Source organism: Rhizocola hellebori (assembly GCF_016862955.1).
Lineage (GTDB): Bacteria > Actinomycetota > Actinomycetes > Mycobacteriales > Micromonosporaceae > Rhizocola > Rhizocola hellebori.
Genome location: NZ_BONY01000037.1, coordinates 51,761 through 94,792, shown reverse-complemented (window position 1 = coordinate 94,792; position 43,032 = coordinate 51,761). Strand labels below are relative to the sequence as shown.

Below are 43,032 nucleotides of genomic sequence, written 5' to 3'. Positions count from 1 at the left end.
CGGCAGCCCGGCGGGCTCAACGCTTTCCCGCAGACGCCGGGCCTGCCACGGGCAGGGTGTGGCTGGTGCTGGCGGCGGCCGCTGCGAAGTGCAGGGTTTCGGGCTTGGGGGGCTTGCCCGCGACGAGCCGGGCCAGGCCGATGCTGAGGGCCGAGATGATCGCCAGCGCGATGGAGGCCCGGGACAGACCCGCGGCCAGGGCGTCGCCCATCGGCTCGCCGGCGTCCAGCCGGTTGGTGCTGACCGCGGTGTACACGGCCGCGACGAGCGCGGTCATCACCGCCGCGCCCACATAGCGGGCCATGTTGGAGATGCCCGACGCGGCGCCCACCTGGTCGGCCGGGACGCAGGTGGTCGAGACCGACGAAGCCGGCCCGTTCTGCAGGCTCATCCCGACAGCGATGCCCACCAGCGGGAGCACGAACACGCCGTACGCCCACGACGACTTGGCGAACCCGAGCGCGGCGAAGGCCACCGCCATGATGACGAACCCGGCCGCCACCGTCTTGCGCAGGCCCACCTTGCCGACGATGGGGGTGATCAGCGGGGCGAGGATGACGGCCGCGGCGGTCACCGGCAGGGTGGCCAGGCCCGCATCCATCGCGCTCATGTTCAGGGTGGCCGGGTTCTGGAAGTAGAGGCTGACCGCGTACATGATGCCGTTGATGGCGCCCGAGCCGACCAGGATCGACAGCGTCGCGCCGACCAGGACGGTGTTGCGCAACAGCGCCAGGTCGATCAGCGGGGCCTTGACCCGGCGCTCGACGAAGACGAATCCGACGGCCGCCGCGATGGAGATCAGGAAGCAGCCTATGGTCTTGACCGACAGCCAGCCCCAGGTCGAGCCCTCGGTGAGACCGAAAATGATCGGGGCGAGAACCACCGCCACCAGAATCGTTCCCGCGTAGTCGATCGACTTGGAGCGGTGGGGGTCCTTGGACTCGCCGACGGTGATGAGCGTCAGCGGAACACACGCCGCCGCGATGGCCGCGTCGATCCAGAACAGGCCCTGCCATCCGGTGGTGTCCACCAGGACGCCGCCGACCAGCGGCCCAGCCGCGGCGCCGACCGCCGAGGCCGCCCCCCACAGCGACACCGCGCGCAGCCGCGCCTTGCCCTCGTTGGCCACCGAGATCAGGCTCATGCCGCAGGCGAGGATGGTCGACCCCGCCGCGCCCTGGATGCAGCGGCCCGCGATCACCCCTTCTCCGCTTTGGGCAAGCGCAATCAGTACACAGGAAACAATGAACAGAAGAAGGCCGGCGAGGAAAACCTTGCGCCGCCCGAAAATGTCGCCGAGCGCGCCTGCGGTGACGATCACGGCCGCGCCGACCAGGCTGTAGCCGGTGACCGCCCATTGCAGCGTGGAGACCGGGGTGCCGGTGTCCGCGCTGATCGCCGGGAGCAGGATGGTCACCGCTGAGGTGTTGGCGTTGACCACAAGCGCCGAGATGGACGTCGCAAGCAGCACACCGGTGGCGGATCGACCGGACATCAGATTCCTCCGCCCCTAGGTGACAAGCTTCATTCGATGGTCGGTGTTGTTGAGACGCTTTGCCTGGGTCGCGGTGACGGTCACGATGTCCTCGATGCGCACCCCGAACCGGCCCGGCAGGTAGACCCCGGGCTCGATGGAGAAACACATTCCGGGGACGAGTGTTTGGGTTTCGCCCTCCACCAGGTAGGGCGGCTCGTGGGTGGTGACCCCGATGCCGTGTCCGGTGCGGTGGATGAAGTATTCGCCGTAACCCGCGTCGGTGATGACCCGGCGCGCCACCCGATCGATCTCCTGGCAGGTCACCCCGGGACGGACGGCCTCGAACGCAGTTTGCTGCGCCTCGCGTACCACATCGTGCACCCGGCGCACCTCATCGGACGGATCCTGTCCAACGTGGACAGTGCGGGTGGTGTCCGAGCCATAGCCGTCTTTGAGCCCGCCGAAGTCCAGCACCACGGTGTCACCGGTCTCGATGGTCCGCTCCCCCGCCTCATGATGCGGGTTGGCGCCGTTGGGCCCCGACCCGACGACGGTGAAGTCCACCTGTTCGTGGCCATGTTCCTGAAGCAGGCGAGCCAGGTCGGCGGCGACTTCGGTCTCCTTGCGCCCGGCGAACCTGACCGACAGGATCTGCTCATACGTGGCATCCGCCGCGGCTCCGGCGGCGGCGAGCCGGTCGAGCTCATGGTCGTCCTTGACCGCGCGCAGCATCGGCATGGCGTCGGTCAGCGCCGAAAACTGAAGCCGGGGAAGGGCTCTGAGTAGACCGAGCAGATGCAGAGCCCAGGCCGAGTCGGCGATACCGTAGTGGCCGTTGGGATCCAGCAGCGGCGCGGTCGCGTCGTAGGGATCGCTGCCGTCGGTCCATTCGGCGAATTCCAGCGCGGGCGCACCCACGGCCGCCTGAGCGTCGGGCCGCTCCAGCTTGGGCACCATGAGCTTGGGCGCGTGGCCGGCCGCGAGCACCAGCACGGTCATGCGCTCGGTGATGGCGGTCGGCTGGTACCCGGTGAGCCACACCAGATCCGGGCCAGGTGTCACCAGAACGCCGGCCAGGCCCGACTGCGCCGCGTCGTCGGCCGCGCGTTTCATCCTGGCGGCGTAGTCCTGCGCCGTGAACGCGGCCGGCATCAGCGCGGCCCGACCTTGGCGTAGTTCTGCAGGAACAACGCTTCCACCAGCGCCATGTGCTCGATTTCGCTGGGCGCCACGCTCTCGTTCGGCGCGTGCATCAGGGTCAGCGGTTCCTCGACCCCCATCAGGATGATCTCGGCGTCGGGATACGCATCGGCGAAAACGTTGCACAGCGGGATGGAGCCACCCTGCCCGAGCGTGGTGTAGCCCTTGCCGTAGGCGTCGGCCATCGCCTGGTCGAGCGCCTGATAGGCGGGCCCGCCGGTCTTGGCGCGGAAGGGCGAGCCGGAGGCCTCCCTTTCGATCGAAACCTTGACGTTCCACGGCGCGGCCGCTTCGAGGTGGGCGATCAGCGCGTCCTGCGCCTTGATCGGATCCATTCCCGGCGGGACCCGCAGGTTGATCCGAGCGCTGGCGCGAGGCTGGATGGCCGCGGCGGAGCCGACCACGGGCGGGCAGTCGATTCCCAGTACGGTCACGGCCGGCCGTGCCCACAGCATGTCCGACACACTGCCGCCGCCCAAAAGGTCCACGCCGTCAAGCACATTGGCGTCCTTGCGGAAGATGGCCGGATCGTAGGCGACGCCGTCCCAGGTCTGGGTATTGTCCAGCCCCTTGACCGTGGTGTTGCCTTCCTTGTCGCGCAGGGTCGCGAGCATGTGGATCAGCGCGGCCAGGGCATCGGGCGCCGCACCACCGAACATGCCGGAATGCATCTCCGAGGAAAGCGCGTCCACGGTCACTATGACATTGGCCAGGCCGCGCAGGCTCGCCGTCACCGCGGGCACGCCGACGGCCGCGTTGCCGGTGTCGCACACCAGGATCGCGTCGGCGCGCAGCTGCTCGATGTGTTTGGGCACGAAGTCTTCCAGGCCCCCGGTGCCCTGCTCCTCGGAACCCTCGACGATGAGCTTCAGCGAGACCGGCACGTCACCCTGCAGCGCCCGCAACGCGGTCAGGTGCATGAGGATGTTGCCTTTGCAGTCCGCCGTTCCCCTGCCGTACCAGCGCCCGTCGACCTCGGTCATGGTGAAAGGTGGTGTGCGCCATGCCTTCTCGTCCAGCGGCGGCTGCACATCATAGTGCGCGTAGAGCAGAACGGTGGGGGCCCCGGGCGGTCCGGGCCGCTCGCCGTAGACCGCCTTGCTGCCGTCGGCGGTCGGCTCCAGGCGCAGGTTTTCGAACCCGACATCGGCGAACCGGTCCAGAACCCATTGCGCCGCGTTGGCGCACTCCTGCGGCGGATACTGCCGCTCATCGGCCACGGATGCCATCGCGACAAGCTCGGCAAGGTCGGTCTTCACCTGTGGCATCAACGCTGACACCCGATCGGCGAGGCTGGTCACGGCGTCTGCTCCCGGATGGTATCGGCGATCTTCAGGTCCGCGACGTTCTCGAGGAACTCGGGCAGCTTGTCCGGGCAATAGATGGCCAGCACCAGCCCCGCGCCGGTCACCACCTGACGCGGCGTGTAGACCGTCCGCATTCCCGGACCGCCCGCGCCGTTGGTGGACACTCCATAGTGGACAGCCCGGCCGATCGCGCCTTCTGGGTCTTGGCAAACCACCTCACCGTCCTCGCCCAGGACGTTGGCGATCTGATCGATGCTGGGCGCGGGCAGCCCCGCCTTGGTCAGCGCCTGCTGCAACTGGGCCGCTTTGGCCTGCGCGCTCGCGGTGGCCCTGTTGTGCCGCCGCGCCACCAGCGCGGCGACGAGCAGGACCAGGATGACGCCACCAACAATCCAGTAGGTCAATCTGCGGCGGCGGTGCGGATCCTTGAACTCCACCGGTTCGGACTTCGTCGTTTCAACCATCGTTCGCCCCCCTCAATCGATAGCTGCGGTGGTGGCCGGGTCTGCGGTCTTCCAGCTCGGTTTGCGGAACCTGTAGAACAGGAACGGAATCAGCAGCCCGACGATGACCAGTCCGCTGCCGACGATCAGCACATAGGTCAGCGTGCTGCTGCCGCCGAACTGCGATGAGGGCACGAAGCCGATGATCATCGCAGCGAGCGAGGCAAGCCAGCCGACCACGCAGACCAGTAGCAGGGCCGGCGTCTTGAATCCGCGCGGATGGTTGGGCTGATTACGCCGCAGCTTCACCGCAGCGATGAACATCAGCAGGTAGACCACCAGATACACCTGGGTGGTGATGACCGACAGGATCCAGTAGGCACTGGAGACGTCCGGGATGAAGGCGTAGAGCAGGGCGATGACGGTCGTCACCGCGCCCTGCGCGACCAGGATGTTCTGCTGGACGCCGTGTTTGTTCAGCTTCTGCAGGAACGGTGGCAGGTAGCCGTACTGGCGCGAGACGAGCAGCAAACCCTTGGACGGGCCTGCCAGCCAGGTCAGCATGCCGGCCAGCGAGGCGACCACGAGCATGATGCCGATGATGGGGGTCATCCAGTTCAGGCTGAACTCGCTGAACACCGCATCGAAAGCCTGCATCACGCCGGAGGTGAGGCCGATCTGGTCGGCCGGCACCACCCAGGCGATCGCCAGCGCGGGCAGGATGAAGATGAGCAGCACCAGCCCCATCGCGAGGAACATCGCCTTCGGGAACTCCTTGGGCGGCTTGCGCAGCGACGACACGTGCACCGCGTTCATCTCCATGCCGGAGTAGGACAGGAAGTTGTTCACGATGAGCACCAGGCTCGAAATACCGGCCCACACGGGCAGCAGGTTCGAGGTGGTCATCGGCGCGGCCGACGGGTTGCCCTCGCCGAGGAAGACCATTCCGAGAATGACCAGCAGCGCGCCGGGGACCAGGGTGCCGATGATCAGGCCCATGCTGGACAGGCCCGCCACCGATTTGGTTCCCTGCGAAGAGATGTAGACGCCGGCCCAGAAGCAGACCATGATGACGGCCGCGGTCCACAGACCACTGGAGGCCAGCGCCGGGTTGAACACGTAGGCGAGGGTCGACGCCACGTACCCGAGAAGGCTTGGATAGTAGAAAATCGTCATGGCGAACTGGCACCACACGGCGAGGAAGCCCATCGGCGCGGAAATGCCTTCGCTGACCCACTTGTAGACGCCGCCGTTCCAGCCCGACGCGAGCTCGGCCGAAACCAGCGACGTGGGCACGAGGAACACGATCGCCGGTAGCAGATAGAGGAAGATGGCTGCCAAACCGTAGATAGCCATCGATGGGGCCGGCCGCAGGCTCGCCACCGAGGCCGTGGTCATCAGCGCCAGCGTGGTCCATGAGATGTAGCTGATCGCCGGAGCTTTAGTTTTCGCCGCGGGCACAGCCGCGGCGGGTTTGTCGGCCGGAACATCCATCGCACTCATTGCGCCCCCCGGCACGGTCACGTGGACTTTCTGGACCGACCATAGCGGGGATATTTACGCATAGGTGCCGATTCGCTCAAAAGCGGCGACCCCGCCATCGAGGACGGAGCCGCCGCTGCGCGGTTGCCTAGAAGGTCACCAACGGGTCACCGAAGAAGTCGGAGATGAAGTTGATGAAGAAGAAGCCGAAGAAGAGCACATTGGCCAGAAGCAGCACGGTGTGCCACGGCCTCGGGCGAGCCACCTTGGGCAGCTGCCGGTTGAGGTAGATCAACAAGAACGGGAAGATCAGCGCGCCGAGGTTCGACATGTTCGCCGACCACTGCACCAGGTTCACGGGCAGAGCCAGGTGCAGAATGATCGAAATCGCGACCAGCAGCACCAGCATGAACGGGTAGTAGAACTTTCGCGGATCGCCGTCGAGCAGGCGGCGCAGCCGCGGGCTGTTGGCATGCGAGGCGTCGGTGGTCACCCGCACCATAGCCTCGAAGATGCCCAGCTGCGTGCTGAACAGGATCAGCACACCGATAATCAAGGCGGCGTAGAACAACCCACGGCCGTATTCGGCGTCGAGTGCGGAAGCGACGAACGTGGGCACATTCGCTGTCGTCGGCTTCTTGCCGGAAAGCTCGACCGCGCGGGCCATCAGGATGGTAGGCAGCAGCATGCCCAGCATCGCTCCGATGAAGAAGATGCCCCACTGGTCGGCCAGCAGCAGCCTGTACCAGCGGCGCCAGCGCCCGGCATTGGCCGCGTCATCGCCGAAGGTGACACCGCTGTCGCGCAGCCCGGAGGACTCGCCGCGCAGGCCCGAGATGAACCCTGTCCGGTAGCCCATCCCGTAACCCTTGTCGCGGTAGTGGCCCATCACGTACCAGTTGAGGCCGGACGCCAGGGCGGTGAAGCCGGCGAGCGCGCCAAGCTGGGTGGCGGTGATCCCCGCGGGCGGGGCGGCCGGGGTGAAGAATCCCCGAATGCCTTCCCACCACAGATCGAACGGGACGATGAACAGGTCGATGGCGAGCAGCCCGATCAGAATGGCGCCGACCATCACCCAGTTCGCCAGCTCGAGTGAGCGGCTGATCCGCTTCGCGAACAGGGTCATCAGGAACACCAGCACCAGCAGGGCGATCGCCCACAGGCGCGGCTCCTCCGCTCCGCTGGGCGCGATCGAGCCGTGCACCAGGGCGTAAACGCCCTGCCCCGCGGACGCGGCCCAGCCTCCCGCGATGAACGCGAAAATGATGATGAAGACCCCGAACGGGGCCCAGAGCAGGTAGCCGGGCGGCACCCGCCCCCAGCCGACGACCGGCGCTTCCCCGGTCGCCATGACATACCTTGAGATCTCGACGTTATAGAACGTCTGGAGCACGGCCGAGACCAGGATGATCCATCCCACCCCGACGAAACCGTACTGGCCCACCGCCTGCGGCCCGAGCAACCACTCGCCGCTGCCGATGGAGATACCCAGCGCGATGAGGCTGGGGCCGAGCGCGTACATGAACAGCTGACGGGCACCGAGCCGGGAAACCTTGAACACTTCCTCGGGCTCGGGCAGGTCCTCGACGGTCAGCGGGGGACGGCTGACGCCCAGCTGGCGAGAGGGTCCTTCCAGCTGTTGGGTGCGTACATCGATCTGATCCATGAGCACCTCCTTTAAGAGATCCCCCCGGAACGTCAATCATGTTCCTCGATGCCCCGATCAATCAAGCACTAGTTATAACGTTCTACCCAATACAGCTGTTTGTGCCCCCGAGCCTCCATTTCGGCCGCTTGCGTCAGCGCCACCGCCTGCTCGGCGTGATGAGCCACGATGTAACGGTTGCCGTTGTCGTCCTGCCGCCACACAGTCCACTTCGGAATATCCCGGTTTTCCTGCGTCGATGGGTCCATGAGGCCATGCTCCCACGACGTCCGGCCACCTTGCTCCCGCGCTGACTACCGGCCGGTTCTCCGGGTAGGCTATCGTCCGCGATCATGAGTGAGTTCAGTGTCACTGTCGTGCGACTGGATGCCTTGTCGGACAGGCAAATCCAGCACATCGCCGCGACCATCACCACCAAGTTGCTTGAGTTGAAGGTGATCGCGCTCAACAATCGCTTCAACGAGCTGTGGCAGCCGAGCGCGTGGATGGTGGGCGCCGAGTTCGGCAGCGTGGTGGTCGACGTTCCATGGGCCGACTCGGTTCAGGCCACTGCGAACAGCGGCGTGGACATCACCACCACCCGCGAGGTGCACCATCCCGCCGGCAACGACGAGGAGCCGCGGTGCCGGCAGTGCCGCGCCAGCGCACCGACGGACTACACCACCTTCTACGACGACTGGGTGCAGATCTGGCTCGACGAGTCCACCGAGCCGGTTTTCACCTGTACCTGCGGGTGGGACGCACCCATCGGCGACTGGGAGGGCGAGTTCAGCGTCGCGGTGGGCGCTCCCGCCATAACGTTTCACAACTGGCCGGACCTGACGCCCGACTTCCTTCATGAGCTACAGCGCCTGCTCGGCGGCCGCACCGCCGTCGTGCGCACCCACCTATAACGTGGTGGCCAGCGCACTCCATAACGGGCACACTGGCAGCCATGCTCGCAAGCTCCGTCGCCGACCTGCTCAGCGTCACCAAAGGTGGCACGAGGGTCAAATACCTCATGTTCTGGGGCCACCGGCCGCGATCCGACGGCAGCATCGGCGCTGAGTGCCTGAGCCAATGGTGGCCCTCGCCTTTCGAAGTGCAGGGGCAGAGCTTCGCGACGGCAGAGCACTGGATGATGTGGAGCAAAGCGGTTCTCTTCAAGGACTTTGCGGCCGCCGACCGGATCCTTGCCGTGTCGCATCCCAACGAAGCGAAGACCCTCGGCCGTGAGGTCAAGGGATTCGACAACGCCACCTGGGAGGCGCAGCGCTTTCAGATCGTGGTCGCCGGAAGCGTCGCCAAGTTCGGTCAACACCAAAGACTTAAATACTTTTTGCTGGGTACCGGAGACAGAGTGCTCGTGGAAGCCAGCCCCGTGGACCAGATCTGGGGCATCGGCCTGGCCGCCGACGACGCCAGAGCGCTCGACCCGGCCCAGTGGCGCGGCCTGAACCTGCTCGGCTTCGCGCTCATGCAGGCCCGAGCCGCGCTGCGCGAGGCGAGCTGAGCGCCGGCTCAGGAGGCCGGCGCGAGAACCCGTGGCCGCCGGTGGTAGCCCGGGCCCTCGGGCAGGCCCATCTCGCCCCGGTAGATGCCGTGCCGCAGCTCCGACACGTACTCGTCCCACGCGGGCATGCCCACCGCCCGGGCGAAGGCCAGCTCCGCCTCCACGTCGTAGGGGACGCGCACGAACTGGATGGAGAAAGGCGACTCCTCAAGCGAGTCAAGGACTCCCTCCAAGATCACGTAGATCGGGGTCGGGTCGTCCATGCAGTTGCCCACGCTTCCGGTGTTGAACAGCGTGCGCCTCTCCCGATCGACCTCGTAGTACGGGTCGTGCGTATCGCCGTAACCGACCACATTCGGCTCCGGCCCGTCGCCGGTCAGCGGCGTGTTGCGGAACATGGACAGGAACTCCTCCTCGTCGTGGTCGAACCGCACCCGCTTGTGCACGGTGCCCGACGACGCGTGATAGAGCCGGACCCGCCGCCCGCTCATGACGAAGTCGTAGCTGAAGGGCAAGGCGCGCAGCCACTCCCCCTGACCCGGCGACAGCTGGGCCAGCCACCAGGCCAGCGCCTCATTGTCGTAGGTGCGGGTGGGATCGGGCAGGAAGTCGTCCCAGTTGCCGAGCAGGTTGACCTCGCACCGCGCTTGGCACACGTCGATGACCTCACGTCCGCGCGGCCCTTTGCCCACGTAGTCCCCCAGATTGAAAATCCGGGTGATGCCACGGGCATCGATGTCGGCCAGGACCGCCTCAAGCGCGGTCAGGTTGCCGTGCACGTCGGAGATAAGCGCCACGCGGTCAAGTAATCTGCCCATCGCCCGATCGTATTGGCGCGCCGGGCATCGCGCCGCCCCGCATCCTCCCCCTCCTCGAAATCGGGTGCCGGCACCGCCTGTGAGCTGCGCGCAGAGCTGCCGCATAGGAAACGAGCAGCCGCCTGCACGAGGGTGAAGGGCAAGTCCCAGCCCGACAAACCGAGGAGCTTATCGTGTCCCTGAAACCATTGGCACGTCTCATCGCGGTGAGCCTCGCCGCGCTCACCATCGCCGCGGCGCCGCAACCGGGCAACGCGGCCGGGCCACGGCCCCTGTTCCAGCTCCCCTTCGCCTGCGGCGAAACCTGGACGCTGGCCACCTACCGCGGTCACGACGACTACGACATCGACATGACCGCCACCTCCGGCGTGTCAGAGAACCGGCCGATCCTGGCCTCCTACGGTGGCACCGTTGGTTTCGCCGGCTACGACACCGGCGGCGGGAACATGGTGCGCATCAACCACGGCAATGGCTGGCAGACCATTTACCTGCACATGATCGCTCCAGCCATCGTCAGCACCGGCCAAACCGTGGTGCAGGGCCAGCAGCTGGGCCGGGTCGGTCACACCGGTGCGAACAGCTCCACGACCAACCACCTGCATTTCGAGGAGCTCGCGGACGGCAACAAGACCGAGTCGTACTTCAACGGGGTCCCGTCCGGCATCCGCTCAGACGGCGACCCCGACACAGGCCCGCTCTACATCAGCGGACCCATCTCGCCGGCAGTCAATGTGACCAGCAGAAACTGCGGCAGCGGCGCACCCACCGGCATGCTGCGCGACCTCACCCTCGACGGGCTGCCGGACCTGCTGACCCGGGAAGCCTCGACCGGCAACCTGCGGGTGTATCCGCACACCGGCAACGTCAACGCCCCGTTCACCGGCAGCGGCAATGTCGTGGGCAACGGTTACGGCGGCATGGATTCGCTCAGCCTCGCCGATCTCACCCTCGATGGACGCGCGGACCTGCTGACCCGGGTGGCCGCCAACGGCGAACTGCGGCTGTGGGCCCACACCGGAATCCCCAGCGCCCCCTTCACCGGCAATGGAACCGTCGTGGGATCCGACTTCAGCCAGATGGACTCGATCAACCTCGCCGACGTGAACTGGGACGGCCGCACCGATCTCGTCGTCCGCGTTGCCAGCACCGGTGACCTGCGTGTCTACTACCACACCGGAAATCCGGCGGCACCGTTCACCGGCACCGGCACCCTGATCGGCACCGGGTACGAGACCATGAACTCCATCAACGTCGGCGACCTCACCCTGGACGGCTTTGTGGACCTGCTCGTGCGGGTGGCCGCCACCGGACAGCTCAAGCTCTACCCCCACACCACGAACGTCAACGCCCCCTACACCGGCAGCGGCATCGTCATCGGCGACAGCGGGTTCGGGTCGATGACCGCCATCAACCTCAGCGACCTCAACCTGGACGGCAAAACCGATCTGCTGGTCCGCACCGCCGCCGGCGATCTGAGGCTCTACCCGCACACCGGCAATGTCAGCGCTCCGTTCACCGGCAGCGGCATTCTCGTGGGCACCGGCTACGGCCCCATGACCGACATCGACTAACACCCCCGATCAGGTTGGCCGCCTGCCCGCCAGGCGGCCAACCGGGCCCGCCCATCGCAGCGCGGCCAACCGGGCCGCCCCATCGCAGCGCGGCCAACCAGGCCCGCCCCATCGCAGCGCGGCCAACCAGGCCCGCACATCGCGGCGCGGCCAACCAGGCCCGCACATCGCGGCGCGGCCAACCAGGCCCGCACATCGCGGCGCGCGGCCAGCGCGGCACGCGGCCAGCGCGGCACGCGGCGGCGGCATTCAGCGACGCCGCCGGAGGCTATGCCCGTCCTGAAGCCTGTAGCAGGTCGCGCCAGGGCGGGCCGTCCATCGTCAATGCCCGCCATCCCGGCGCGACCGTCCACATCGGCCATTGGTGCGTATGCTCCCGCAACGCCGCACAGATCTCGGCGGACGGCTCGAACGCCACGCCGAGCCCGGTGCACACATCGTGCGTATGCAGGATCAGCTCCAAGGCACCTCTGGCCGCGAAGTCCTGCGGGCCGCGGACGGCAAGCTGTGGCCGGGTCCAGATCACGGCCCTGGCCTCGGGCTCCGCGGCCAGCACGACCGCCTCCAGCACCCGCACCGCTGTCGCCACAGCCTCGATGTACTGGTGGGGTGCGGCTTGGTCGCCGAGGGTGCTCACCCCGTATTCCGGGTAGCTTTCCAGCCGCCGGGACGCCAGAAAGATCGCTGGCGCGAAGACGGTGTCGACCGCGTGGTCAGCCGTTCTGGCACAGCTCCACTCCAGGCTTCCGGCTCGCGCAGTCCAATCGCTTTCCGCTCCGCTGCGCCACGCATCGCCGACCTCGGATCCCAGTCTCACCAGGTGCTCGGGTGTGAACATCAGTTGAGGCTAGCCGATCCGCTGCAGAGCTTTCTGCCTGCGTTGGGCCACGGATGATCCCGACTCCTTGCGCGCCATGCGGCGCAGCAGGGCAGGGGCTAAGAGCAACCCGAGCACGGCCCAGATCCCAAGCACCCCAACGGTTTCCAGGTGCCGCCAGGACTCGCCGATCTCCACGCTGACCATGCTTTCCGGCAGCAATGCAGAGCGCATGCCCAGGCCCAGCCAGTAGATCGGAAAGGCTTGGCCGATCCACTGCACCCAGTGCGGCAGGACCGTTATCGGGTAGAAGATTCCCGAGATCGCGATCAGCCCGAGGATGGGAAGTGTCAACAGGCCCTGACTGCGCGCGCTGGTGAAGACCGAGCCCAGCACCGCGCCGACGGGCAGTGTCGCGACCAGCCCGAGCGCGAGTACCCAGGCCAGGGTGAGCCACGACTTCACGTTGCCCGCCGCGAGGCCTGGCACGAGAAACAGTGCCGGGATGAGGAAGATCGCGAGATCCACGATCAGGCCTCCCGACACCGAGATGATCTTTCCGATCAGGTAGCTCGGCATGCCGTACGGGGTTGCCTTGGCTCGCAATAACGTTCCGTCTTCACGGTCGGCGGTGAGCAGCTGGCTCATGCTGACCATCGCCATCGCCGTGTTCATGCCCAGAATGCTCGGCAGCACAAGGGTGCCGAGCTTGAATCCGGTCTGTCCAAAGGAGACATCGCGCATGAAGTAGAGCGTTATAAGCATCAGGGTCGGCCAGAAGAAGTGATTGAAGAGGTCCCCGGCGTTGGTGAGCGACTGGCGCAGCTCGATGACACCGCGGGCCCAGCCCGCGCGCAGCGCCACGGTGTGAGGTCTCATCTGGCCACCTCTTCTGCTATGCGGCCGGATTCGGCCTGCCGTACCAAGGAAAGATAGGTGTCCTCCAAAGAGGCCCGGCGCACCTCGAGGTCGGCGATCGACTCGCCGTGTCGCTGGAACAGCTCGAAAACGAACCGGGTGGACTGCGCCGTCGGCTGGGTAAAACGTTCTCCGTCAAGGGTCCAGCGCACCTCGTCCTGACCGGCTATGCGCTCGGCCAGCTGTTCGGCCGTGCCGTCGGCGACCACCCTTCCGCCGCTGAGAATAACGATGCGACTGGCCAGGTTGTCGGCCTCGCTCAGATCGTGGGTGGTCAGCAGGATCGTGGTACGGCCCTCGGCGGCCAGGGTGTGGACGAGATCGTGAAAGTCGCGCCTGGCCTCCGGGTCGAACCCGGCGGTCGGCTCATCGAGGAAAAGAAGCTCGGGGCGGCCGACAATGCCAATAGCCACATCGAGTCTGCGCCGCTGCCCGCCCGAGAGCATCCTGATCTTCTTGGTCGCGTGCGCGGTCAGCCCGACCGCGGCGAGAAGCTCGTCCGGATCCCACGGCCGGGTCTCACCCGCGTAGTAGGAAGCGAGATGGGCCAACAGCTCGCGCACTCCCCACTTGCCGTGGTCGCGCCAGGATTGCAGAACTATCCCCACCCGCGCGCGCCAATGGTCCGGCCCGTGCGCCGGATCGATGCCCAGCACTTCCACCTTTCCTGCCGATCGCGTCCGGAACCCCTCCAGGATCTCAATCGTGGTGGTCTTGCCGGCCCCGTTCGGCCCCAAAATGGCCAGCACCTCACCGCGTCGAGCCTGAAACGTCACGTCATGCAGGACATCGCTGGCCCCGTAGCGCATACGCAGGCCCTCGACGTCGAGTACGTAGCCCTCATGTTCAAACATTCGTGAAGGCTACGTTGCGTTTCATAATGCGTCAACATTGATTCGCTTGTATTGCAATGATTATGCCGCCTAATGCAACGGCCGTTGCGATCTATCGTTGCAATGTGGTGACGGTGAATGCATACTGATCGCAAGCAATCCACCAGCTGGAGGGGGCATTGATGCCCGGAGGCAGGCTCACCCCGCAGGACCGCGAGCGCATCGCCTCTGGTCTGGCCGCCGGGCTCGGCTACGCCGAGATCGCCCGGCAGCTCGGCCGTCCCACCTCCACCGTCAGCCGCGAGGTCGACCGCAACGGCGGGCACAGCGGCTACCGGGCCGACCATGCCCAGCAAGCCACCGGCGCGCGGGCCCGTCGCGGCAAGCCCGGCGCACCGCGCGCGACGCCGGCCGCATCCGATGGCCACGGCCGCGACCCGTCCGTGGTGGGCGAATTCGCCGAGCAGTTCGCCACGGTCATGGTGCAGACGGGAGTCCCGCGCATGGCCGCCCGCGTGCTCGCCTGCCTGGTGACGACGGACTCCGGCGCCATGACCGCCGCCGAGCTGGTCCAACGCCTACAGGTGAGCCCGGCATCCATTTCCAAAGCTGTGGGGTACCTCGAAAACCTCGACCTGCTCCAGCGCGAGCCCGACTCCAGCAGCCGTCGCGAGCGCTATTTCATCGACGATGACATGTGGCTGCGTACCTGGCTGACAAGCGCCCGGACAAACGCGATCCTCGCCGAAACGGCCACCCGCGGAGCCCAGATCCTCGATGCCGCCACACCTGCCGGCGCCCGGCTGGAATACATGAGCCGTTTCTTCACCACCCTCAACGACGACATGACCGGCGGCCCCGACGTAGAACGTTTCACCGACACGCTGACCGTGCTCGCCGCGCTCCTGCACGTGCACACTCCACTCACGACACTGCAGCTCGCCACCGCCCTGAGCTGGCCGCCCGCCCGCGTGGCCGACGCCCTGCACACCGCGCAGCAGCACCCCGACCTGTGCGAGCCCGCTGTCCTCAGGCAAACGCAGCCCGACAGTTACACGGTCGACGCCAAGCCGTCCTGGCTCACCACCGCGCAACGGCAAGCCTTGGCCCATCACCGGCCAGCGGCCTTACCGGCGTGCGCAGTAGGCGCGACCTAGCCACTACGAGCCCCGTTTCCGTGACAACGAACGCCGCACTGCCGAGCGCAAACCCGTCCGCGGCGGTCCGAGGTGACCCGCATGTAACATCCCGGCGCGCCACCCCTCTTCGTGCGATCTTGCGAGCCGACCCGGTCATGCCGCGTCGTTTATCCGCCGGGCGATGCGAGCCGTCCATCGCTGCGAGGAAGTCGATCACCTTATTGACCTGCGGCTGCGGCCGCGATCATGCTTCGTGATCACGGCTGTAGCCTCCAGATTGGACTCTCGGCATGCGCACAGGTGTCGTCCGCAAAGCCCGCATGCCGCGACGCCTGCCGCTGTTGGGCCACGCGGTGAGCTTCGCCCGGGATCCGCTGGCGTTCATCTCCACGATGCGGCACGCCGGTGACGTCGTGAAGATTCGTGTTGGTACCCAAGACCTTTACCTCATCTACAAGCCGGCGCTGGTGCGTCAGGTGCTCACCGATGCGACGACGTTCGTGCGCGGCATCCAGGCCGAGCGAACAAAGGTTCTTCTCGGCAACGGTTTGGTCAGTTCCGACGGCGACTTCCACCTTCGCAACCGGCGTCTCGTGCAGCCGGCCTTCCATCGGCAGCGCATCGCCGGGTACGCCGACGTCATGCGCGAGGAAGCCGAAGCGATGGTCGCACGATGGCGCGAAGGCGGGCAGATCGCCGCGGACGACGAGGTCATGCAAGTAGGACTGCGGGTGGTGGGTAAGACCCTGTTCTCCAACGCGTTTGGCGTGGAGGCCGTCGACGAGGTGGTCCGGTCGGTGCCGCTGGTGCTCGACGGTGTGGGCCGCCGGGCACTCGACCCCACCGGTCTGCTCCAGAAGCTTCCCACCGCCGGCAACCGCGAATTCAACACGACCCTGCAACGGCTACGCGACGTGGTCGACCGAATCATCGCGGAATATCGCGCCTCCAACACCGACCACGGTGACATGGTCTCGATGCTGCTGCGCGCCACCGACGCCGAGACCGGCGAACAGCTCACCGACCTGCAGATCCGCGACGAGGTGATCACCATGCTCGCCGCCGGCACCGACACCACCGCCAACACCTTGTCCTGGATCCTGCACGTGCTCGGGGAACGCGCCGACCTGGAGGCACGGTTGCACGCTGAGGTCGACTCGGTGGTGGGCGACCGGCCCGTCACCCTCGCCGATGTGCCCAAGCTGGAATTCGTCCGCCGGCTGATCAGCGAGGCGCTGCGGCTCTACCCGCAAGCCTGGGTGCTGGCCCGCACCACCACCGTGCCGGTCCGCCTGGGCGACACCGCATTGCCCGCCGGGACATCGATGCTGCTTCCCATCTACGCTTTACAGCGCGACCCCGCGGTGTTCCCCGACCCCACCACCTTCGACCCGGACCGGTGGGATCCCGAGCGAACCAACCAGGCGATGAAACCCTCGTTCCTGCCCTTCGGCGCGGGGCGGCACCAGTGCGTCGGCGAGGCGTTCGCCTGGACCGAAGCCGCCATCACGTTGGCTGTCATCGCCCGACATTGGCGGCTGTGCCCGGTACCCGGCAAAAGTGTGGAAATCAACTCGCTGGCCACGCTGCGGCCCACCCAGCTGCCGATGACCACCCACCTGCGGAACACTGTCTAATCTGGAACGATGTGTGCGGCCCTGGCCGCCGCCTGTTCCCATTGCAGCTTGATCTGGGTGAGTTCGTCGAGGTGAAGCTGGATCGCCGCGTTCTCGTAGCCGGATTCGACGGTGAACCAGACGCCGATCACATTGGTGCGCTGCTTACATCGCACGTCGTCGACGGCAGTGCGGATCTCGGCGGCGCTCGGGTCCGCCGCCCGAAGCCACTCGGGATGATCGCCGCCAGCATCCAGCGGCGAGGAATACTTGTAGCCCAACTGTTTCATGCATTCCGACCACGCCGCGACCACCGCCACCACCCGTGGATCGGCCTTCGACCGCTCCCACATGCCGACCGTGATGGTGTCCGCCAAGCGGGTCGGATCGATGTCGTCCACGCCCAGCGTCAGACGGCGTGCCTGCGCCGTGCACCCACCCACCGGAATCGGCTTTCCCTGATAGGTACCGGATGGATCGCCGCCCAACACCAGCCGCTCTGCTTGCGAGAGAACAGCTTCGGGCCGCGACTCGCCTGCCTTGCGGGAGTTTGCGGGCAGGTGATAGCCGCGTTGTTGGGCCGTCGGCAAGTCCGACACGCCATAGAGCCGGTCGACCTGGTTGGGCGCCGGTAGGTGGGCGGTGCCGGTGGCCCACCCGAATCCGAATTGGCTCATACATTCCGCGGTCTTCAGGCGGACAGCGTCGGCGATGACGTTCCGCTGGGCCTCGCTCGGCCGGTACTCTTCGGTCGGCAAGTTAAGACCGCGCACGGTGTCGAGTGTCGGCACCGCCGACACCGATGGTGCGCTCACCGGGATCAGAGTGTCCGCGGCCGGTGGTGTCTTCGCGGGAGCGGAAGCGGCGGAGCATCCGGCCACCGACGAGATGGCTAGAGCGGCCAGCGCCAAGGCTGCCCGTTGGCGGGGAACAGAAGTCATCGGAATCCCTCACGTGCCAGCGATGATGAGAAGTGCGGGCGCGCCGCCGCGTCGGTGACGCGCCCTTCAGGCCTAGTCGCCGTAGCAGATTTCCGTGTCGGAGGATCGAATGTTGTTCAGCAGAACCCCAAGCTGCGAACCGGCGCGTTCCCAGCCCGGCTCGCCGTACTGGGCAAGAACCAGGTTGGGACCGGCGTAGTTGGCGTTGTACCAGATCCTGATCCGGCAGAAGAGCTCGTAGTTGCGGTTCGAGCCGTTGTTGTTGCCAATACGCTGACCCTGGCCCGTGCCCGAGCTCTTGTAGGTGAAGCTCGTGCTCCCGCTGACGGGATAGTTGGACACATCACCGGAGATATTCGAATGCGACCCGTTGTAGGACTGCCCCCAATAGATGCAGTGACCGTTCTGGAATCCGCAGTTCGCGTCGACGGTGGCCGCCTGGGCGGGGGCCGCCGGAAGCAATGCGACGGAGATGAATGCCACCGCCGAGGTGATGGAGGCGAGGACGCTTTGTCGTCTCATCAAAAGACTCTGCTCCTTCATAGGGTGTGGATGGAGATGACGACCGGGGCGATGACCAGCTTGGCCGCGGCGGTTGATACACCAGCTATGTGCCGGCTATGCGCCCTGGATCATGCCCTCAGCCCCTCACCACAGGAGCAGCACTGGGTCAGGCGGGTGGCTCGTCGCCGCGGATGCGGGCGTGCAGATGCATGTCGTGCCGGCCGTCGGAATGCACCGCGTCACTTCGCTTGGTGCCCTCCAGCACGAAGCCGGACTTGAGGGCGACCCGGCAGGAGGCATGATTTCGGGTCGAATGAGCCAATTGCACGCGGTGGAAACCAGCCTCGCCCAGGGCCCAGCCGCTCACCGCGATCAGCGCCCGGGAGGCCACTGCGGCCCCGCGGGCCGCCGGAAGCACCCAATAGCCACACCCGGCCACACCATCATCGAAATTCATTGATCCCAGCGCTATCCGGCCCAGTACCTCACCGCCGCCCCGGGTCACCGCCCAATGCGCGCCCATCTCCTGCGCCCAATCCTGTCCATACCGCTCGAACCACGCATGGACCTGGTCTTCGGAGGCGGGTTGGCGAGTGTGCCAGTGCCGGATCTCAGGGTCCTGATAGGCGGCGAAGAAGACGGCCGCATCGTCCGGCGCCCAGGGCCGCAGGACCAGCCCTCCCGCCGCGGAAATCATCGGTTGCGGGCCGGCGGCCAGGCTTCCAGCTGGGATGGCGGGCGGCGTCGAAAGGTTGGCCTTCACACCTCATCCTCTCCCAACCGCGGCAGCCCGTCTATCCGAATTGGATAGACGAGCTGACGAGCATCGATCAGCGCCCCGGGATCATTCCCGGTTCCAGAGGGTGCTGCTCGCCGATTTCGTGATGTAGGCCCATTCTTGTTTGCCGCCATTGACAGTCACGGTAACGATGGCGCGGTTGCCGGTGACCGTCACACCGTCGATGCTGGTCACGCCGTCGACGCCGGTGTAGACGAGGGTCTGGCCCTCGAAGGCGTCGGTCCCCCGGTGGATGACTTGCACCGACTGGACTTCCGGTCCACCGTCCGCCCGGTAGGTGACGAGCGCGAACGCGAAGTCGCGCGTCGAGATGGTGGCGAAGCCCTTCGGCTCGATGGTGAACGCGTAGGTCACGGGGGCTACGCTGGAGATCTCCCGGAGGACTCCCGAGCCGACTCCATCGGTCATGCTCGCGCATACGAGGTGCGAGACCCCGGGAGTCGGGCCCGGTACGTCCAGGGACAGCGGGGCGTTACGAAGGTCGAGCTGGCGTATCTCCGTCGTCAGATCGGGAACGTCAGTAGGCCCGCTGGTCTGCTTGAACGAGCCGTCCCGGTACGAGTAGCCGCGAACCTGCTTCGGGTAACACCTCTTCCCGGTATGCCCATAGGTGAAGGTCGGCGTGACCTGGACGACGCCGGCCTCGATCCTGACGCTGGCCGTGTCGAACATCAGATCTGCGTCGGGGGCAATGACATACCCAAGCACGCTCAGCTCCCCGCCGGGTGCTGCCCCGAGCGCCACGAGCCGGATACGGCTGTCAACGCTGCAGCTGATGGTGGTGACCAGCTCGGCCCCGGGCGCGCCGTCGAGATCCCCCTCGATCGGCGTCATCTGCCCGATCGACCAAGTGCCCCCGGGGATGGTGGCGATTCCATCGACAAATGTCAGGCTGCCGCCCTTGCCGCACACATTGAAAAATTGAGGATCAGGCAGCGTGAGGGTGGTGTTGCGCGGGTCGACACGCGAACTGGGGGTGGGCGAGGTCGTCGGCGTGACGGCCGAGGGCGACGGCGAGGGCGAGGGCGAGGGCGTGACCGGCTCCGGCCGGGCAAGCTGGCTGCTGCCCCACACCACCCCGGTGGAGATGATCGCGGTGAGGATCGCCACTGCCGCAACAATGCGACGGCGGGCACGCCGCGTGCCGCGTGCGCGCACCGCCGAGAACTCGGGCTGCCGCGCGGACCGCAGCTCGTCGGCCGGCGAGATGTCCTGCGTCAGCACGGCCGCGAGCGCGTTACGCCCACGCGACAGCCGGGCCTTCACCGTCCCGATCGGCACATCCATGCGATTGGCGATCGCATCGATCGGCAGGTCGGCCAGATAGTGCAGCGCCAGCGTTTCCCGCTGTTCGACGGGCAGCCCGCGCATGGCGGCCAGCAGCGTGAGCCGGTCATCGCTGTGGTCGGCGGCAGAGGCGACCTGTGACTCGCCCGCCAGTTCGCCGCGATGCCGATGCGCCACCAGAGCCCGCCGCCATTTGCCGCGTACTACGTTGGCGGCCACTCGGTAAAGCCAGGCAGCAGGATCCTCCGGAGGCGGACGCCGACCCGACAGGCCAAGCCCTCTGGCGAACGCCTCCTGCACCGCCTCCTCGGCGTCGGCCACTGATCCGCTCAACGCGGTCATCAGGGTCACAAGCCGCCAGTACTGGCTGGCGTAGATTTCTTCCCAAGCCTGAATCACGCACACACAATGCCGCAGCGGTAGCAAAGGTTGCCGACCATGCGGCTGTTTTTGTCCCGGCCACCCAGCCTTGATCCACTGATCTACCCTCATGCTCGTGGGCTGGGTCAAAGGAACCGTGTTGGTACTGGTTGCCGTCTGCTTGGGCTGGTTCGGGGCGGATTCCATCCACCTTCGCTTGACTGGCGATTGGGCTGAAGGCACCGTCACCAGCGTCCAGGTGTACGAGAAGGCGCTCAGACCCGACAGCAACTACGAGATCATCTCCTTTCCGGCAGGTGTCAACCGCGATGGCTCCCAGCGCGTTGCGGTAGTCCGTCAATCGGTGTCCAGCGTCGGTAAGGTCGGAGAGCACCGAACGGTGGTTTACGACCCGAACAATCCAAGCCGTTACCGGGTGGGCAGCTTTCCGCATTTCTTCGAGTTCGTGTCGTTTCTATGTTTGGCCAGCCTGTTCTGGGTACCAGGCCGAATGATCTACAAACGGCGACAAGGACGCCATAAGGAGCCGATCCCCACCGGGCCGAGCCCGGTCATGCAGGCATATCGTCGCTATCAGCGCCGCCGCCGTCGATGACACGGTGCACTGTCTCATCTCTTTGCCACACAGTGAAATCCGCCAGACGGCATGCGCTCAGGATCCGCCTTCTCGGACCGATAACCAGCATCGAAGCACGCCAATGCGGTTGTTGACGGTGGCTACGCTGAATAACTGTGACCGCTCGCTACACACCTCCGCCCCGGGACATCGGCGGATTGGAGATCGCCGCCGCGTTGCTGATGGTGTGCGGCGGCGTCGCCATCATCGCCAGCCGCGTGTTGGATGACGGCACCGCCAGCATGGTGTTGTTTATCGCATCGATCGTCCTGCTGCTAGTTGGTCTCCTTTGCGCGCAGCGAGCCAAGGAGCTGGAACGCGAACGGCAGGAACCTACGGACCGCGACGGCGACCAGCCCAACCACCCATAAGCCCAGCGTCTGGGGCCGGCGGATCCCTCAACGAGGATCCGTCACCTGCAGCTTGCGGGCGACGTCGCTGGCCTGCGGATGGCCGGCGTTCACGAGCATCTTGTGCGCCTTCTCCCAGCACTCCTGGGCCGACGAGGCGTCACCGACCGCCTCGTACGTGTCACCGAGATGGCTGGTGAGCTGGGCCTCCAGGATCGGGTCGGCGAGGGCTCTTGCCAGCCGCAGACCATGCTCATACTGGTCGACCGCGGCTTCGTGGTAGCCCAGATGGTGATAGGCCTGGCCCAGCCCATCGCGCGCCACTGTCTCATTTGCCCGGTCGCCGGCCTGCTGCTGCAAGGCGACTGCCCGCTCGTAGTACGGCAGGGCTTGCCGGTGAGCACCCATCGCGGAGTGGTAAAGGCCAACCGCGTTGCTCGCCTTGCCTTCCCAGTTGGGGTGATCCAGTTGCGCCCACAGCTCCAGCGAACGTTCGGCGTGGGCGAGGGCCTGGTTTCGGTCCTGCTGCAGCCAGCGCACGTACGACAGCACAAACTCGGTCTCCGCCTGACCGGGCAGATCCCCGGCCGCCCGGCACATCTCGGCGGCCCGGCTCATATGCGCGTGGGCCTCGCCAAAACGCTCGAGCCGCCCCGCGACGACGCCCAGGAACCGATGGGCATGCGCGGCCGCTGAACGGTCCATCAGCGCAGTCGCCGCCGCGAGCGCGATCGCCCACGCGGTGCCCTCGTCCTGCCAGTGGTGCTGTTCAAAAAGGAACGTGTCCAGGGCCCAGCCCAGCTGCCATGCGTGCCGGTCCAGGCCCGCCTCCCTGGCCTGGTGCAGGGCAGACATCAGCGCCGCCCGCTCGGTGCCGAGCCAGACGAGGGCAGACTTGGTGTCGAGGGCGATCGGCCGGGCACCCTCGGCGGACGCGTCCAGGGCCATCGGGATCGGCGCGCGCGTGGGGTTGAGCACCCGATCGGCCTCGTGAGCGGTGTACGTGTAGTGGTCCAGCAGCCGCGTGAGCGCGGCCCGGCGGTCTTCCTCGCTGTCGGTCTCGCGCGCCAGCTCGCCGGCGTAGGTGCGCAGCGGATCGTGCAGCTCGAACCGGCCCGGGGTGTGCTCGGTGAGCACGCTGGCGTCGGTCAGCTCGCGCAGCGTCTTGTGTGCCTCCTGGAACGAAACGCCGGTGAGCGCTGCCACCGCCTCCGTCGCGATGTCGGCGCCTGCGGTCAAGCCCAGTAGGCGCAGCATCCGGGCGGCGGATGGGCTCAGCGCGCTGTACGACCAGGAGAACACCGCTTGTATTTCATCGAGGGCGTCCGTGCCCGGCCGGCGCAACTCGGCGGCCAGCGTGGCAAGCGGAAACCGGGTCTGCCGGATCCGCGCCGCGACGAGACACAGGGCGAGCGGAAGCCGTCCGCACGCCGCAACGATCGCCCCGGTGGCATCTTCATCGTGCGATGGCGCGCCGATGCGGGAATTCAGCAGCTCGGTGGCCTCCGCCTGGTCCGGCAGCCCGAGTATCAGGGGATGCGCGCCAATCTCGGCGACCAGGGAGGTCAGCCGATTCCGGCTGGTGATGACGGTATGGACCGCTGGTCCTCCGGCCAAAAGCGGCCGGACCTGGTCGGCATCCCGGGCATTGTCCAAGATCACCAACATCCGGCGGCTGGCCGAAAGGCTGCGGTATAACGCCGCCTGCGCATCTCTATTGGCGGGTACGCGTTGGGGCTCGACCCCGAATGCATCGAGAAACCCACGGATCGCGTCCGCTGGATCGACGGCCTCGTTGTTGCCGTCGAAGCCGCGCAGGTTCACGTACAGCTGGCCATCGGCGAACCCGCTAGACGCACGGTGCGCCCAATGCACGGCCAGCGCGGTCTTGCCAACGCCCGCCGTCCCGGTGATGGTGACCACCCGCGTCGTGACCGCGTCCAATGCGGAGAGTTCACTGGCACGTCCGACAAAGACCTCGACGTTGGCCGGCAACTGCGCCGGTGGCGACGTCCGGGGCTCAGCCGCCCCAGGGCGAGCGGCCTCTCGCGGTGCCACGCGTTGACGCCGCAATTCCACGTGTACGGCGACCAGCACCTCGTGCCGCCGCCGCCACTCCGCCAGCTCCGCGTCGGTGCCGCCGCACGCGCGGATCAGTGGCCGCACCAAGGTCTCGAAGTCGGGCGGACGCTTGATCTCACCGTTGAGGACCGCATACAGCTGCGCCCGGCTGATGCGCACCTCGCGCGCCACACCCGCCAGATCGCGCCCAGACGCGCGCCACCTCCGCCGCAGGTCAGCGCAAAACTCATCTACCGGGCTGGCGCCCCCCGAATCGGCCACCGGCCACCCTATCTGCAGACGTCCGAGCACGTGTCCGGTGTCGTCCGGCACGCCGGAATTTCCGGACCCACAGTACCAGCGTCGATGAACTGCCTCGCCGGACTGTGCCGGGATCGGTCGATCCACGCCCGACGATCGGGTTTGCTGAAAGCCCTGAGCTCACCGCGCCTGAGCGCATGACGAGTAAGGAGCAACAGATGAGGGGACGTCTTCGCGGCATGGTGGCGGCCGCGACTGTCGCGGTGGTATCGACGGCCTTCCTGCTGATCGGCGGCTCTCCGGCCAGCGCTGGACCGTACACGTGTCGAGGCCCCGAAAATTCGTTTGCCACGTGGGGAATCGACTACCCGACGGCCACCTGGACGACCGTCGTCATGGACCACACCACCAACAACTGCAACGACATCCAGGTCAAGCTGAACGGCGGAACATCGGACTACGACTACATGTGTGTCGTGTTCATCAACGTCACCAACGTGTGCAACTACTCGACCCGGGTTCCTGAGAATTGGACATGGGTCAACATCGCCACGAACGTGGCCGACAACGTCGCCTATGAGATTCGCCTCTATCTGCGCAATGGCCGGCATGGCCAGCGCGTCGTGGGCTGGGCCAGCTAACCGCTGTTTGTCAGATTGGCCAACGCTGGTCGTGAACCAGCGGGAACGAAAGAGAGCAAACGCATGCATGGACGCCTCCGCCGTCTCGCGGCCGCCGCCGCGGTAACAGTTGTCTCGACGGCGGCATTTCTGTTCCCCGCTTCGCCTGCCACAGCGGGGCTTTACCCGTGCCGCAGCAACGGAAATGCATTTACGGTCTACAATATTTACTGGTTCACTGCCACCTGGCTGGATGTCCTGTCCGCCCGCACGACGGACAACTGCAACGACATCCAGGTCAAACTGGACGGCGGAACATCGGACTACGACTACATGTGTGTGGTCTTTACGAACATCACCAACAACTGCAACTACGCGACCCCTGTCCGCGAGGACATGTCCTGGACCAACATCGCCACCAACGTGGCCGACAACGTCCCCTACACGATCCGCATCTACTTCCGTAACGGCCGCATAGGCCGGCACGGCGTCACCTACGCCGGCTAGTCAGCTCCGTGCTGAGGCGGACACGCTCATCCGCCTCAGCAGCATCGTCTTCGCAGCTCCCGGACAGCGCACTGCGATTACCCGCAGCCATCGTGACCACAGGTTGGGCAACTCTCGGGCCGCCGCAGGGCTGGATCGTCGCGGGCACGACAATGGTCAGAATTTCGCGATGTTCTACGGAGACTGGCCTCATGAGTGAAGAACGCGCTTTCCATCGCGCTCCGGCATCCGTTGCGCTCACGCGCAGCGGCCCGTTGTCGGGCAGGGTGCGGGTGCCCGGCAGCAAGAGTCAAACCGCCCGGGCTTTCGTGCTTGCCGCCCTTGGCACCGGCCAATCGCAAATCACCGGCGCGCTTGTCGCCGACGACTCGCATCACATGGTTCACGGCTTGCGGGCGCTGGGGATCCCGGTCGAGGCACTGGATGACACCGGCGAACAGTGGCGCCTGACCGGATGCGGCGGTGCGCTACCGGACGTCGGGCCGGTGACGATTGACTCCGGTTTCGCCGGTACCGTCATGCGATTCCTCACCGCCGCAGCCACCTTGGCCCCGCACCAGACCACACTCACCGGCCGGCCGGCACTTCTGGCCCGGCCCGTCGGCGATTTGCTACAGGTGCTCAATCAGCTCGGCGCCAGAGTGGAGGCCAGCGGGGACTTCCCGCCGGTAATCGTCCACTCTGGACTCCCGCGCGGTGGCGCGGCGACCGTCGACTCCAGCAAATCCAGCCAATTCGCTTCGGCGTTGCTGTTGGCCGCTCCCTTCTTTCCCGACGGCTTAACCCTCGAGCTGTCCGGGCTGGGCGCTCCCGGCTATTTCGACATGACCCTGCAAATGCTGCGGCAGCGCGGAGTAGCGGTGCAACGCGATGGCATGCGGCTGGTCATTCCGCCCGGTGGGCACGGCTATCCCGCGATCGATGAGGATGTGGCCGGGGACGCCAGCGCGGCGAGCCATATCTTCACCCTCGCGGCCGCGACCGGAGGAACCATCACCGTTGAAAAGCTCGCCGGTGCCACCATGCAGCCCGACATGCGAATTCTGAGCGTGCTGGCCGACTTCGGCTGCACCATCACCCATGACCCCGACGGATCGATCACCGTGAGCGGCCCGCAGCAGCTCCGCCCGATTGACGCCGACCTGTCCCAGACACCCGACCAGCTGCCCAACATGGTCGTCCTCGCATCCCTCGCCAACGGCCGCTCGGTGATTCGCGGCGTCGGCATGACCCGTTTCCACGAAACCGACCGCATCGCCTCGCTGGAGACCGAGATGGCCAAGGTCGGGGTTGTCGTGACCAGTACACAAGATGATGTCTTCATCGAGGGCGGCACCGCCCAGCCGGGCGCATCCCTCTACAGCCACCACGATCACCGGCTGGCCATGGCTTTCGCCTCACTCGGCGCCGCGGTCGGCGACATCGCGGTGGACAACGCCGACGCGGTAGAGAAGACCTACCCAGCCTTCTGGTCCGCCGTGGAAGCCTTGGGAGGCAAGGTTTCGCCCAACTAACCTGCCGGAGGCAACGCTATTGGTACGGGCGCAAGCCACGGAAACTCCCGGTGTCCGTCGCCCGATCGCCCGTCTTTGCAGCACCGGGATTGCAGCTGGTCACCAGAGTACATCGCAAGGATTGCGTTGGCCCAGACCGCGGACCCCTCAGGCCCACCGATGGCAGCGATGGTGGGCGATCAACACCACCTTTCCAGGTACAGCATCCGGGCACCGTCCTGGTTCATGAACTGGTAGCCGGCATGGGTCCCGTCACCGACGCAGTCCGGGCCGTGATAGTCCCTGCGCACCCGCTCCCACAGGGCCAACCGCTGATCGGGCATCACCCAATGCAGGTCGAACCCGCCGCCTTCACCCAGGAGCACCAGCGCGCTGTCAGAACGAAGGGCGCGGCGGACCACCCGAAGATCCACATGTCGCTTGGTCATCGACCACACGACATCGTCAGGGTCCACGAGCGGTCCCCCGCTGCCAGGGCTCAGACGTTCGATCATGCCGACACAATGCCCTGCCAACAGCGGCACCGGCAACACCAAGTCGTGTCTCGGGTGAGGCTTTTCATCATCGTCACACCAGGTGTCCGGGTGCCAGGATCCGTGGCTCGCCCTCGAAGACGTCGAGTGGCAGCTCCACGACGGCGACGCAAGGGCGCACGCCGCACTCGCAGGCGAACCGATAGGTGTCGGGCAGCTGCGGCGGCGCATGCGGGGTAGTCAGCCAGGTGCGGATATTGTCCGCGACGACCCGATTCTCCCAGCGACGTGCCGCACTCAGCTCGCCGCTGGAGACGCTCGAGCCGTGGTGCACCTTGAAGATTCTCTCCACTTCTTCGAGGATCGATCCGGGTGACCTGGTCCCATCGACGGTGATCACCGAGTGCCCGTGGGCGTGAGCAAGCTGGATGATCTGCTGCGCATAAAGCCGATCCTTCTCGATTCGCTGCACGAGGGCGCGGGCCGGGTCGGCGGTTTCCGGAAGCGGGCGCTGCTGCAGCACCGAGCGCTGAAACGCGGCGGTGGCGACCAGAAAGACGGCCTGGTCACCTTCCGGGACCAGATCCGGCAGCACCTGCGGGCCTTCAACCACGATCGGCGGTGACGACGGCAGAGCTGCCAGGTCGGAAAGCACCAGCGGCCAGCGCCGGCGCGTCAGCGCCTCGAACTCGGCCGCCTGTGCCTGCGGGCTCTGACCGAGCCACTGCTCGTCCGGGTCCGGCTCAGGTTCCGGAAGGCGAGCCAAATGGCTGTACCAGAAGGCATCTAGCGGAAACACACGAAGGCCCCGCCGTCCGGCCAGCATCCTCGTCACCGTGGTCTTCCCCGCGCCGGTGCCGCCACCGATCCAAACCGTGCCCGTGGACATGCAGCAACTGTAGACATAGATGGCCAGCCCGACATGGCATCGCCGCGGGTCGGTGCGCCGTTCCAGTCCGTAAGTCCGAATAGGACGACAGGACGAGCGGCTCCATCTTGCAAGCACAGCAGGCCGCAAAACCCGCAGCTCAAGCCCCGCCGCTTGACCTGCGGATTCTGCCGTCGCGATGGGATCTACGAACCTATCCCGAACCCGGTGCGCCTGCTTCCGGCCAGGAACGCCTGCCAGTTGGACTGCGAGGTGGTGAGCCCGCCGCTCAGGCCGAGCACGCTGTTCAGGACCCACCTCGACTGGATATCGGTCTGCCCGCCGTTGCTCCAGCTGCGATCGATAGGCACCGGCCGTTTCCAGATGTAGGTGAGGCACGCCTGCACCATCGACACCTGGGTGCCCGAGGAGGTGGAGAATATCGATGGAGCGTTGCCGGACACCCAGTTGTCCACATGCACGTGCGTGGTGTGGCTGCCCCCGTCGTAGTAGTGCAGGACATGCCGGAACCATCCGCTGAGACTGGCCACGGTCGCCCAGTAACGCTGACGTACGGCTCCGCCGGCCTGGTGGCCGCCGTAGAAGTCGACTTCCCTGCTGACACCGGTAGAGCTCGCCTTCTGGACCCAGATCGAATTGAGATCGATTGCCCGAGCGGCCGGATGCGCCGGGAACTCGTTCGGTTCGCCATAAGTGCCGACATGGTGAATTTTGCCCTTGGGATGCCAGATGGTCGTATTGGCGGCGCAAAGACTCGCCAACCATTGCTCCAGCCGATAGTGGAAGTCCGGATTGAACCACCACGACCCAGACTCCGGGATCGAGGTGTTGGTCGCTGTGTAATAGAGGTCGAAGTTGTAGATGCTGCTTTTTTGCACAGATCCGGGGGGTACGGCCGCGGAAGCGGGTGTTGCGGGGAAAGCGACTACGGAACCGAGCGCACCGAGCCCCGCAGTGCCCAGCGCTGTGGCGGCCGTCTTGAGCAGGCTCCGCCGGGCCGTGCCTCCGCTGTTGCTGTCCAACATGGACATTCCCTTCCGAGGAGGATCAGGACCGGGTCAATATATTTCGAGTTGTAGATCGACTACAGAGGGATCGACCATCATTGAGGAAAGTGTTGTCCCACTTGGGATCCACGTCGCGAGTCAGCGATCACCTGATCAGTCGCATCTGGCCTCAATCACAGACGCTATCTGATAATTTTCTGGTCAAACTATTCATGTTTCGGGCAATTCGATCACCGATGGTTGGCCCGCTGCGAGACGGGCGGCGAATCGGCGCCGCTGCCATTAGCGCAAAGCGGCACCACGACTTTGATCGCCCGCCCGGCAAGCCCCGACGGCGAACGAGTCATGAGATCAGCCGGATTCACGCCGATCGGCGGGTCCAGCCCGTTCTGGCAACGCCGCCTCTAACGTGGTCATGCGGCGGCGCTGCTGCGCGCGAGACCACCCGCTAACTGTAGCTATACGGTGAGTCCTGCGTCCGATGGCTTATCCGTGGCCGGGAAGCCAGTGGTACGCGTTGATTTCGTCGAACCTGGCTTCTGCGGTCAGGCGCATCAAGTGCGCCAGCTCGTGGTCTGACACGTTGTCCATATGGCGTGATTCGTCGTCGTCGGTTTCGACGTCTTCCCATACCACCAGGCCGCCGCCGTAGCCGGAGATGGTCCAGCCGCTCTCGTGTGAGACGCCGATACTAGGGTGTTCGTCATCGTCGTCGTCTTGTAGCTCTGCGATAAGTGCGGCGATCTTTGACGGGTCGTAGTCCTCCATGTCGCCGCCGCGATGGATGATGGTAGCCGACACAGGTTGCCTTTCGTCGAGGACGCGCACTGCGGTCATCGCAACTGACTGTCTGTTGTGGACAAACTGAATACCTTGCGATGGTTGTTGATCATAGAGTATCGCCTGCCGTGTGGCGGCAGGTGTGCGAAGAGGTGACCGGCCGAGTCGCGGGCCGGTTCGAGTGAATGGAGACCCGACGTACCGCATACGACATGCAACGTGGTTACGCTCGCCGATCGAGCGGAAGAGCGGCTAATGGCTTGCCGAACACGCCGGCATTGGACAGCCTTCGTTGTGTGCCTTGAATATCGCCGATCTCCAAAGCTGAGCCGATATCAGAGCTGAAAGGAGTTGGAATGGGAACGTGGGGTCCAGGTCCCTTTGACAGTGATGGCGCGCGAGATTTGATCGACTTTATGGCCCAGCGTAGCCCCGACGAAAGGCGCCATGCTTTTCACGGAATCTTTGCGGATGCCATGCGTCTGTCCGACGATGACGTGGACCTGCACCCGTCCGACGTCATCGCCGCGGTGGCGTTGATAGCGATGAGCGTGCCCGGCGGCCCAGAACAATTGGGCGAGATCGCTACCGAGAAAGCGGCAGCGGGGATCGTGGCCGGTTTGGATCCGCAATTAGCGACCGAGGCGCTCGTGGCCTTGGCTGCGATGAGCGTGCCCGGCAATGACTGGTACGACACATGGATCGAAGATGATCCGGAGGGTGAAGCCGCGCAATCCGCCCAAGCCGTCACCGAAGTACTTCGCGTATTCGTATCCGAAAGCGACGGTAGGCGGGCCGGATAGGCAAGGCAAAGCATCCAAAGCCTATGAATCCACGGGTTTGCATCGCTGGGCGGCTCGGCGAGGACGACCGAGGATGGGGAGGTTTCGATGCGGTGCAGCAACGTCCAGGCCATGCCGAAGCAGTTGTCACGACCGAAGGACTCGCTGAGCAGCCGTGCTTCCTCGTCGGTCACCGGATTCGGTAAAGCCCGCAGCAGTCGTTCCCAGTTCTGAAAATCCTCGTCGCTTACTGTGTCATCGTCCTCATCTGGCAATGGGCCGAGCTGATGAAATGCATGAACTTCGTCTCTGACGACCATGTGTCCTCGTAGTTTGAGGCGTGATCCCTTAGCTTGGACGATAGATCATCCGTAGGCATCTGGCGGGACAGATGGGTTAAGCCCGGCGGGTAGGCCGGGCTCTTCGAGAAACAGCTCGTGAGCTGCTGAAAAGCTACGGTGCACCCAAGGGTGCGCCGGATAGCTCATCAATGCTTCGATGTATCGTTTTTGACAACGAACCTCCTACGACGCGAGGCGCTGCTTGGGCGCGTGTCCGCCTCGGCGGGTGGGCGCAACTGGATCACGACGCTTGACGCGCGTGGACCGCCGCGCGGGATTTGGCGGTTCGATGTCGGCCTCCTGCCACGATCTGATCAGCAGTGCGAGCTGATCACCGCTCATGAAGATCTTCCCGCCCGGCCGGGTCCGATAACAGCCAGGGATCTTCCCGCTGCCAATCCACCTTCGGATCATCGACTCGCCATGCCGCGTCCACTGCGCGATCTCGCCAATGTCGAACAAGGTCAGAAAGTCACCGACAACCGGACGTCGGTCCTCCACTCTTCCCACCTCCCGATTGGCACGCCCTCGCCATGACCATTCACCGCCCGGGTCCACAACATCACGACAAACCGGCATGATTCATCGGTAAGGGGCGCTGTGCCAATGTGGGCGCATACAGTCGCCGCCGAATCTGATTATCAGATATGATCGTGGTCATGCGGACCATGACAGCCACCGAAGCATCCCGGAGGTTCTCCGACCTCCTCGACGCCATAGAACGCGGAGAGAGCGTGGTCGTGACAAGAGGCAACCGCCCCGTCGCTGAAATCCGGCCAGCTCACCGCCGTACCGGCAGAGACCTGCGCGCCGCCCTGGCTTCCACAACACCCCCTGACGACCGTTTCGAACACGACATCGCCGACGCCACAGCGCTTCTCACCAACGATGGGGATGATCCGTGGGCCGGCGCCTGATCCTCGACACCAACATCCTCATCGCCTACGAACGCGCCACCATCAACCAAACTCAATTCGACGACGACGAACTCGCCATCGCCGCCATCACCATCGCCGAATACCGCACCGGCATCGAGCTAGCCGACACAGCCGAGCGGGCAGCCGACCGCGCCCGCGCTCTGGCAACCATCACCTCCACCATTGACACCCTCGACTACACCGACACCACCGCAGCACACCACGTCCGCCTCATCGCCCACACCCGCAAACAAGGCAAATCTCGCGGCGCCCACGACCTCATCATCGCTGCCCACGCCCTCGAAACCGACCGCCTGATCGTCAGCCGCGACGCCGCCGCCAAATTCGGCGACCTACCCGGAATCACCGCCATCACCGCCCAACCCTGAACAGGCCTGAACACCAATCGGGAATACTGCGGCTGGCCGGTCCACGACACGCAGACTCAGCGGTCGCTTCGCCGGCCAACGCTGACTTCGGCTGGAATCTAATCAGGATCCCGATGGCATCCCCGGCCACAGCCCATCAGCATGCTCCACGAGCACCAGGCCACGACGACCGGACAACGTCAGATCGGATAGGTCCTGCCAGGCGAACCTCACCCGATCTCCCGAGCATGGCGGGTAGTGCTCACCAAGCCATAGACCAGGCGCCGCCGCATTCCCAGCGTCTCCGATATGAGCATGGGCGATCGGCATACCGATGCGATCGAGTTGCTCGTTGAGCTGCCAATGGCATTGCGGCTCGCCCAGCGCTATACCGGGAACGCCGACTCGCTGATGCCACAACCAGATATCCAGGATCCCTTCGGAGGCATAGTCGCGGTGACGTTTGCGCCAGGCCGAATCGGTCATCGCATGCTGCTGCACTTCGATCGCGATCACCGGTCCCTCACGCAACGTGACCCTGACATCGCTGCGGCGACGCCGATCCGGTGTCCACCGTTCCAAGCAGACGCTGACGAACCCCGGCTGCCAGCACGCCCACGACGCTATCGCCTTCTTCGCATCACGGTGCCATGCCGTCTCAGGCCAGTGCCCACCCTTCGGACCAAGTCCCGGAGGATGAGCAAAATGCGCGCGGCGCTTGCCATGCAGCCTGCCGCGGTACACCAAAGGCACCTTCGTCCCGGCAGGCACACCATCCCCGTCCAGGCAGTCACGGCACACCAGCGTGCCATCACCGCCAAAACCCTTGATCTTCCAGGTATCAGCTGACGCATCGCCGACATGAACAACCCGTCCAGTAACCAGATCCATGCCAACGACCAACAGATCGTCCATGAGAGTCCCCTTGCGACGGCGTGCCACCAGACATAGAAATGCCCGGCAACAGGCGTGACGGCTCAACAGAAAACAGCGCGCCAAACGCGCAAGCCGCCCGCCATCGCAAGTAGCCAAATCAGTCAATGTCAGCTTCGGCAGCCAATGCCACAAACCGCAGCTCCGGGCCATCCCCGGTCGGTTCAGTCACCTAATAATCACTCTAGTCGCAAGCTCATTGACGGGCACAACCAGTATGTATCGATGACCAGCTTGGTCACAACCGTAATCCCCGTCACCCAGAACACCATTCCGATATGGATCCTTGCGAGACGACCCGCGGCTTGTCCGATCGGCCACTTTCCGAGATCGATCTCGAGGTCCCCGAAGCGCCGCGTCTCACCGGGTTCTGTCGCGGCACGATACTTGGGCGCATGGCTTTGGCTCGGGTCAATGCGCCAATCTAGATCAGGCGATTTCCTGCGTCACCGCTGAACTAGATTTTGTAGGCACGGCAGCATGCGTATCGCAAACTTGCTCCAATGTCTGCGCCGTTCGCTCCAAAGTGTGATTCCGATAGCGATTCCACTCCGATGGGTTCGGCGCACTGTATCGGGTTTTCGATGGCTGGCTCTGTGCAGGCAACTTTCGGTCGGCGTCTATGTCAGATCACCGTCTCTGCGATGTTAGTGATTGTTGTCCTGGACAAGTGTCGTTTCTGGCGGGTACCCGACGGTGCCAGCCGACCCTGCAGGCACCGAGCCAGGAGGAGACAGATGTATCGACTACTCAAACAGCGATGGCTCTACGCGGTAGCGGCCGCAATGCTGGCAAGCGCGTTGATCGCGTCCGTACCAGTCAGCGCGGCCAACGGGGACCTAGTGCATGAGACCGACTTCGCCGCTCCGTGCGGCAGCGGCATCGGTGTCGGCATCGCCTTTGACGGTGAGCAGCTGTGGTACAGCTGCTACGCCAGCAGTCCTGATCTGTACAAGGCCAACGCGCTCACCGGCGCGATTTTGGCTTCCTACAACGTGGCCGGCGGCCTGGGCGCGTTGGCGTGGGATGGCAAGCGAAAGAAGATTTGGGCCGGCTGGGGTGGCGGTGTCGGGTCCGACGGCGACATCCGTTTGATCGATCCGGTGTCGGGCGCTGGCTCCGTGGTGTTCAACGCGACCGCTGCGGCGACCATCGAACTTGACGACGGCCTGGCATACGACGCCAAGGACGACACGTTGCTGATCAGCCCCGATGTGTCCCAGACCATCTACAAGTACAGTGTCGCCGGTGCTCTGCTGAGCAGCTTCGGCTGGCACGGCAGCGGATGCTTCAACAGCGGAGTGGCCATCGGCGGAGAGCTTCTTTTCGAAGGTTCCAACGGCTGCAACCACGTGTGGGTGGTGCGACGCGACAATTTCGCCCCAGTGTTTGACTTCGGCACCGGCGCTGGTGGGGTACGCGACGAGGATCTCGAATGTGACAGTGTGACCTTCTCTCCCAAGACGGTGATGTGGTCGGTGGAGGCATACGAACCGCGGCGTGCCGTCGCTTTTGAAATCCCACCTGGGTCGTGCGCCACCGGCGGTGGTGTCGACAGCGACGGTGACGCGTTACTGGACGAGTGGGAGACCAACGGAGTCACCATCGACCCGGACGCCTCTGGCCCTGTCACGCCGCAATTCGTCGACCTGCCGGCGATGGGCGCGGACAAGAACAAACCCGACATCTTCCTGGAGATCGACTGGATGGGCGGCGGTGCTCACAGCCACGCCCTCTCCAACACAGCGATCAAGAAGGTGGTGGACGCCTTCGCGGCATCGCCATATGTCAGCCCGACAGGGTCGGTCGGGATCAACATGCACGTCGACCAGGGTCCTGGCAGCATCATGAACTTCTCCACCAACGCGACCTGGGGCACGTTAAGCCGCGGCAATCAGTTGGCTGAGGTGGCGAACCTGGGCACCGGCACTCCGTCCACCTACAACTGGAGTGCTTTCGACGCGCTCAAGAACACTAACTTCACTCCGACTGGCCGGACACCGATCTTCCATTACGTGATCTCCGGCCACAACTACGACTCAACGACCTCGTCGGGCCTGTCACGCGGGTTCGGTGCCAGCGACCTGATCGTGAGCCTCGGCTCGTTCGCCAACAGCGTCGGCACCGACAACCAGCAGGCGGGCACACTGATGCACGAACTCGGGCACAACCTGGGTCTTAAGCACGGCGGCGGTGATCACGACAACTACAAACCGAACTATCTGAGCATCATGAACTACGGTTTCCAGCTTGACGGGCTGATCAAGAACGGTGTGGCGGGAACCTTCGACTACTCCCGGTCGGCGTTGGCATCGTTGAACGAGAACAGCCTCAGCGAACCGGCCGGCATCGGCGCCCCCGGTTACGGAACTCGGCATTGGTGTCCGGCATCTGGTGCCTATGTGGCGGTTGCCAACGCTGGTGGTGCTATCGACTGGAACTGCAACGGCAACTCAACCGAGACCGGAGTCTCGTTCGACGTCAACAACGAGGCCGGCAACACCACGCTTAACGGGTACAACGACTGGGCCAACATCACGTTCAAGGGCGGCGCGATCGGCTTGGCCGGCGCCGCGCCGGACCTGCCGATGGAGACTGAGTCGGACACTCTTACGGTGGAGGCGGCGGCGAAGATCCCACCGCTGACGCAGTTCACCTTCACCGGCTTCTTCAGCCCGGTGGACAACCCGCCGACGGTCAACGCCGTCAAGGCCGGCAGCGCGATCCCGGTCAAATTCAGCCTCGGCGGCAATCAAGGGCTGGACATCTTCGCGGCCGGATCGCCCTATTCACAGCAGATCGCCTGTGACAGTGGTGCACCGGTGGACGATATCGAGCAGACCGTGAACCCGGGTCAGGCCACGCTCACCTACGATCCGCTTACCGACCAGTACACCTATGTCTGGAAGACCAGCAAACCGTGGTCAGGCACCTGCCGACGCCTGACCGTGCAGTTCCGTGACGGCAGCCAGCAGTTCGCGTTGTTCAAATTGAAGTGATCGATCGGCGGTGGCGGAGGCCGTGAGGCCCCCGCCGCCCAAGTGAGGTGGGATCATGCGGCGGATCCTGGTGTTCACCGTAGCCCTGCTGTGCCTGCCGGGATGCGCCCCCGTTGCCGGTGACACACCGGCTGCGGCCTCTGGCAGCACCGTATCCGCCGGGCCGGTTGGAGGGTCAGGTCAGCCCATCCCCACTGCATCGGCTGTACCAAACGGGATCAACTCAGCAGGCGCCGCCGCTATCGAACCGCTGGCACCAGCGCAGCTAAGTGCAGTTGAAGTGGCAGGCGGCGTTCTGCTGTCTTGGCACGCCACTGGCGAGGACCTTGCCGGCTACCTATGTCTGCGTCGGCTGGCGAACCTGCCACAGTGGACAGTCATCGGCCGGCCCGCGGCCCAGGACATCACAATGCTTGATCCGCGACCCGCGGCCGGAGAGTACCTGTACGCCGTACAAGCAATCGGCGTCAACGGCAGGTTCAGCCAGATGACACAAAGCACGCCCGTCGTCATCAGGTAGCTTGATCCGGGCCGAGGCGGCAGGCATCGCTGCTGGACCAGCTCGCGCAACTTTGGGACGGAACCCGCCACTCGACGTGTGAGCCATGCGGGCCAGCGGATGATCAACAATCGAGGCAGCCACGCCGGGCATGTCGGCTTCTGCTCGACAAAGGCCGGTCGGATGGCTAGGGGCGGCGAAGAGGGCCTGCCGCGCCGTCTCAGGAAGAGCGCGGCGCGGCAGGGGCTGTGTGGTCAGCAGGTGGGTGCGGGGAATCTGAAGTGGCCGATGCGGGTGCGCCAGGTCGCACCGGTAACGGCGTAGTACTGGTTGACGTACCAGAAGGTGCAATCGTCGGCAGGATCTATGTTCATCGACGTGTAGTCGCCCCAGCGTGGGCTTCCGGTCTGGGCACCGGTCCCGGCGATGATCTGCCCTTCGCCCTGTGGCATGACGTTAGGCGGGTCGGTGCTGATCCGGCCGGTGTAGCGGATGCTCGGGAAGATGTTGGCGCTGCTGATGCTGTACCCCATAATCATGTTTCCGGCGCGGTCCTGGGCGATGCTGCCCATCCACCGGTGGATGCGGTCGACACCGCTGGCCACGAACGGCCCGGACTGAGCCAGAGTGGGGGCATTGGTGCTCAGCCCGCGCAGCTCCCACCAGCGCAGCCCAGCGCGGCTGGTACCGGCGAAGACGTACTCGGCGCTCTGGTTGGTGACCAGTGACTCGTGGGTGCCAAAGTTTCGGTAGGCGGCACGATGCATGGGCCGCTGCCGGTACGACAAAATGTCAAGCTTCTGCGTGGTCCCCGCCTGTTCCAGGCAGTCGCGGCTGGTTGGCGCGCATGGGTAGATGGTGTCGATCGCCGGGCCTGGAATCGATCTGACCAACGTCAGCGTCGCGGTGTTGGCGGCGAAGTTCCACCGCAGATGGAAGACGTTGATGCCATCGAAGGGTGCACCAAGGCCGGCACCGTTGTCCATGGTGCCAATGAACGGGGCGAGTGTGGCGTTGGGTGGCAGCGTGGTCCCATCCAGGTCGGCGGGTAGCAGTCCGTCGCCGGGCTGCCATGCCCCGCCCGCGGTGGTGAGCAACACCTTGAGCGCTTTGGCCGCGCCGCCGATGAGCATCTGCGAGCGCTCCAGCGCGTAGGTGCCGACGCCTGCGAATGCGGCACCGTTGAATTCCCTTGTGGACGCCAGATATCCGCCGCTCCAGACGCCGAACTTGGGATAGTCAGGGAAGTTGACGCCGGTGGAGAAGGCGTAGAGGAAGTACGCGCCGGTCGGGTTGGCGGTCTGCGAGACCGCGACGCATAGGAAGAATGGTGCGGTGGCAGTGAACTGGGTCAGCAGCCATCGGTTGGCCAGCTGGTCGTGCAGCACGACGGGGTCGCCGTGGTTGCCCTCGCAGTTATGTGTGCCGGGCAGTCCGGTGAAGATCGAGCCGATGGGAACGTTGAGCAGGTTGGCGCCGGCCTTGGTGTAGACGCCGACGCGCAGGTTGACCATTTCCACGTAGTGGTTGGGCCCGACGTCGCCGACCGGGTCCGGCGGCTTGGCCGTGCCGGTGAGCCCGTCGAAGCTGACCGAGGGCGGGATCACCTGGATGCCCGGGTTGGCGTCGGGGTCCTGCACACCGGACACGTCGCCGCTGAAACCCTTGTCGGGCACGGGCGGGCCACCGCGTTCGGGGACTTCGAGGCCGGCCGGTTCGGCGGGCTGGGGGCGGCTCGCGATCGTGGTCAATGGCTCGGACACGCCGAAATCCGCGTTGATGACCTCCGCACGGGGCTTGGCCGCGTAGGCCGGCGCGGCCAGCAGGCTCACGCCGAGCAGCATCACGGCGGTGAGCGTCACTCTGGGATGGGTTCGCACTTTGGGGATGCTCCTTTCCAAAGGGGAATGAACTAAATGGGGTCAGGCGATTCGGCCGATGCGCCGATGGGCGTCGGCGAGGAAGTACCGGCGCAGTTGCCGGTGGACGAAGCGGTAGCCGTCGCGGGTTTGATCCAGCAATCCGGCGCGATGAGCGGCGTGCAGGAAGCGTCCTAAATCTTGGGGCAGCGCACCCTCAGCGACCAGCAACCACCGCACGATTGCTCGGCGCAGTCGCGCCTCCGCGGTCACCGCAGCCAGGCATACCATCGCGGTGATTGACCTGAGGGCGGCGGCCATGGCCGGGCCCTCGTACGGCTCAGGCCACCAGCCAGCGACCAGCCATGCGGTCCCTTCGATGACCGCCAGCGCGCAGATTGCTACGACACCGATCGCCCCACCACGGGCCAGCCCGCGATGCGCTCGCCGCGACAGCATGCTGACACGCACGTTTCGCGGATCGAACACCGGGAACTGAGCCATCCACGACAACCAATTCCACGCCAGATGCGGTGCGTAGCCGGTCGACTTTTGACGCACCAGTTCCGCGCAGACCGCCGACGGGCCGGTCACCTCGCGTGATGGCATCCGCAGGGCCAGGCGCAGGAAAGCAGGTGTGGTCAGCAATTCCGCGAGATCCGAATCGAGCTCGATGGGCAGCTGCCGTTCGACCTGTGACAGGCTCAGCGGCTGGATTCGGACCAGGTCATGCGGGCCAAATTTGGCCGCCAGCATCTCGTACGCGCCGGCGCGGCATGTGATCAGACAGGGGCGGATGACATTGATAGCACCGATGCATGCTGTCTGATCCGCTTGTGACAGCGCATCCAGCCCGTCGATCACTGGCAGGAGCTGTCCGCTTTCTAGCCATGCCATCGCCTGGGCTCTGCTCGTCTGATACCGGCGCGTGATCTCGTCGCACCACCGGTCCGCCATCGGCTCCCCCGTGGCGCGCGGCAGGTCAAGCGCCGCTAGCACCACGGGAACGGGGCCTGAACCGCTTGCCAGAAGTTCCCGGACCAGGCAAAGGCAGGCAACGCTCTTGCCGATGCCGGGCGGACCGACCAGCACGACACGGCGGTTGCCGCGCAACGCTCCTGCGAGCGTCGCGAGATCGAGCAGCTTTCCGTCACCGCCGGTCATACGCGGCGCGATGAGGTCGACATCGCCGACTGAGGTCCGCAAGCGGCCCTGGATCCACTGCTGCCATACGGTCTGAGCAAGGGCGGCCTTTGGCCCGTATGCCAAGCTCGGTGGGGGCAGATCCCGCCAGGGCGAGGCATTTGGCGGCTGATCCTGCTGTGCTCGCAGCGCCTCCCAGCGTGAGGACCACTCGTCGATGTCGGCCCCGCACGCCGACACGTAGGCCAGCATCACCCGGTACGAAGGCAGGGCGGTGCCACTCGCGGCCGCCGACAGCGCCGAAGCCGAAACGCCGGCTCGCTGGGCGAGCTTGCGGTAGCTCGGTTCACCTGCCTTGGCCCGCAGCAACCGCAGATCGAAGGCGAACGCCTCCAGCGCCCCTGATGTTGGATCGATCGGTCGTTCTCGCCTGCCCATCGAGTTCTCCCCCCAAGGTCACCTCAGTATTGACCCATCTCTGTATTTAAATTGAATGGTTGTACAGGATTGGACAGCGCTGGACACCGGAGTTTGTCCAGATTGTGCAAAGCCTTGCTGGTCAACAAAACAGCCGATAGTTCTGTCGATGGCATCTGCCACAAACTGCCCGCCGGAACTCATCCCCCGCCGGGCACACCCACGATTTGGGGGGCATCTCTTATGAAGGTGTTCAGATCGTTGGCTGTCGGCGTCTCGGCGCTGGTGACCTTGGCGTTGGTACCGCCGCCGGCGGCTGCGAGCGCGCCCGCGTCCAAGCCAGTCCCTCCCGGACAGGCGATCGCCACTGCCAACAGCGTTGTTGCGCCAGATGGTCCGCTGAGCCCGTCCACGACAAGCCCAGAACAGATGACAGCGCTAGACGAACTCCATCAGCAACATCGTGAGCAGTCCGCAGCCGCCCTCACGGGCGACATGTCACCGGCGGCCGCATCGACCGACAAGACCAACCCGCGCAAGCTCACCCCGACCGAAATCAACACCGGCGGCCCGACCACCCAGGCTCTGCTCATCCGCCGTAACAACCAGAACACCAGGGCCAGCCAAGTCAGCAGCACCCTGGGCGAGACAGCCGCGGCAAACGAGGGGAACTCGGTCTTCTACACCGGTAACACCTACGCCTCGTTCTCCAACGACCTCGGCGTGACATGGACCAACGTCGCGATACCCGCCGGGCCGGCCGATGCGCCGAGCGCCTGCTGTGACCAGGATGTGGTACGGGCGCACGGACTCGACCGCACCTTCAGCATCATGCTCTACCTCAACGCGGCCGGCACCAACGGCGTGGTCCGGATCTTCGTCAGGAACGCGCCTGACGCCGCACCGCTGTGCAGCTACACCATCGACCCTGCGGGCGCCGCCGACAACATCGTGCCGGACTACCCCCACATCGGGCTGACAGCCAACTTCCTGTACCTGGGTAACCAAAACCTGACCAACGGCACCACCTGGGTCAACTCGCAGGTGCGCAGATTCAACGCCAGCAATATGGCGGCCTGCGTCGGCGCCGCGACCAACACCCTCACCTGGACCGGCAGCGTCGGCCAGCGTCTACTCATGCCGGTCGAGGGCGCCGCGAACACCACCACGATGTTCTTCGGCGCGATCGAGGCCACCAATTCCTTCCGCGTGTTCACCTGGCCAGAAAGCAGCACCACCGCCACCTCCGTCGTACGGACCACCGGAACCTCGGCCTTCACCAACCCAGACTGCCGAGGCGGCACCGGCAACTTCGACTTCATCGAACGCGCGACCTCCTTCTCCGCGGCCGGTTTCCGGATGCGCGGCGCGGTACACGGCTCCCGGGTGACCTGGTTCTGGCACTCCGCGCCCGTTACCGGAATCGCCCAAGCACACGTGCGGGCGGCCTCGTTCCGCGCCTCGGACTCGGTCCTGCTGGAGGAGCCGCACATCTTCAATGCGGCCCACTGCTTCGGGTACCCCGTGGTCAGCGGCAACGTCTTCGGCGCCCTCGGCATCTCGATCGCCGCAGGAGGCGCTGCCGGCGGCGGCGGCTCGGCAGCCCAAGGCTTCGTGGGAGTCGACGACACTCCGGCCGACGCCATTCATTTCGGCACCGTGATCCTCACCGCCAGCGGCACACACAACCGCACCGACGGCCGGTTTGGTGACTACTTCACCGTGCGGACCAACGCCCGCTGCCAGGTCGCCTACGTCGGCACCAACTATGCGCTGCTCAACGGAAACACCCTGTCATCGCACGTCAACGCACGATACGTCGAGTTCGGCAGCACACTCGACGATGGCTGCTTCTAAAATCCATCCACAGCCCCAATCAACGGGCCGGCCGCTGTTACCAGCGGCCGGCCCGTTCAGCCGATCGTGAAGACCGACGACTCCACCCTGGCCGCTTCGCCGGCCTCCGGCCCCGCCTGCCACCGGAAACCAAACGTGACTCGATATTCGCCTGGCTCGACGGGCTGCTCGGCGAAATTGGTGCTCATAGTGTCAATCGACGCCTCAAGCGCTTCGCCAGACCCGAGGCTGACCGTGCGCGCAGCCCTCTCCGAGCCACAAGGGGACACGGCGGTCCAACCCGAGCCACTGCGCCGATACAAGATGACCACCGTGCAATCAGCCTTCTGATCCTCAGTGAAGACCGGCTGCGAACCGGCATTCACCACCGTCACACCGATAACCGCGCCAATGCCGTATTGGGATGCATTGACCTTCACCGACACCACAGTGGAGGCCACACCGGACGGTGCGGCCGCAGACCCGCTATCGGTAGGCGCGGGCGAACCACCGTCCAGACGGCACCCTTGCAACACGAACACCATCGCCGCGACGACACCCACAAAACCGCGCATATCTCATTGACGCACAAGAACACATCGACGTTCCGTACGCGCCATACCCATCGACATTTGCCAACGCGCAAACATCCCCTCGAATTCGAGGAACTGCAGACGCGCGCCGCACACCATCTCCGATGTCCTACGGCGGTGGGATGAACGGCACTGTGAATGCGAGTAGAACGCTTTGAGCGGACTCGTTGCCGGCCGGGTCGACGGCAGCCACGCTGATGGTGTGGGTCGGTCCGCCGGGCAGACGCAGCGTCAAGCTGGTGCTGGCGCTGGTGGCGAACAATGTAGCGCCTTCGTAGAGGCGATAGCCGACGACCGGATCGCTGCCTGATGGTTGATTCCAGCCAAGGGTGACTGTGCCGGTGAAATCGAAGTTCGGGGTGCTGGACACAACGCGTAGGTCGGCTGGGCGAGGTGGGCGGGCGGCCGGGCCGGCCGCGGTGGTGACGGTGACCGGGGCGCTGGCCGCTGACCGGCCGCAACCGGTGGTATCCGCGACCACCGCGTATCGAGTGGTGCTCGCCGAGGGCAGCCCGGTAACCATGACGGATTGGCCTGGCACGGTGACCTCGGACACCGGTGCGGCGCCGGGCGGCA

The 43,032-nt window shown here is 65.4% G+C and carries 41 protein-coding genes and 1 pseudogene (1 of these 42 running past the window's edge); 16 read left to right on the top strand and 26 right to left on the bottom strand.

The genetic code is table 11. The features are described 5' to 3' along the window. Positions 1–16: 16 nt before the first annotated feature. The 7 genes from Rhe02_RS27965 to Rhe02_RS27935 all read right to left on the bottom strand — a co-directional run bounded on the left by Rhe02_RS27965 (position 17) and on the right by Rhe02_RS27935 (position 7,823). Positions 17–1,495 (bottom strand): MFS transporter, encoded by a 1,479-nt coding sequence (locus Rhe02_RS27965; protein WP_203911356.1) that lies wholly within the window; start codon positions 1,493–1,495, stop codon positions 17–19. Between the two features lie 15 nt (positions 1,496–1,510). Further along, positions 1,511–2,629, bottom strand: a complete 1,119-nt coding sequence (locus Rhe02_RS27960) for an aminopeptidase P family protein (protein ID WP_203911355.1) — start codon at positions 2,627–2,629, stop codon at positions 1,511–1,513. Beyond that, positions 2,629–3,978 (bottom strand): dipeptidase, encoded by a 1,350-nt coding sequence (locus tag Rhe02_RS27955; protein WP_239124084.1) that lies wholly within the window; start codon positions 3,976–3,978, stop codon positions 2,629–2,631. Before Rhe02_RS27955 ends, Rhe02_RS27960 begins: the two co-directional genes overlap by 1 nt. Beyond that, on the bottom strand, positions 3,975–4,448 hold the full coding sequence (locus Rhe02_RS27950; RefSeq protein WP_203911354.1) for a hypothetical protein: 474 nt from the start codon (positions 4,446–4,448) through the stop codon (positions 3,975–3,977). Before Rhe02_RS27950 ends, Rhe02_RS27955 begins: the two co-directional genes overlap by 4 nt. A 12-nt stretch (positions 4,449–4,460) precedes the next feature. Continuing rightward, entirely contained in the window at positions 4,461–5,930 is a 1,470-nt protein-coding gene (gadC, locus tag Rhe02_RS27945; protein WP_239124083.1) for a glutamate/gamma-aminobutyrate antiporter GadC, read from the bottom strand. Positions 5,931–6,057: 127 nt separating this feature from the next. Beyond that, positions 6,058–7,575, bottom strand: a complete 1,518-nt coding sequence (locus Rhe02_RS27940) for an Nramp family divalent metal transporter (RefSeq protein ID WP_203911353.1) — start codon at positions 7,573–7,575, stop codon at positions 6,058–6,060. A 68-nt stretch (positions 7,576–7,643) separates the two neighbouring features. Beyond that, positions 7,644–7,823 carry a hypothetical protein gene (locus Rhe02_RS27935; protein WP_203911364.1) on the bottom strand — a complete coding sequence of 60 codons (180 nt, stop codon included), beginning with the start codon at positions 7,821–7,823 and terminating at the stop codon, positions 7,644–7,646. 84 nt (positions 7,824–7,907) lie between these two features. Between Rhe02_RS27935 and Rhe02_RS27930 the strand changes: the two genes are divergently transcribed. Beyond that, positions 7,908–8,468 (top strand): hypothetical protein, encoded by a 561-nt coding sequence (locus tag Rhe02_RS27930; RefSeq protein ID WP_203911352.1) that lies wholly within the window; start codon positions 7,908–7,910, stop codon positions 8,466–8,468. A gap of 41 nt (positions 8,469–8,509) precedes the next feature. Next, positions 8,510–9,067, top strand: a complete 558-nt coding sequence (gene ybiA / locus Rhe02_RS27925; RefSeq protein WP_203911351.1) for a riboflavin biosynthesis intermediates N-glycosidase — start codon at positions 8,510–8,512, stop codon at positions 9,065–9,067. Positions 9,068–9,075: 8 nt separating this feature from the next. Here ybiA and Rhe02_RS27920 read toward each other — a convergent pair whose 3' ends face one another. Continuing rightward, a complete protein-coding gene (locus Rhe02_RS27920) occupies positions 9,076–9,885 on the bottom strand; it encodes a metallophosphoesterase family protein (protein ID WP_203911350.1) in 810 nt (269 codons plus the stop codon). A gap of 173 nt (positions 9,886–10,058) precedes the next feature. Here Rhe02_RS27920 and Rhe02_RS50055 point away from each other — a divergent pair, with 173 nt between their 5' ends. Beyond that, positions 10,059–11,456: a peptidoglycan DD-metalloendopeptidase family protein gene (locus Rhe02_RS50055; RefSeq protein WP_239124082.1), complete on the top strand. Its 1,398-nt coding sequence runs from the start codon at positions 10,059–10,061 to the stop codon at positions 11,454–11,456. A 268-nt stretch (positions 11,457–11,724) separates the two neighbouring features. On the opposite strand, the gene Rhe02_RS27910 is transcribed toward Rhe02_RS50055, so the two are convergent. From Rhe02_RS27910 to Rhe02_RS27900, 3 genes are read right to left on the bottom strand one after another with little or no spacing between them, the layout of a single operon-like run. Next, positions 11,725–12,294 carry a hypothetical protein gene (locus Rhe02_RS27910; protein WP_203911349.1) on the bottom strand — a complete coding sequence of 190 codons (570 nt, stop codon included), beginning with the start codon at positions 12,292–12,294 and terminating at the stop codon, positions 11,725–11,727. Positions 12,295–12,303: 9 nt separating this feature from the next. After that, positions 12,304–13,152 carry an ABC transporter permease gene (locus tag Rhe02_RS27905; protein WP_203911348.1) on the bottom strand — a complete coding sequence of 283 codons (849 nt, stop codon included), beginning with the start codon at positions 13,150–13,152 and terminating at the stop codon, positions 12,304–12,306. Continuing rightward, entirely contained in the window at positions 13,149–14,045 is an 897-nt protein-coding gene (locus Rhe02_RS27900; RefSeq protein ID WP_239124081.1) for an ABC transporter ATP-binding protein, read from the bottom strand. Before Rhe02_RS27900 ends, Rhe02_RS27905 begins: the two co-directional genes overlap by 4 nt. Before the next feature lie 161 nt (positions 14,046–14,206). On the opposite strand from Rhe02_RS27900, the gene Rhe02_RS27895 reads away from it, so the two are divergent. Together Rhe02_RS27895 and Rhe02_RS27890 are read left to right on the top strand one after the other, a co-directional pair. Then, positions 14,207–15,181 carry a helix-turn-helix domain-containing protein gene (locus Rhe02_RS27895; protein WP_203911347.1) on the top strand — a complete coding sequence of 325 codons (975 nt, stop codon included), beginning with the start codon at positions 14,207–14,209 and terminating at the stop codon, positions 15,179–15,181. Positions 15,182–15,453: 272 nt separating this feature from the next. Next, positions 15,454–16,800 carry a cytochrome P450 gene (locus Rhe02_RS27890; protein ID WP_203911346.1) on the top strand — a complete coding sequence of 449 codons (1,347 nt, stop codon included), beginning with the start codon at positions 15,454–15,456 and terminating at the stop codon, positions 16,798–16,800. Here the strand turns inward: Rhe02_RS27890 and Rhe02_RS27885 are convergent. From Rhe02_RS27885 to Rhe02_RS27870, 4 genes are all read right to left on the bottom strand, one after another. Beyond that, positions 16,797–17,720 (bottom strand): hypothetical protein, encoded by a 924-nt coding sequence (locus tag Rhe02_RS27885; RefSeq protein ID WP_203911345.1) that lies wholly within the window; start codon positions 17,718–17,720, stop codon positions 16,797–16,799. The genes Rhe02_RS27890 and Rhe02_RS27885 overlap by 4 nt on opposite strands. 72 nt (positions 17,721–17,792) lie before the next feature. Then, positions 17,793–18,242: a hypothetical protein gene (locus Rhe02_RS27880; RefSeq protein ID WP_203911344.1), complete on the bottom strand. Its 450-nt coding sequence runs from the start codon at positions 18,240–18,242 to the stop codon at positions 17,793–17,795. A 148-nt stretch (positions 18,243–18,390) separates the two neighbouring features. Then, positions 18,391–18,987 (bottom strand): GNAT family N-acetyltransferase, encoded by a 597-nt coding sequence (locus tag Rhe02_RS27875; RefSeq protein ID WP_239124080.1) that lies wholly within the window; start codon positions 18,985–18,987, stop codon positions 18,391–18,393. Positions 18,988–19,068: 81 nt separating this feature from the next. Beyond that, positions 19,069–20,709: an RNA polymerase sigma factor gene (locus Rhe02_RS27870; RefSeq protein WP_203911343.1), complete on the bottom strand. Its 1,641-nt coding sequence runs from the start codon at positions 20,707–20,709 to the stop codon at positions 19,069–19,071. 97 nt (positions 20,710–20,806) lie between these two features. Between Rhe02_RS27870 and Rhe02_RS27865 the strand changes: the two genes are divergently transcribed. Continuing rightward, a complete protein-coding gene (locus tag Rhe02_RS27865; protein ID WP_203911342.1) occupies positions 20,807–21,286 on the top strand; it encodes a DUF3592 domain-containing protein in 480 nt (159 codons plus the stop codon). A 137-nt stretch (positions 21,287–21,423) separates the two neighbouring features. Next, complete coding sequence (locus Rhe02_RS27860) at positions 21,424–21,678, top strand: hypothetical protein (RefSeq protein WP_203911341.1); 255 nt, start codon at positions 21,424–21,426, stop codon at positions 21,676–21,678. Positions 21,679–21,705: 27 nt separating this feature from the next. Here Rhe02_RS27860 and Rhe02_RS27855 read toward each other — a convergent pair whose 3' ends face one another. Further along, a complete protein-coding gene (locus Rhe02_RS27855) occupies positions 21,706–24,000 on the bottom strand; it encodes an ATP-binding protein (RefSeq protein WP_505973680.1) in 2,295 nt (764 codons plus the stop codon). Between the two features lie 197 nt (positions 24,001–24,197). Here Rhe02_RS27855 and Rhe02_RS27850 point away from each other — a divergent pair, with 197 nt between their 5' ends. The 3 genes from Rhe02_RS27850 to aroA all read left to right on the top strand — a co-directional run bounded on the left by Rhe02_RS27850 (position 24,198) and on the right by aroA (position 26,620). Then, the gene (locus tag Rhe02_RS27850) at positions 24,198–24,620 is read left to right on the top strand and encodes a hypothetical protein (RefSeq protein ID WP_203911339.1); all 423 of its coding nucleotides are present in this window, start codon (positions 24,198–24,200) and stop codon (positions 24,618–24,620) included. Positions 24,621–24,683: 63 nt separating this feature from the next. Continuing rightward, positions 24,684–25,106 (top strand): hypothetical protein, encoded by a 423-nt coding sequence (locus Rhe02_RS27845; RefSeq protein ID WP_203911338.1) that lies wholly within the window; start codon positions 24,684–24,686, stop codon positions 25,104–25,106. A 191-nt stretch (positions 25,107–25,297) separates the two neighbouring features. Next, entirely contained in the window at positions 25,298–26,620 is a 1,323-nt protein-coding gene (gene aroA / locus Rhe02_RS27840; RefSeq protein ID WP_203911337.1) for a 3-phosphoshikimate 1-carboxyvinyltransferase, read from the top strand. A gap of 179 nt (positions 26,621–26,799) precedes the next feature. Here the strand turns inward: aroA and Rhe02_RS27835 are convergent, their stop codons facing one another. The 4 genes from Rhe02_RS27835 to Rhe02_RS27820 all read right to left on the bottom strand — a co-directional run bounded on the left by Rhe02_RS27835 (position 26,800) and on the right by Rhe02_RS27820 (position 29,826). After that, complete coding sequence (locus Rhe02_RS27835) at positions 26,800–27,114, bottom strand: hypothetical protein (RefSeq protein ID WP_203911336.1); 315 nt, start codon at positions 27,112–27,114, stop codon at positions 26,800–26,802. A gap of 73 nt (positions 27,115–27,187) precedes the next feature. After that, positions 27,188–27,982 (bottom strand): hypothetical protein, encoded by a 795-nt coding sequence (locus Rhe02_RS27830; RefSeq protein ID WP_203911335.1) that lies wholly within the window; start codon positions 27,980–27,982, stop codon positions 27,188–27,190. A 185-nt stretch (positions 27,983–28,167) separates the two neighbouring features. Continuing rightward, a complete protein-coding gene (locus tag Rhe02_RS27825; RefSeq protein WP_203911334.1) occupies positions 28,168–29,007 on the bottom strand; it encodes a hypothetical protein in 840 nt (279 codons plus the stop codon). A 468-nt stretch (positions 29,008–29,475) separates the two neighbouring features. Continuing rightward, the gene (locus tag Rhe02_RS27820) at positions 29,476–29,826 is read right to left on the bottom strand and encodes a hypothetical protein (RefSeq protein WP_203911333.1); all 351 of its coding nucleotides are present in this window, start codon (positions 29,824–29,826) and stop codon (positions 29,476–29,478) included. Between the two features lie 299 nt (positions 29,827–30,125). Here Rhe02_RS27820 and Rhe02_RS27815 point away from each other — a divergent pair, with 299 nt between their 5' ends. The 3 genes from Rhe02_RS27815 (at position 30,126) to Rhe02_RS27805 (ending at position 32,198) form a co-directional block, all read left to right on the top strand. Beyond that, on the top strand, positions 30,126–30,572 hold the full coding sequence (locus tag Rhe02_RS27815; protein WP_203911332.1) for a DUF4259 domain-containing protein: 447 nt from the start codon (positions 30,126–30,128) through the stop codon (positions 30,570–30,572). Between the two features lie 979 nt (positions 30,573–31,551). Continuing rightward, positions 31,552–31,809 carry a type II toxin-antitoxin system Phd/YefM family antitoxin gene (locus Rhe02_RS27810; RefSeq protein WP_203911331.1) on the top strand — a complete coding sequence of 86 codons (258 nt, stop codon included), beginning with the start codon at positions 31,552–31,554 and terminating at the stop codon, positions 31,807–31,809. Beyond that, the gene (locus Rhe02_RS27805) at positions 31,794–32,198 is read left to right on the top strand and encodes a PIN domain-containing protein (RefSeq protein WP_203911330.1); all 405 of its coding nucleotides are present in this window, start codon (positions 31,794–31,796) and stop codon (positions 32,196–32,198) included. The genes Rhe02_RS27810 and Rhe02_RS27805 overlap by 16 nt, the downstream gene beginning before the upstream one ends. A gap of 102 nt (positions 32,199–32,300) precedes the next feature. On the opposite strand, the gene Rhe02_RS27800 is transcribed toward Rhe02_RS27805, so the two are convergent. Further along, entirely contained in the window at positions 32,301–33,092 is a 792-nt protein-coding gene (locus tag Rhe02_RS27800) for a competence protein CoiA family protein (RefSeq protein WP_203911329.1), read from the bottom strand. A 755-nt stretch (positions 33,093–33,847) separates the two neighbouring features. Between Rhe02_RS27800 and Rhe02_RS27795 the strand changes: the two genes are divergently transcribed. Together Rhe02_RS27795 and Rhe02_RS27790 are read left to right on the top strand one after the other, a co-directional pair. Next, positions 33,848–36,109: a PxKF domain-containing protein gene (locus Rhe02_RS27795; RefSeq protein ID WP_203911328.1), complete on the top strand. Its 2,262-nt coding sequence runs from the start codon at positions 33,848–33,850 to the stop codon at positions 36,107–36,109. Between the two features lie 280 nt (positions 36,110–36,389). Then, a complete protein-coding gene (locus tag Rhe02_RS27790) occupies positions 36,390–36,629 on the top strand; it encodes a hypothetical protein (RefSeq protein WP_203911327.1) in 240 nt (79 codons plus the stop codon). A 233-nt stretch (positions 36,630–36,862) separates the two neighbouring features. Here Rhe02_RS27790 and Rhe02_RS27785 read toward each other — a convergent pair whose 3' ends face one another. From Rhe02_RS27785 to Rhe02_RS50050, 3 genes and pseudogenes are all read right to left on the bottom strand, one after another. After that, entirely contained in the window at positions 36,863–38,488 is a 1,626-nt protein-coding gene (locus Rhe02_RS27785) for a hypothetical protein (RefSeq protein ID WP_203911326.1), read from the bottom strand. Positions 38,489–38,530: 42 nt separating this feature from the next. Then, positions 38,531–39,631 (bottom strand): hypothetical protein, encoded by a 1,101-nt coding sequence (locus tag Rhe02_RS27780; protein ID WP_239124085.1) that lies wholly within the window; start codon positions 39,629–39,631, stop codon positions 38,531–38,533. A 201-nt stretch (positions 39,632–39,832) separates the two neighbouring features. Then, a pseudogene (locus Rhe02_RS50050) lies at positions 39,833–40,048 on the bottom strand (helix-turn-helix domain-containing protein); the annotation flags it as partial. A 408-nt stretch (positions 40,049–40,456) separates the two neighbouring features. Between Rhe02_RS50050 and Rhe02_RS27775 the strand changes: the two are divergent. Then, complete coding sequence (locus Rhe02_RS27775) at positions 40,457–41,884, top strand: hypothetical protein (protein ID WP_203911324.1); 1,428 nt, start codon at positions 40,457–40,459, stop codon at positions 41,882–41,884. A gap of 56 nt (positions 41,885–41,940) precedes the next feature. On the opposite strand, the gene Rhe02_RS27770 is transcribed toward Rhe02_RS27775, so the two are convergent. Then, positions 41,941–42,426, bottom strand: coding sequence for a hypothetical protein (locus tag Rhe02_RS27770; protein WP_203911323.1), 486 nt, complete (start codon positions 42,424–42,426; stop codon positions 41,941–41,943). 139 nt (positions 42,427–42,565) lie between these two features. Beyond that, positions 42,566–43,032: the 3' end of a fibronectin type III domain-containing protein gene (locus tag Rhe02_RS27765; RefSeq protein WP_203911322.1), read on the bottom strand. It continues 994 nt past the right edge of the window; 467 of the gene's 1,461 nt are visible here — the last part of the coding sequence; the start codon falls outside the window, past its right edge — the gene reads right to left on this strand; the stop codon is at positions 42,566–42,568.

What these genes read in the sequence shown, in the direction of transcription:
- Rhe02_RS27965 (WP_203911356.1), bottom strand. Translation starts at nt 1,495, where the DNA reads ATGTCCGGTCGATCCGCCACCGGTGTGCTGCTTGCGACGTCCATCTCG.
- Rhe02_RS27960 (WP_203911355.1), bottom strand. Translation starts at nt 2,629, where the DNA reads ATGCCGGCCGCGTTCACGGCGCAGGACTACGCCGCCAGGATGAAACGC.
- Rhe02_RS27950 (WP_203911354.1), bottom strand. Translation starts at nt 4,448, where the DNA reads ATGGTTGAAACGACGAAGTCCGAACCGGTGGAGTTCAAGGATCCGCAC.
- gadC (WP_239124083.1), bottom strand. Translation starts at nt 5,930, where the DNA reads ATGAGTGCGATGGATGTTCCGGCCGACAAACCCGCCGCGGCTGTGCCC.
- Rhe02_RS27940 (WP_203911353.1), bottom strand. Translation starts at nt 7,575, where the DNA reads ATGGATCAGATCGATGTACGCACCCAACAGCTGGAAGGACCCTCTCGC.
- Rhe02_RS27935 (WP_203911364.1), bottom strand. Translation starts at nt 7,823, where the DNA reads ATGGACCCATCGACGCAGGAAAACCGGGATATTCCGAAGTGGACTGTG.
- Rhe02_RS27930 (WP_203911352.1), top strand. Translation starts at nt 7,908, where the DNA reads ATGAGTGAGTTCAGTGTCACTGTCGTGCGACTGGATGCCTTGTCGGAC.
- ybiA (WP_203911351.1), top strand. Translation starts at nt 8,510, where the DNA reads ATGCTCGCAAGCTCCGTCGCCGACCTGCTCAGCGTCACCAAAGGTGGC.
- Rhe02_RS27920 (WP_203911350.1), bottom strand. Translation starts at nt 9,885, where the DNA reads ATGGGCAGATTACTTGACCGCGTGGCGCTTATCTCCGACGTGCACGGC.
- Rhe02_RS27910 (WP_203911349.1), bottom strand. Translation starts at nt 12,294, where the DNA reads ATGTTCACACCCGAGCACCTGGTGAGACTGGGATCCGAGGTCGGCGAT.
- Rhe02_RS27905 (WP_203911348.1), bottom strand. Translation starts at nt 13,152, where the DNA reads ATGAGACCTCACACCGTGGCGCTGCGCGCGGGCTGGGCCCGCGGTGTC.
- Rhe02_RS27900 (WP_239124081.1), bottom strand. Translation starts at nt 14,045, where the DNA reads ATGTTTGAACATGAGGGCTACGTACTCGACGTCGAGGGCCTGCGTATG.
- Rhe02_RS27895 (WP_203911347.1), top strand. Translation starts at nt 14,207, where the DNA reads ATGCCCGGAGGCAGGCTCACCCCGCAGGACCGCGAGCGCATCGCCTCT.
- Rhe02_RS27890 (WP_203911346.1), top strand. Translation starts at nt 15,454, where the DNA reads ATGCGCACAGGTGTCGTCCGCAAAGCCCGCATGCCGCGACGCCTGCCG.
- Rhe02_RS27885 (WP_203911345.1), bottom strand. Translation starts at nt 17,720, where the DNA reads ATGACTTCTGTTCCCCGCCAACGGGCAGCCTTGGCGCTGGCCGCTCTA.
- Rhe02_RS27880 (WP_203911344.1), bottom strand. Translation starts at nt 18,242, where the DNA reads ATGAGACGACAAAGCGTCCTCGCCTCCATCACCTCGGCGGTGGCATTC.
- Rhe02_RS27850 (WP_203911339.1), top strand. Translation starts at nt 24,198, where the DNA reads ATGAGGGGACGTCTTCGCGGCATGGTGGCGGCCGCGACTGTCGCGGTG.
- Rhe02_RS27845 (WP_203911338.1), top strand. Translation starts at nt 24,684, where the DNA reads ATGCATGGACGCCTCCGCCGTCTCGCGGCCGCCGCCGCGGTAACAGTT.
- aroA (WP_203911337.1), top strand. Translation starts at nt 25,298, where the DNA reads ATGAGTGAAGAACGCGCTTTCCATCGCGCTCCGGCATCCGTTGCGCTC.
- Rhe02_RS27835 (WP_203911336.1), bottom strand. Translation starts at nt 27,114, where the DNA reads ATGATCGAACGTCTGAGCCCTGGCAGCGGGGGACCGCTCGTGGACCCT.
- Rhe02_RS27830 (WP_203911335.1), bottom strand. Translation starts at nt 27,982, where the DNA reads ATGTCCACGGGCACGGTTTGGATCGGTGGCGGCACCGGCGCGGGGAAG.
- Rhe02_RS27825 (WP_203911334.1), bottom strand. Translation starts at nt 29,007, where the DNA reads ATGTTGGACAGCAACAGCGGAGGCACGGCCCGGCGGAGCCTGCTCAAG.
- Rhe02_RS27820 (WP_203911333.1), bottom strand. Translation starts at nt 29,826, where the DNA reads ATGACCGCAGTGCGCGTCCTCGACGAAAGGCAACCTGTGTCGGCTACC.
- Rhe02_RS27815 (WP_203911332.1), top strand. Translation starts at nt 30,126, where the DNA reads ATGGGAACGTGGGGTCCAGGTCCCTTTGACAGTGATGGCGCGCGAGAT.
- Rhe02_RS27810 (WP_203911331.1), top strand. Translation starts at nt 31,552, where the DNA reads ATGCGGACCATGACAGCCACCGAAGCATCCCGGAGGTTCTCCGACCTC.
- Rhe02_RS27800 (WP_203911329.1), bottom strand. Translation starts at nt 33,092, where the DNA reads ATGGACGATCTGTTGGTCGTTGGCATGGATCTGGTTACTGGACGGGTT.
- Rhe02_RS27795 (WP_203911328.1), top strand. Translation starts at nt 33,848, where the DNA reads ATGTATCGACTACTCAAACAGCGATGGCTCTACGCGGTAGCGGCCGCA.
- Rhe02_RS27780 (WP_239124085.1), bottom strand. Translation starts at nt 39,631, where the DNA reads ATGACCGGCGGTGACGGAAAGCTGCTCGATCTCGCGACGCTCGCAGGA.
- Rhe02_RS27775 (WP_203911324.1), top strand. Translation starts at nt 40,457, where the DNA reads ATGACAGCGCTAGACGAACTCCATCAGCAACATCGTGAGCAGTCCGCA.